Source organism: Caballeronia sp. SBC1, assembly GCF_011493005.1.
Lineage (GTDB): Bacteria > Pseudomonadota > Gammaproteobacteria > Burkholderiales > Burkholderiaceae > Caballeronia.
Window position 1 is genome coordinate 2,697,339 of sequence record NZ_CP049156.1, and the last position, 57,237, is coordinate 2,754,575.

Annotated in this window: 52 protein-coding genes and 3 tRNA genes (1 of these 55 cut by a window edge); 17 read left to right on the top strand and 38 right to left on the bottom strand. The window is 60.5% G+C overall.

Annotated elements, in window-relative coordinates:
- Window positions 1–1,750 carry the 3' portion of an ABC transporter ATP-binding protein gene (locus SBC1_RS11875; protein ID WP_165092151.1) on the top strand. 89 nt of this gene lie to the left of the window's left edge, so only the last 1,750 of its 1,839 coding nucleotides appear in the window; its start codon lies off the left edge, out of view; its stop codon occupies window positions 1,748–1,750.
- A gap of 95 nt (window positions 1,751–1,845) precedes the next feature.
- Here SBC1_RS11875 and otsA read toward each other — a convergent pair whose 3' ends face one another.
- Together otsA and otsB are read right to left on the bottom strand one after the other, a co-directional pair.
- Window positions 1,846–3,234, bottom strand: coding sequence for an alpha,alpha-trehalose-phosphate synthase (UDP-forming) (otsA, locus tag SBC1_RS11880; protein WP_165987713.1), 1,389 nt, complete (start codon window positions 3,232–3,234; stop codon window positions 1,846–1,848).
- Window positions 3,231–3,992, bottom strand: a complete 762-nt coding sequence (otsB, locus tag SBC1_RS11885) for a trehalose-phosphatase (RefSeq protein WP_165092153.1) — start codon at window positions 3,990–3,992, stop codon at window positions 3,231–3,233. Before otsB ends, otsA begins: the two co-directional genes overlap by 4 nt.
- A gap of 353 nt (window positions 3,993–4,345) precedes the next feature.
- On the opposite strand from otsB, the gene SBC1_RS11890 reads away from it, so the two are divergent.
- On the top strand, window positions 4,346–4,987 hold the full coding sequence (locus SBC1_RS11890) for an SCO family protein (protein ID WP_165092154.1): 642 nt from the start codon (window positions 4,346–4,348) through the stop codon (window positions 4,985–4,987).
- Between the two features lie 55 nt (window positions 4,988–5,042).
- Window positions 5,043–5,894, top strand: coding sequence for a cytochrome c oxidase assembly protein (locus SBC1_RS11895; protein WP_165987715.1), 852 nt, complete (start codon window positions 5,043–5,045; stop codon window positions 5,892–5,894).
- 35 nt (window positions 5,895–5,929) lie between these two features.
- Here SBC1_RS11895 and SBC1_RS11900 read toward each other — a convergent pair whose 3' ends face one another.
- Window positions 5,930–6,427 (bottom strand): GNAT family N-acetyltransferase, encoded by a 498-nt coding sequence (locus tag SBC1_RS11900; protein WP_165987717.1) that lies wholly within the window; start codon window positions 6,425–6,427, stop codon window positions 5,930–5,932.
- Between the two features lie 617 nt (window positions 6,428–7,044).
- On the opposite strand from SBC1_RS11900, the gene SBC1_RS11905 reads away from it, so the two are divergent.
- Together SBC1_RS11905 and SBC1_RS11910 are read left to right on the top strand one after the other, a co-directional pair.
- The gene (locus SBC1_RS11905; protein WP_165092157.1) at window positions 7,045–8,064 is read left to right on the top strand and encodes a hypothetical protein; all 1,020 of its coding nucleotides are present in this window, start codon (window positions 7,045–7,047) and stop codon (window positions 8,062–8,064) included.
- Between the two features lie 45 nt (window positions 8,065–8,109).
- Window positions 8,110–9,237 carry a glycosyltransferase family 4 protein gene (locus SBC1_RS11910; RefSeq protein WP_165987719.1) on the top strand — a complete coding sequence of 376 codons (1,128 nt, stop codon included), beginning with the start codon at window positions 8,110–8,112 and terminating at the stop codon, window positions 9,235–9,237.
- Between the two features lie 83 nt (window positions 9,238–9,320).
- On the opposite strand, the gene SBC1_RS11915 is transcribed toward SBC1_RS11910, so the two are convergent.
- The 5 genes from SBC1_RS11915 to uvrC all read right to left on the bottom strand — a co-directional run bounded on the left by SBC1_RS11915 (window position 9,321) and on the right by uvrC (window position 12,743).
- Window positions 9,321–9,394: transfer RNA gene (locus SBC1_RS11915), tRNA-Cys, on the bottom strand.
- A 110-nt stretch (window positions 9,395–9,504) separates the two neighbouring features.
- Window positions 9,505–9,580 (bottom strand) — tRNA-Gly (locus tag SBC1_RS11920).
- A gap of 57 nt (window positions 9,581–9,637) precedes the next feature.
- Window positions 9,638–9,713, bottom strand: a tRNA-Gly gene (locus tag SBC1_RS11925).
- Window positions 9,714–9,871: 158 nt separating this feature from the next.
- Entirely contained in the window at window positions 9,872–10,468 is a 597-nt protein-coding gene (gene pgsA / locus SBC1_RS11930; RefSeq protein WP_165092159.1) for a CDP-diacylglycerol--glycerol-3-phosphate 3-phosphatidyltransferase, read from the bottom strand.
- 85 nt (window positions 10,469–10,553) lie between these two features.
- On the bottom strand, window positions 10,554–12,743 hold the full coding sequence (uvrC, locus tag SBC1_RS11935; protein WP_165987721.1) for an excinuclease ABC subunit UvrC: 2,190 nt from the start codon (window positions 12,741–12,743) through the stop codon (window positions 10,554–10,556).
- Between the two features lie 275 nt (window positions 12,744–13,018).
- Here uvrC and earP point away from each other — a divergent pair, with 275 nt between their 5' ends.
- The 4 genes from earP to SBC1_RS11955 all read left to right on the top strand — a co-directional run bounded on the left by earP (window position 13,019) and on the right by SBC1_RS11955 (window position 17,319).
- Window positions 13,019–14,221: an elongation factor P maturation arginine rhamnosyltransferase EarP gene (gene earP / locus SBC1_RS11940; RefSeq protein WP_165092161.1), complete on the top strand. Its 1,203-nt coding sequence runs from the start codon at window positions 13,019–13,021 to the stop codon at window positions 14,219–14,221.
- A gap of 243 nt (window positions 14,222–14,464) precedes the next feature.
- Window positions 14,465–15,022 (top strand): elongation factor P, encoded by a 558-nt coding sequence (gene efp, locus SBC1_RS11945; RefSeq protein ID WP_165092162.1) that lies wholly within the window; start codon window positions 14,465–14,467, stop codon window positions 15,020–15,022.
- A gap of 288 nt (window positions 15,023–15,310) precedes the next feature.
- Window positions 15,311–15,646 (top strand): BON domain-containing protein, encoded by a 336-nt coding sequence (locus tag SBC1_RS11950; protein ID WP_165987723.1) that lies wholly within the window; start codon window positions 15,311–15,313, stop codon window positions 15,644–15,646.
- A gap of 290 nt (window positions 15,647–15,936) precedes the next feature.
- Entirely contained in the window at window positions 15,937–17,319 is a 1,383-nt protein-coding gene (locus SBC1_RS11955; RefSeq protein WP_165987725.1) for a sigma-54 dependent transcriptional regulator, read from the top strand.
- A 101-nt stretch (window positions 17,320–17,420) separates the two neighbouring features.
- On the opposite strand, the gene nagZ is transcribed toward SBC1_RS11955, so the two are convergent.
- The 22 genes from nagZ to SBC1_RS12065 all read right to left on the bottom strand — a co-directional run bounded on the left by nagZ (window position 17,421) and on the right by SBC1_RS12065 (window position 37,994).
- Window positions 17,421–18,425: a beta-N-acetylhexosaminidase gene (nagZ, locus tag SBC1_RS11960; protein WP_165988830.1), complete on the bottom strand. Its 1,005-nt coding sequence runs from the start codon at window positions 18,423–18,425 to the stop codon at window positions 17,421–17,423.
- A gap of 63 nt (window positions 18,426–18,488) precedes the next feature.
- Window positions 18,489–18,932, bottom strand: a complete 444-nt coding sequence (gene acpS, locus SBC1_RS11965; RefSeq protein WP_165092165.1) for a holo-ACP synthase — start codon at window positions 18,930–18,932, stop codon at window positions 18,489–18,491.
- A gap of 62 nt (window positions 18,933–18,994) precedes the next feature.
- Window positions 18,995–19,768, bottom strand: coding sequence for a pyridoxine 5'-phosphate synthase (gene pdxJ, locus SBC1_RS11970; protein ID WP_165092166.1), 774 nt, complete (start codon window positions 19,766–19,768; stop codon window positions 18,995–18,997).
- Complete coding sequence (gene recO, locus SBC1_RS11975) at window positions 19,765–20,691, bottom strand: DNA repair protein RecO (protein ID WP_165987727.1); 927 nt, start codon at window positions 20,689–20,691, stop codon at window positions 19,765–19,767. The genes pdxJ and recO overlap by 4 nt, the downstream gene beginning before the upstream one ends.
- Window positions 20,678–21,577 carry a GTPase Era gene (gene era, locus SBC1_RS11980; protein ID WP_165092168.1) on the bottom strand — a complete coding sequence of 300 codons (900 nt, stop codon included), beginning with the start codon at window positions 21,575–21,577 and terminating at the stop codon, window positions 20,678–20,680. The genes recO and era overlap by 14 nt, the downstream gene beginning before the upstream one ends.
- A gap of 106 nt (window positions 21,578–21,683) precedes the next feature.
- On the bottom strand, window positions 21,684–23,051 hold the full coding sequence (gene rnc, locus SBC1_RS11985; protein ID WP_165092169.1) for a ribonuclease III: 1,368 nt from the start codon (window positions 23,049–23,051) through the stop codon (window positions 21,684–21,686).
- A 212-nt stretch (window positions 23,052–23,263) separates the two neighbouring features.
- Window positions 23,264–24,157, bottom strand: coding sequence for a signal peptidase I (gene lepB, locus SBC1_RS11990; RefSeq protein WP_165092170.1), 894 nt, complete (start codon window positions 24,155–24,157; stop codon window positions 23,264–23,266).
- A gap of 21 nt (window positions 24,158–24,178) precedes the next feature.
- A complete protein-coding gene (gene lepA, locus SBC1_RS11995) occupies window positions 24,179–25,969 on the bottom strand; it encodes a translation elongation factor 4 (protein ID WP_165092171.1) in 1,791 nt (596 codons plus the stop codon).
- Between the two features lie 131 nt (window positions 25,970–26,100).
- The gene (locus SBC1_RS12000; protein ID WP_370469562.1) at window positions 26,101–26,373 is read right to left on the bottom strand and encodes a glutaredoxin family protein; all 273 of its coding nucleotides are present in this window, start codon (window positions 26,371–26,373) and stop codon (window positions 26,101–26,103) included.
- Between the two features lie 5 nt (window positions 26,374–26,378).
- Window positions 26,379–27,989 (bottom strand): DegQ family serine endoprotease, encoded by a 1,611-nt coding sequence (locus SBC1_RS12005; protein ID WP_165092172.1) that lies wholly within the window; start codon window positions 27,987–27,989, stop codon window positions 26,379–26,381.
- 19 nt (window positions 27,990–28,008) lie between these two features.
- Entirely contained in the window at window positions 28,009–29,052 is a 1,044-nt protein-coding gene (locus SBC1_RS12010) for a MucB/RseB C-terminal domain-containing protein (RefSeq protein WP_165092173.1), read from the bottom strand.
- Window positions 29,052–29,684 carry a sigma-E factor negative regulatory protein gene (locus SBC1_RS12015; RefSeq protein ID WP_165092174.1) on the bottom strand — a complete coding sequence of 211 codons (633 nt, stop codon included), beginning with the start codon at window positions 29,682–29,684 and terminating at the stop codon, window positions 29,052–29,054. Before SBC1_RS12015 ends, SBC1_RS12010 begins: the two co-directional genes overlap by 1 nt.
- Before the next feature lie 80 nt (window positions 29,685–29,764).
- Window positions 29,765–30,364 carry an RNA polymerase sigma factor RpoE gene (gene rpoE / locus SBC1_RS12020; protein WP_047844769.1) on the bottom strand — a complete coding sequence of 200 codons (600 nt, stop codon included), beginning with the start codon at window positions 30,362–30,364 and terminating at the stop codon, window positions 29,765–29,767.
- A 95-nt stretch (window positions 30,365–30,459) separates the two neighbouring features.
- Complete coding sequence (locus tag SBC1_RS12025; protein ID WP_165987729.1) at window positions 30,460–30,954, bottom strand: hypothetical protein; 495 nt, start codon at window positions 30,952–30,954, stop codon at window positions 30,460–30,462.
- 34 nt (window positions 30,955–30,988) lie between these two features.
- Complete coding sequence (fabF, locus tag SBC1_RS12030) at window positions 30,989–32,227, bottom strand: beta-ketoacyl-ACP synthase II (RefSeq protein WP_165092176.1); 1,239 nt, start codon at window positions 32,225–32,227, stop codon at window positions 30,989–30,991.
- Between the two features lie 146 nt (window positions 32,228–32,373).
- Entirely contained in the window at window positions 32,374–32,613 is a 240-nt protein-coding gene (acpP, locus tag SBC1_RS12035; protein WP_004197638.1) for an acyl carrier protein, read from the bottom strand.
- 262 nt (window positions 32,614–32,875) lie between these two features.
- The gene (fabG, locus tag SBC1_RS12040) at window positions 32,876–33,616 is read right to left on the bottom strand and encodes a 3-oxoacyl-ACP reductase FabG (RefSeq protein ID WP_165092177.1); all 741 of its coding nucleotides are present in this window, start codon (window positions 33,614–33,616) and stop codon (window positions 32,876–32,878) included.
- Window positions 33,617–33,684: 68 nt separating this feature from the next.
- The gene (gene fabD / locus SBC1_RS12045; RefSeq protein WP_165987731.1) at window positions 33,685–34,617 is read right to left on the bottom strand and encodes an ACP S-malonyltransferase; all 933 of its coding nucleotides are present in this window, start codon (window positions 34,615–34,617) and stop codon (window positions 33,685–33,687) included.
- Between the two features lie 78 nt (window positions 34,618–34,695).
- The gene (locus SBC1_RS12050; protein ID WP_165092179.1) at window positions 34,696–35,685 is read right to left on the bottom strand and encodes a beta-ketoacyl-ACP synthase III; all 990 of its coding nucleotides are present in this window, start codon (window positions 35,683–35,685) and stop codon (window positions 34,696–34,698) included.
- On the bottom strand, window positions 35,685–36,857 hold the full coding sequence (gene plsX / locus SBC1_RS12055) for a phosphate acyltransferase PlsX (RefSeq protein ID WP_165092180.1): 1,173 nt from the start codon (window positions 36,855–36,857) through the stop codon (window positions 35,685–35,687). The genes SBC1_RS12050 and plsX overlap by 1 nt, the downstream gene beginning before the upstream one ends.
- A gap of 141 nt (window positions 36,858–36,998) precedes the next feature.
- Window positions 36,999–37,178 (bottom strand): 50S ribosomal protein L32, encoded by a 180-nt coding sequence (gene rpmF, locus SBC1_RS12060; RefSeq protein ID WP_047844776.1) that lies wholly within the window; start codon window positions 37,176–37,178, stop codon window positions 36,999–37,001.
- 162 nt (window positions 37,179–37,340) lie between these two features.
- Window positions 37,341–37,994 carry a YceD family protein gene (locus SBC1_RS12065; protein ID WP_165092181.1) on the bottom strand — a complete coding sequence of 218 codons (654 nt, stop codon included), beginning with the start codon at window positions 37,992–37,994 and terminating at the stop codon, window positions 37,341–37,343.
- A gap of 437 nt (window positions 37,995–38,431) precedes the next feature.
- Between SBC1_RS12065 and SBC1_RS12070 the strand changes: the two genes are divergently transcribed.
- A complete protein-coding gene (locus SBC1_RS12070; protein WP_165092182.1) occupies window positions 38,432–39,046 on the top strand; it encodes a Maf-like protein in 615 nt (204 codons plus the stop codon).
- Window positions 39,043–39,762, top strand: a complete 720-nt coding sequence (locus SBC1_RS12075) for an SAM-dependent methyltransferase (protein WP_165092183.1) — start codon at window positions 39,043–39,045, stop codon at window positions 39,760–39,762. Before SBC1_RS12070 ends, SBC1_RS12075 begins: the two co-directional genes overlap by 4 nt.
- Before the next feature lie 103 nt (window positions 39,763–39,865).
- On the opposite strand, the gene SBC1_RS12080 is transcribed toward SBC1_RS12075, so the two are convergent.
- The 4 genes from SBC1_RS12080 to SBC1_RS12095 form a co-directional block, all read right to left on the bottom strand.
- Window positions 39,866–40,864, bottom strand: a complete 999-nt coding sequence (locus SBC1_RS12080) for a S49 family peptidase (RefSeq protein ID WP_165987733.1) — start codon at window positions 40,862–40,864, stop codon at window positions 39,866–39,868.
- Between the two features lie 72 nt (window positions 40,865–40,936).
- Window positions 40,937–41,359: a Rieske 2Fe-2S domain-containing protein gene (locus tag SBC1_RS12085; RefSeq protein WP_165092185.1), complete on the bottom strand. Its 423-nt coding sequence runs from the start codon at window positions 41,357–41,359 to the stop codon at window positions 40,937–40,939.
- Window positions 41,356–42,015 (bottom strand): HAD-IIIA family hydrolase, encoded by a 660-nt coding sequence (locus SBC1_RS12090; RefSeq protein WP_165092186.1) that lies wholly within the window; start codon window positions 42,013–42,015, stop codon window positions 41,356–41,358. Before SBC1_RS12090 ends, SBC1_RS12085 begins: the two co-directional genes overlap by 4 nt.
- A complete protein-coding gene (locus tag SBC1_RS12095) occupies window positions 42,016–43,020 on the bottom strand; it encodes an RluA family pseudouridine synthase (RefSeq protein ID WP_165092187.1) in 1,005 nt (334 codons plus the stop codon).
- Between the two features lie 925 nt (window positions 43,021–43,945).
- On the opposite strand from SBC1_RS12095, the gene SBC1_RS12100 reads away from it, so the two are divergent.
- The 6 genes from SBC1_RS12100 (at window position 43,946) to SBC1_RS12125 (ending at window position 51,685) form a co-directional block, all read left to right on the top strand.
- Entirely contained in the window at window positions 43,946–47,341 is a 3,396-nt protein-coding gene (locus SBC1_RS12100; RefSeq protein ID WP_165987735.1) for an Rne/Rng family ribonuclease, read from the top strand.
- 185 nt (window positions 47,342–47,526) lie between these two features.
- The gene (moaA, locus tag SBC1_RS12105; protein ID WP_165987737.1) at window positions 47,527–48,636 is read left to right on the top strand and encodes a GTP 3',8-cyclase MoaA; all 1,110 of its coding nucleotides are present in this window, start codon (window positions 47,527–47,529) and stop codon (window positions 48,634–48,636) included.
- A 1-nt stretch (window position 48,637) separates the two neighbouring features.
- Entirely contained in the window at window positions 48,638–49,285 is a 648-nt protein-coding gene (gene mobA / locus SBC1_RS12110; RefSeq protein WP_165092190.1) for a molybdenum cofactor guanylyltransferase MobA, read from the top strand.
- Between the two features lie 174 nt (window positions 49,286–49,459).
- The gene (glp, locus tag SBC1_RS12115; RefSeq protein ID WP_165987739.1) at window positions 49,460–50,803 is read left to right on the top strand and encodes a gephyrin-like molybdotransferase Glp; all 1,344 of its coding nucleotides are present in this window, start codon (window positions 49,460–49,462) and stop codon (window positions 50,801–50,803) included.
- 118 nt (window positions 50,804–50,921) lie between these two features.
- Window positions 50,922–51,197 (top strand): hypothetical protein, encoded by a 276-nt coding sequence (locus SBC1_RS12120; protein WP_031363462.1) that lies wholly within the window; start codon window positions 50,922–50,924, stop codon window positions 51,195–51,197.
- Window positions 51,197–51,685 carry a GNAT family N-acetyltransferase gene (locus tag SBC1_RS12125; protein ID WP_165093296.1) on the top strand — a complete coding sequence of 163 codons (489 nt, stop codon included), beginning with the start codon at window positions 51,197–51,199 and terminating at the stop codon, window positions 51,683–51,685. The genes SBC1_RS12120 and SBC1_RS12125 overlap by 1 nt, the downstream gene beginning before the upstream one ends.
- Before the next feature lie 4 nt (window positions 51,686–51,689).
- On the opposite strand, the gene SBC1_RS12130 is transcribed toward SBC1_RS12125, so the two are convergent.
- The 4 genes from SBC1_RS12130 to pncB all read right to left on the bottom strand — a co-directional run bounded on the left by SBC1_RS12130 (window position 51,690) and on the right by pncB (window position 56,998).
- Entirely contained in the window at window positions 51,690–53,165 is a 1,476-nt protein-coding gene (locus SBC1_RS12130; protein WP_165987742.1) for a DNA recombination protein RmuC, read from the bottom strand.
- A gap of 2 nt (window positions 53,166–53,167) precedes the next feature.
- Entirely contained in the window at window positions 53,168–54,148 is a 981-nt protein-coding gene (locus SBC1_RS12135; protein ID WP_165092192.1) for a D-glycerate dehydrogenase, read from the bottom strand.
- 10 nt (window positions 54,149–54,158) lie between these two features.
- A complete protein-coding gene (locus tag SBC1_RS12140; RefSeq protein WP_243830284.1) occupies window positions 54,159–55,550 on the bottom strand; it encodes a sodium:proton antiporter in 1,392 nt (463 codons plus the stop codon).
- A gap of 257 nt (window positions 55,551–55,807) precedes the next feature.
- Window positions 55,808–56,998, bottom strand: a complete 1,191-nt coding sequence (pncB, locus tag SBC1_RS12145) for a nicotinate phosphoribosyltransferase (RefSeq protein WP_165092194.1) — start codon at window positions 56,996–56,998, stop codon at window positions 55,808–55,810.
- Window positions 56,999–57,237 lie beyond the last annotated feature (239 nt).

Sequence of the window (57,237 nt, forward strand, 5' to 3'; positions counted from 1 at the left end):
CATCCGCCGTCATCCGGTCGCGCACACCATCGTCTTGGTGAGCGTGCTGTCCGCTGTCGGCTGCGCGCTCGCCTCGCAGTACGCGATCAAACACCTGATCGACGTGCTGGGTCAGGGCCGCGGCCATCCTGGCCCGCTCTGGGCCGCCTTCATGATCCTGGTCGGCCTGATCGCCGCCGACAACATGCTGTGGCGGGTCGGCGGCTGGGTCGGCGCGCATACGTTCGTCGTCGTGACGGGCGACCTGCGGCGCGACCTGTTCTCGTACCTCAGCGGTCATTCACCCACGTACTTCTCCGAGAAACAGCCGGGCATGCTGGCGAGCAGGATCACGGCGACATCGAACGCAATCTATACCGCCGAAAACACCATGGCGTGGAACGTGTTGCCGCCGTGCATCGCGGTGATTGGCGCGATCGTGATGATCGTGGCGGTGAATCCGCTCATGGCCTGCTGCCTGATGCTGGCGTCAGCCATTCTTGCGTTCGTGCTGTACCGGCTCGCTGGACGCGGCTCCGCACGGCATCACACGTTTGCCACGAAAGCGGCATCTGTTGACGGCGAACTGGTCGACGTGATCGGCAACATGGCGCTCGTGCGTGCATTCGGTATGACATTTCGCGAGCAAAAGCGCTTCGGCTCGACGGTCAAGGCCGAAATGGTCGCGCGTCAGCAAAGCTTGCTGTATCTCGAAAAGCTGCGACTGTTCCACGCCGTTGTAACCGCGATTCTCTCGGCTGGATTGCTTGGCTGGGCGTTGTGGCTGTGGTCGAAGGGGCGAGCAACATCGGGCGATATCGTGCTGGTCAGCTCACTCGGCTTCACGATTCTCCACGGCACCCGCGATCTGGCGGTTGCCCTGGTGGATGTGACGCAGCACGTCGCGCGTTTGGCAGAAGCCGTCCAGACGCTGCTGGAACCGCATGGCATGCCCGACCGGTCCGATGCAACCGAACTCGTGCCGCAAGGCGGACGGGTGGACTTCGAGGAAGTCACGTTCGCCTACCCGCGCCGCCGGCCGATTCTCGATAAATTCAACCTGCACATTGAGCCGGGTCAGCGTGTTGGCCTGATCGGCAAGTCGGGCGCCGGGAAATCCACGGTGCTCGCGCTGTTGCAACGCTTTTACGAACCGCAGGGCGGCTCCATCAAGGTCGACGGGCAGGATATCTCGCTGATCACGCAGGACAGCCTGCGGATGTCGATTGCACTCGTGCCGCAGGACATTTCGCTGTTCCACCGGACCGTGTACGAGAACATTGCGTACGGCCGGCCGGACGCGTCGCGCGAAGAAGTGCTCGCCGCCGCCCGCGAGGCGCGCTGCTCTGACTTCATCGAAGCAATGCCGGAAGGGTTCGACACAATCGTGGGCGACCGTGGCGTGAAATTGTCGGGCGGACAGCGTCAGCGCATTGCCATTGCGCGCGCGATCCTGAAAAACGCGCCCATCCTGCTGCTGGACGAAGCCACGTCGGCACTCGATAGTTCGTCGGAAGAAGCGATTCAGCAGGCGCTCGACCGGCTGATGGTCGGCCGTACGGTGATTGCGATTGCACACCGGTTGTCAACGCTGCAAGGCTTCGACCGGATTATCGTGATGAGCGCCGGCAAGGTGATCGACGACGGTTCGCCGGATCAGTTGCGCAACCGGCCAGGGTTGTATCGGGAACTGCTGTCCAAGCAGCATGGCAAGTTGCCACCGGCGACCATGCCCTCGCAACAACTTGCGGCAAAGGCTGAATCGACCTGAGTTTGCTTTTCTGCCGCTGAGCGCGCCAGCGATAAACAAAAGAAGCCGCTTCGGATTCATCAGACCGAAGCGGCTTTTTTACGCCTGTGGACTTTTTACGCCTGCAGATCGCGCATGAAGTTGTCTCGCCAGACGGAGACGTTGTTCTCGCGAAGCTGGGCGAACATGTCTGTGTAACGGGCTTGTCGCTCTTTTAGCGACATTGCGAGGGCCGTGGCCAGCGCGTCCGCCATGCCGTCGATATCGAGTGGATTCACGATCAGCGCGCCGTTCAATTCCTGCGCCGCGCCCGCGAATTGCGACAGGACCAGCACGCCGGGATCGTCGGGATCCTGCGCCGCCACATATTCCTTCGCGACCAGGTTCATGCCGTCGCGTAACGGCGTGACAAACCCCACATGCGACGCGCGAAACAACGCGGCGAGCACCGGCCGCTCATATTGCCGGTGGATATAGCGGATCGGTGTCCAGTCGAGCTCCGCATACCGCCCGTTGATGCGCCCGGATTCCGCTTCGAGTGCCAAGCGGATGTCGCGATACGTGTCCATATCGGCGCGCGTGGGTGGCGCGATCTGTATGAACGAGACGTTGTTGCGCTGCGCCGGAAGGTGCTCCAGCAGCTTTTCGAACGCGCGAAAGCGTTCGACCAGTCCCTTCGAATAGTCGAGCCGGTCGACGCTCATGATCAGCTTGCGATTGTGCAGCGTCGTCTTGACGGTTTGCACTTCGCGCCCGCTTTCGCCGTCTTTGGCGAGCGAGGCAATCTCGTCGGGATAAACGCCGATCGGATAAGCCGCCGCCCGCAGCGTCTTGCCAAACGCGCTCACCGCGTTCGGTTCGCCGGCCAGACGCATCCCCGGCACGACCGAGCCGTTCGCTTCCGTCTCGATGTAATCGCAGAACGCACGCAAGTCGGGCGCTGTCTGGAAACCGAGCAGGTCGAAGGAACACAGCGCCTCGACCAGCATCCGATGGCGCGGCACGCTAAGCAGAACCTGCGTTGCCGGAAACGGAATGTGCAGGAAAAAGCCGATGCGGTTCGTCACGCCCTCATCGCGCAACGCCTGGGCGAATGGGATCAGGTGATAGTCGTGGACCCAGATGACGTCGTCGGCTTTCAGCAGTGGCGCCAGTTGCTTCGCGAGCCAGCGGTTCACGCGGCAATAACCATCGAATTCATCGCGGTCGAACTGGATCAGATCCGGCCGATAGTGAAACGCCGGCCACAACGTGGCGTTCGAAAAGCCGCGGTAGTACTGGTCATAGTCACGTTGCGCCAGGCCGATGGTCGCGAAGGTCACCCGTCCACGCTCCTCCAGCGTGATGCCCTCCGGCGGCTCCGCGACCACGTCGCCGCTCCAGCCGAACCACATGCCGCCGGTTTCCTTGAGCGCGTCGTAGACACCGACCGCCAGACCGCCCGCTGCCGGGCCGCCTTCGGAGATCGGCGCGACACGGTTCGAAACAATGATCAACCTGCTCACGAACGCGTTCCCTTAAAACCTTCAATACCTGCAATACGCTGCAGCCAGTCAAGCAGCGCGCCAACCGATTCCACGCGCGAATGCGCGAGCGTGTCGCCGGCACCGACCTTGATCGACACCCCATTGCGCTCGTTCACCACCGCGAAGCCTTTCTCGTCCGTCAGGTCATCGCCGATAAACACCGGCCGGCGTCCCGCGAACGGCGGCTCATTCAGGAAAGCCACCACTGAGCGGCCTTTATCGACGTCCTTCGGCTTAATTTCATAGACCATCTTGCCGGGCTGCAGCACGTATGCATCGGCGTACTGGGCGACCAGCTTCTCGGTCGCCTCGCGCGCCGCCGCGCCGCGCTCCGGCGCATTGCGATAATGCAGCGCCAACGCCGCGCCCTTGATCTCCAGCAGCATGCCCGGGTTGGCCGTCACCACGCCTTCGAGCACGTGTTCCATGCGCAGCAGGCGCTCGTCGTTGAAACCTACGCGCTGGACATCCGCATTCGAATCGCGCCGCTCGGCGCCGTGCAAACCTGCCACGGGCAGGTCGGGCATTGAAAGAAACGAGTCGATGCTGTCAATCCCTCGTCCCGACACGATCGCAACCGCGCCGTTGGTCGCGCGACGCAACGCGCTGAGGATGGCCGGTACGACCGGTTGCACGGTAACGCCGTCCGGCGTGGGCGCGAGTTCAACGAGCGTGCCGTCGAAATCGAAGAAAAAAGCGGTCGTGGCGAGCGGAAATGTGTCTGGGAGGTTTTGCATCTATATCTGCCTTTCAGCCGGAGAAGGACCGGAAAAGTGTGCGCATGTTACCGCGCTTTGTAAGCCCGTCTGGGAAAGCGGCGTTGGACCCTTCGTTGCACGCTTGCGCGGCAAGCCCAACACCCGATGCCACGTCTACATATCGAACAGCTTTCAAACCTGCTTCGACTAACTTCCAATCTTACTGGCGACCCTGCGGCATAACGCCTCGGCCACGTACCGGCGCGGCTGTACGCCCGGCGTAAGCTTCTATTCTGAGATAGAGTCGGCACCCGGATGGCTTCACGGACGGCGCCTTGCTAGTCCGTCTGCGTTGCCGCCTTGATGCACCCCACCCTCGTCCGAGTTGCAAAATGTCTTCCTGGTTCAGTTTTCAACCCAAGCGCTGGTTCGCCCCGCTATCCGCCGCGCTAGTCACCTGCCTGATCCTGAGCGCCGGCCTTGCTGCGTGTTCGCGCCCTGATACAACACCCTGGAAGCTGACCGATGTCAGCGGCCATCTGCCCGACCTGGACTTCAAGCTCACCGACGATAACGGCAAACCCGTCACCGGCCAGTCGTTCCTGGGCCAGACAACGCTGGTGTACTTCGGCTATACCCATTGCCCGGACGTGTGTCCGGAAACCATGGCACGGCTGATGCAGGTCATGCAGCAACTAGGGCCCGATGCTAAAAACACACGCATTGTGTTTATTACCGTCGATCCCGCCCGCGATACCCCGGCTGCGCTGCATGACTACGTGCGTGCGTTCGACGCGCAGCACGCGGTTGGACTGACCGGCACGGACGGGGCGATCGAAAGCATTGCCAAGCGGTATCGGGTGGCTTACCAGATGGAGAAACGCGATCCTTCCGGCGCGTATGACGTCACGCATAGTTCCGCCGTCTATATCTTCGATAGCCACGGCCACGCGCGTCTGCTCGCCACCGAGAGCGACTCCATCGATACGATCACGCACGATTTGCGCCGCGTGATCGACTCGACCGCTTCCTGACGTTCGTTCTGACGTCCTTTCCGAACTCAATAAAAAGCTTAACGCCACAGTCAACATGTCCTCGATTCTCTACTGGCTCGACCCGTGGGAGCCTTCGCCCACCGTCGTGATCGCCGTGCTGATCGCGGCCGTGTTGTTCGCTCGCGGCGCGAAAAAAGCTCACGTGTCGCTCGCGCGGCACCTGTCGTTCTGGTTCGGCCTGACCGCGCTCTATGTCGCGCTGCATACCCGGCTCGACTACTTCTTCGAGCATGAATTCTTCATGCATCGGCTGCAACATCTGGTGCTGCATCACCTCGGGCCGTTCTTCATTGCGCTCTCATATCCGGGCGCGGCGATGCGGGCCGGCATTCCGTTCACCTGGCGGCAACGCTGGTTCAAGCCTGCGCTCAATACGGCCCCTGCGCGCATTCTGTTCAAGGTGATTTTCAATCCGGTCGTCGCGGTGGGGCTGTTTGTCGGGCTGATCTACTTCTGGCTGCTTTCGCCGATCCACTTCAAGGCGATGCTCGATTGGCGTCTATACCGCGTCATGAACTGGAGCATGGTGATCGACGGCCTGCTGTTCTGGTGGCTCGTGCTCGATTCGCGCCCGGCTCCTCCCGCGCGGCTCGCGCCCGGGCGCCGCATCCTGATCGTGATCGCCGCCATTCCGCCGCAGATCATGCTCGGCGCGTACATTTTCTTCACGCCGCACGAGCTTTATCCGATCTATTCCATCTGCGGCCGCGCATTCACGTGGATCAGCCCGATGCGCGATCAGCAAATTGGCGGTTTGCTGCTGTGGATTCCCGGCTCGATGATGAGCGTGATCGGCGCGTTGATCGCGCTGCGCCACTGGCTGAGGTTGTCTACTCGGCAACGGCTCGTCCAGCAGCGGGCGCGAGCGGAGTTGGTGACGATTTAACGCCGCGGTTTCTTTCGCCGGTTCTTCTGGTTCTTCTATAAGCGGCGCATCCAGATGTGTGGAATGTCGTCTTCCACGTGAATATCGGAGATTGGCTCGAAGCCAAAGCCCGCATAAAAACGCTGCAATCGCGCTTGTGCGTGCAGGCGTATCGGCTGGCCAGGCCATTGCTCGCGGATATAACCCAGCGTGCGTTCGAGCATCGCCTGGCCTAATCCGATACCGCGAAAGCTGGCTGTGGTCAGTACGCGACCAATACGGATATCGGACCCTTCTGTTTCTTTCGTGCCGCCGGCTGAGTTCGGCAGCAGGACTCGCAAATAACCGGCGAGCGCAGGCTGTGTATCCGCCGAACGCCGATACACGAGCAAGTGCCAGGCATCGGCATCCTTTCCGTCAACATCTCCGTACACGCACTGCTGCTCCACCACGAACACTTCGCTGCGCGCAGCCAGCATGGCGTAGACGTCGAGGGCGCTGAGGTCGTCGAATGGTTTCCAGCACCAATCGAAATCGGAAAATGGCTCGGTCATATCAGGATCTTTTTCGGTGGGATTCATCAAGCCACGCATCCCGGATAATGAAGATGCCGCAGCTCTGAACCAGTAATTATGCCGCGCGAGAGGAACGGCGCGTATGCGCACTGAGGCCGACTGCTGAAAGAGTTGGCGATGCGTTTGTCTGGCCACTTCGCGGTGCTGGCGATGCCTGGTCGAGGCGCCGACGCTTCGGCGTTCGGCACTTTTGCCTCTATCGCTTCATCGGGACGAGACTCCAGCTGACGTCTGCCCGGCCAAACATGTCTTCGCGCTCGCTGCGATGAACATCTTCGAAGGTAATGCTTTCATACTGGGTAGCCAAATGCGCTGCGCGCGTGCCGTATCAGCTTCGATCCTTCACTGACACCGCGATTACGCTCTCATTAAAATGCCTTACCAATTGCTGGCCGTTTGCTTAAGCCAAAAGCTCGCCGTCAAGATGAACCATGACAATCGTTCCCTTAATAATTAAACGAATCTTAATGAACTGGTAACAAGGTGTAACTGTTGTGGGGCTGACTGTAACGCGAGGTGAGTGACGTTTAATTAGACTAGCCGTCACTCAGTCGGGCGCTTCATTTTCCCGTCGCATTTCTGGAGTGGTGCGCTCTATGATTTCGGTAGACCAAATAAGGCCATCGCAATCCGTTACAAGCGGAATGTCGGTAGTTCACGAATATGCATGGCCGAAGCCGGCACAGCGCTGGTCCAGCACGTTTTTCAAGCTTGTTTATCGTTGGTCCCACGCCAGTGCGTTTCGACATAATGAGCGCTTGTGGCACGGCGTGTCTATTGAGCGGGATTCGCGCGGGTTTCTGAAGCGGATGTCGATTAAAGGTCATGAACTGCTGGTGGAGAATCCAGATGATCTGCTCGCATCCCAAACAGGTGATTGCCATCTAATTGCCACGGGTCCCTCGGTCAATGATATTGATTATGGTGCGCTTGATCTCCATAACGTCATGGGAGTAAATGGTGCAATCGCTTTACAAGATAAACATCCAGTTCGATTTGAATATTATTGCATTGTGGATGCCGGGTTTGTCCGAAAGCGCCCTGACCTGGTAGCACGCGTGGTTCAGCAAAAGCTGACATTATTTGCGACTCCGTTAGTATTATGGTATATCGCGCAATACTTCCCGCTATCTCAGTTCCGTTGCCGGATATTTCTGATTGAAGATATTCAATATCCCGCTCGCAAGCGAGCATTACTGAAACACGAACTCCTTTCTGCGCATGCAAGCACGGATCTCGTACTGTTTGACGAAGAACCCCCGTTGGGTTTCAGCTTCAATATCAGGCGGGGCATATTCGATGGCCACACCGTGGCCTATACGGGTTTGCAAGTGCTCACCTCCCTTGGATTCAATACCATCTTCATGCATGGACTCGATTTGCGGAATGCGGCTCAAACGCCGCGCTTCTACGAGACCAAAGAGAACATGCAGCCTAGCGCGCTGGACGGAGATTTTAATTCCTTCATAGAACCGTCGTTTCGCCACGCTGCCCCCCTGTTAAGCCGTCGTGGCATACGCGTGGTGAACCTCTCGGCGCAGAGCGCGCTTGGGAGCGACATTATCGAAAAGGACGACTGGCACTCGCTGGCTCATGCATCTCTTGAACAGGAATAGTCCGCGGCTGGAGGCGTATGTGCGTAGCTGGCGCGGTATCGCGCAATGAAGGTCGTTCATATTTCCAATACGCCGGTTGCGGGAAGTCCCGGCAACATTGTTTCGGCGCTCAATCGGCTCACCGATGTCCAGGCGCGGCATATCGTCTTCAATAGCAGCGCGTACCGCAGCCGCACCTTTGCTGTCGATATCGACTGGAAGACTCAGCAGCAACAAGCACTAGACGTCATTGCCGATGCCGACGTCATTCACGTCCATCAGTTCTTCTCGTTCGATGACACATTCGGTCCGAATTTTCATCAGCAATTCGGCGAGAAAAAAATCATCAAGCAATATCATTCGGCCCCGGATCTCTGGGCCAAAGGTGATGCCGGGATGCTCGAACGGATCGTTTTCGAGGAAACGCCGCAACTCGTTATTGCGCAGGGTCCCGAGCGCTATTACCCGTTCGCCCGGGTGGTTCCCAATGTGATCCCGCTGAACGATCCCCGCTACCTGCCCGCGCCGAATGGCGCCACGGATGCTGATGCCGACGGTATCCCCATCGTCACGTTTTCTCCGAGCGGCCGGTCATCTGCGTGGAAAACTCGCTGGGAAACCAAGGGCGCTCCGCAGACCCTCAAACTGCTGCGCAAGCTGGAGCGCAAGGGCTTATGCAAGCTTCAATTGATTATCGATACGCCGCATGACGCGTGCTTGCGGGCCAAGCAACGGGCGGCGATTGCCATCGACGAATGCGTGACCGGGAATTACCACTTGAGTGGCCTGGAGGCGTTGTCGCAAGGGAAGCCCACGTTGGGTCATCTGGACAATCGCGTTCAGTCGCAGTTGAGGGCTATGACGGGCGCTCTTGAATTGCCCTGGATCGATGTGCGGCTGGAGGAAGCCGAAGGTCCGCTTCGTGAACTGCTGTGGGACCGGGCACTGCGCGCGGAACTGGGTGCGGCCTCGCGGAAGTGGATGGAGACCTACTATCAGGAAGCGGCAATGGTTGAGCATTATCGACGCGCGTATCTTGATCTTTTTGAGGCGCCGCATCGCTTCCATGTTCGACGATTTGTCGGCCATAGCGAGCCTTGGCTCGCTATGGCATTGCCCAATCATCGCTGGGCCGCGCGCAAGCGAGCCAACAGCCGGTGGAGAACGCTCATTGAAGCGGTACGCGGGCGCTAAGGGGCGCACTGAGTCCGAGTCGCTTCCTGGGAAGCCACAAAAAGAAAAAGCCCTGAATAATCAGGGCTTTTTCTTTGAATCTCTGGAGGCGCGAGCCGGAGTCGAACCGGCCTAAACGGCTTTGCAGGCCGCTGCATAACCGCTTTGCTATCGCGCCAGAAGCGGGGGCTACGTGAAGCAATCCGTGCCTGGCAAAACCAACCCAACGTCAACATATTGAACTGGTCCACCAAACAAAAAGGGAAGCTTGGCTTCCCCTTTTTTCTTTGGAGCGGGAGACGAGGCTCGAACTCGCGACCTCAACCTTGGCAAGGTTGCGCTCTACCAGCTGAGCTACTCCCGCATGGTCCTGCACTTTACTGCCAGCCACCGGCTTACCATTGCCAATGACCTCTGAATCTGGAGCGGGAGACGAGGCTCGAACTCGCGACCTCAACCTTGGCAAGGTTGCGCTCTACCAGCTGAGCTACTCCCGCATCTTGCCGACTTCTTCTGCCAATTTACTGCTTTTGTACTTCATCAGGCTTCGCGTTGTTTTGCGTGCACCCGACAGAAACGAGATTATGGAGAAGCCAAACTTTAGTGTCAAGAGCTTTGTATGCGCCCCATCACTTTTAAACGCTCTCCACGTGAATCAAAGCATACCGCCCCGCTCGCGGATCTGCGGCCATGCGAGCTTCATGTAATAGAGCATGGACCAAACCGTGAGGAATGCAGCAACGTAGATCAGCCAGAGCCCCCACACACGCGTATCGATAACGAGCGACGTCCCTGCAATCCTCAGCGGCCCGTAGAACAGCAGCATGGGAATGGCGACCATCTGGCAGACAGTCTTGAATTTGCCGAGCGAATTCACCGCCACGCTCTTCGATGCCCCGATCTGCGCCATCCATTCCCGCAACGCCGAAATCGTGATCTCACGCCCCACGATAATCAGCGCAATCACCGCGTTCAGCCGCATCAGTTGCACGAGCACGAGCAGCGCGGCAGTGACCATGAGCTTGTCTGCAACGGGGTCGAGAAACGCGCCGAACGCCGATGTCTGATTGAGCTTGCGCGCGAGGTAGCCGTCGAACCAGTCGGTCAGTGCGGCCAGCACGAAAATGACCATTGCAAGCAGGTTGCGATGGTCCGGGCTCATCATCACGTCCGGCAAATAGAAGACGCCCACGACGAGCGGAATCAGCACAATTCGCAGCCACGTCAGGAAAATCGGAAAATTAAACGGCATGGGCGTGACTCTTATAGAGAGGTGCCATTGTGCCGCGTCGCCCTATATGTCACAAGCCGACGGGCCGGACGGCCGGACGTTGCGCTCAATGCAACTGCCGGTAGATCTGCTCGGCCAGCGCCTGCGAAATGCCTTCGACGCTCGCCAGATCCTCCACGCTCGCCGCCTGCACCCCGCGCAAACCGCCGAAGCGCGACAGCAGCCGCTGGCGCCGTTTCGCACCAATGCCCTCCAGTTCCTCGAGCCGGGATGTCTGCCGCGTCTTCGCCCGTTTCGCGCGCATGCCGGTAATCGCAAAGCGGTGCGCTTCGTCGCGAATCTGCGCGACAAGCATCAGCGCCGCGCTCTCCTTGCCCAGTTCGAGCGGTGCGCGGGCATCGGCGAAAATCAGGGTTTCGAGGCCCACCTTGCGCCCTTCCCCCTTCGCTACACCGACCAGCATGCCGTGATCGAGGCCCAGTTCAGCGAACACTTGCCGCGCGATCTCGACCTGCCCCTTGCCGCCATCGATCAACACGATATTCGGCAAGCGGCCGCCCGATGGCACCGGTTCGGCGACATCGGCTTCGGCGGGACCGGTATGCTCCACTTGCGCTTCGGCCTCCGCGTCCACTGCTTCCACTGCTTCCTGCTGCGGTTCATCAGCGGCTCGCGCAGCGGCCTGCGCCAGCATCTTCTCGTAGCGGCGCGTGAGGACCTGGCGCATGGCGGCGTAATCATCGCCAGGCGTGATGCCGGTGATGTTGTAGCGCCGGTATTCGGCCGACTGCATCTTGTGATGGTGATACACCACGCACGACGCCTGAGTCGCCTCGCCCATCGTGTGGCTGATGTCGAAACATTCGATCCGCAACTGCGCGAGATCGTCCATTTCAAGGCTCAGCGTATCGGCAAGAGAACGCGTCCGGGCCTGCTGCGAACCCTGTTCGGACAACAACCGAGCGAGCGCGAGCTTCGCATTCGATTCAGCCATCGAAAGCCACGCGCGCTTTTGTCCCTGCGGCTGACGCAGCACCACGACCTTGTGCCCCGCCTGTTCGATCAGCAGATCGACGAGCTCGCGGTTCGTCGGCGCGTGGCTCACCACCAGCACCGGCGGCACGCGATTGCCAATGTAATGCTGCGCGATGAACGCCTCCAGCACCTCGGCTTCGAGCGCGCCCTGACGTTCCGATTCCGTCGCCTCATCCAGCGGCGCGGCTCCGGTTTCAGCAATCTCCTCCTGCATTTCACTCGTAGTAGCGTGGGCTTCGAAATCCTTCTCGCGCGCCGCGAGCGTGCCGGGCGGCAGTGCGGTTTCGTCGGCCTGCGCATCGACTTGTTCGATAACGATATTCGCCACGCCATCGACGAAGTCATCGCCGGCAAGCTCTTCCGGCATCGCGTCTTCTATGGCCAACGCCGCTTCCACGTGCGTCGGGAAATAGGCTTTATCGCCAAGATGCCGGCCCCCGCGCACCATCGCGAGATTCACGCACACCTTGCCGCCAAGCGCCACGACCGCGAGGATATCGACGTCGTTATCGCCGCCTACTTCGATGGCCTGCTGATGCAGCACGGTGGACAGCGAGCTCATCTGGTTACGCACCGCCGCGGCTTGTTCAAACTTGAGCTCGGCGGCGAACGCGTGCATCTTCTGCTCGAGTTCCTTCATCACTTCGCCCTGCCGTCCGAGCAGGAAACGCGATGCGTTCGACACATCGCGCGCGTAATCCTCCTCGTTGATCAAGCCGACACACGGACCGGTACAACGCCCGATCTGATGCAGCAGGCAGGGTCGCGTGCGATTGCTGAAGACGGAATCCTCGCAGGTGCGCAACTGGAAAACGCGCTGCAGGATCTGGATACTTTCGCGTACGGCCCACGCGCTTGGGAACGGGCCGAAGTACTGATTCTTCTTGTCTACGCCGCCACGGTAATACGCCATGCGCGGAAACTTATGGCCGGTGAGCTTCAAATACGGATACGACTTGTCGTCGCGAAACAGGATGTTGTAGCGCGGCGCGAGCGCCTTGATCAGATTATTCTCGAGCAGCAGCGCTTCGGCTTCGGACCGTGTGACCGTCGTTTCAATTTTGCGGATGCGCGTGACCATCATCGCGATGCGCGGAGAAAGCAGTGTCTTCGTAAAATAGCTCGACACGCGTTTTCTCAGGTCGCGCGCCTTGCCGACGTACAGCACGTTGCCATGCTCGTCGTAATAGCGATATACCCCCGGCAAGTGCGGCAACTGAGCCAGGGTTTTTTTGGGGTCGAAAACGTCGGAGTCTGTCATGCGGGGATGATGGCGCGAAGTGCGCAGCTTGAGTTCAGCAAAATAGTTTTATTGTTTTCGGGCGGAGCATGGACGAAGCGCGAAAAAAGCACGCCCGAGTCACCCGAGTAACACGTTGGCAAGCACTCTCGTGCAGGCAAGCACTGACCCAACCGTAACTCAACCGTAACGCAGCGCGCCGCGCGAATCGTTATCCTTAAAAGCGCCAGTTTAGTTCAAACCGCTGTCCACCATTCTTCACCATTCATTAGCGGTTCATCGCCGCTCTATTGCACATGCCGTCTTCATCGGAACAATTGCCGGCTGCTTCTGGCCAAGCCAGCGTCGACACCAGCGCTCCGGCCACCAACATAGCGTGCGACATCTTCTGCGCGGTCATCGACAATTTCGGCGACATCGGCGTCTGCTGGCGGCTCGCGCGCCAACTGGCCAGCGAACACGACTGGCAAGTGCGGCTGTTCGTCGATGACCTCAAGGCCTTTCACGCGCTCTGCCCCGCGGTCGATCCCGCGCTCGACCGCCAAAGCGCGGCGGGCGTGATGATCGAGCACTGGCATGCGCCGTCGCATGCCGGCGACACGCTGCAGATCGCCGATGTCGTGATCGAGGCGTTCGGCTGCGAATTGCCGGCGGTGTACGTGAGCGCGATGGCGCGCCGCGAGAAGAAGCCCGTGTGGCTGAATCTCGAATATCTGAGCGCGGAGGACTGGGTCGCGGATTTTCATCTGAGGCCGTCGCCTCATCCGCGCTACGCGCTCGACAAGACGTTCTTTTTTCCCGGCCTGGGTCCCGGTACCGGTGGTGTGCTGAAAGAGCGCAAGCTGGATGCCGAGCGCGAGGCGTTTGATCGCGATGCCTGGTGGCACGCGCGCGTCGGCATCGCACCGCCGCCGTCCGGCACGACCGTCATTTCAATGTTCGCGTACGAGAATCCGGCCATCGATACGCTGCTCGAACAATGGCGCGATTGCGCCACGCCGATCGCGTTGCTCGTGCCGGAAGGACGCATTTCCGGCGCGGTCGCCCGGTTTTTCGGCTTGCCGGACTTTCGGGCAGGGGCGAAGGCGACAAGCGGATCGCTCTCGGCGTACGCGCTGGGTTTCGTCGAACAGCCGCTTTTCGACGCCCTGCTCTGGGCCGCCGACCTGAATTTCGTGCGCGGCGAGGATTCCTTCGTACGGGCGCAATGGGCGCAAAAGCCGTTTGTCTGGCATATCTACCCGCAAGGCGACGACGCCCATCTGCCGAAGCTCGACGCCGCGCTCGCGCACTACGCGAACGGCTTGCCGGATGGGGCGCGGACCTCGCTCGAACGCTTCTGGCACGCGTGGAACGGCGCTGGCACCCCAAATTGGGACGATTTCTGGCAAAACCGCGCGCTGCTGGAACGGCGAGCCGCCGATTGGGCGACAGAACTGGCGAGCGTTGACGATCTGGCTGGAAATCTGGCGGAATTCGCGAAAACTCAGTTAAAATAAGCGGTTATCCAACGGCTTGCAGTTCGGAACGCCATCAGTTCCGGGCAATTCCCCAGTGGACACAGTGGAATGAGCACGGTGGGAAGGGTAACCATGGTTACCCTAGTCAATGAATAGTCAGTGAGGCGGCTACAGCGCCCGGGTTTGCGACTTAATTTCGGTTATGCGAGCAACCCTGCCACGAGCCGGCCGTCCACACTGCAGCGATCAGGCTCACATTTTCGTACAGGACAGTTTTTCAATATGAAGACCGCACAAGAACTCCGCGTCGGCAACGTCGTGATGATCGGCAGCGATGCCATGGTCGTGCTGAAGGCCGAGTACAACAAATCCGGCCGCAATTCCGCGGTCGTGAAGATGAAGTTCCGTAACCTGCTTGCCGCCGGCAACATGGAATCGGTGTACAAGGCGGACGACAAGTTCGAGGTCGTCCAGCTCGACCGCAAGGAAGTGACGTACTCGTACTTCGCCGACCCCATGTACGTGTTCATGGACGCCGACTACAACCAGTTCGAAGTCGAAGCGGACATGATGGGCGACGCCCTGCACTACCTCGCCGACGGCATGCCGTGCGAAGTGGTGTTCTACAACGAGAAAGCCATCTCGGTGGAACTGCCGACCACGCTGGTTCGCGAAATCATCTACACGGAACCGGCGGTAAAGGGTGACACGTCGTCGGGCAAGGTCCTGAAGACCGCCAAGCTCGCTACGGGTTTCGAACTGCAAGTGCCGCTGTTCTGCGGCATTGGCGACAAGATCGAAATCGATACGCGTACCAACGAGTACCGCAGCCGCGCTTAAGGCTTCGGCTGGCCGGCTGCCAAGGCCGGCTTGTACGCTCCAGGTAAAAAAGAATTAAAAAAGCGCCCTTCGGGGCGCTTTTTCTTTTTGCTGAACATTATTGCCAATTCAGGCAAACTTTACCGGACCGTTTCTCGAAATTTCCCAGTGATCCCTGCATGGGATGCGATGTTGACTGCTAAAAACCTTGATTTTTCATAAACGCGATGATGGCATGAAACCTGCTGTGCTAGTTGTGACTGCGCTGTGACGGCGTCGAATTTTCCAACAACAACATGCGACACGACCATGCCCATTACAAAAACCGTCCTCACCCGTCTTGTTCTTGCTGTTTCATGCGCCGTACCGGTAATCGCGATCACGGCAGGATGTTCGTCGACACCATCGCATGAATCGGCGGGCGAATACACCGCCGACTCCGCACTGACCGCCAAGGTGAAAGCAGCATTACTCGCCGATCCGGGCCTGAAGTCGCTGGCAGTGAGTGTGACGACGTATCGGAGCGAAGTGCTGTTGTCGGGCTTCGTGAATTCGCCGGAACAGATTCAAAAAGCGGTGGCGGTCGCGCGTGGCGTGGAAGGCGTGCAGTCGGTCAAGAACGAGCTGAACGTGAAGCCGCAATAGCACGCCCATGTCACGTCGACCGGCTGAGCGTTTGCGTCGGGAGCAAGTCGTGCTAGTAGACCCATGCTTAGACAAAACCGGCGCTCAGGAACACATCAGGAAGCGCAGGACAAAGACCCCGCAACGTCGGGAGAGGGCTGGAAGCTTGGGCGGAAACTGACATCTTTACGTCATCCCGCCAACAGCCCACGCCGACGTAGCCGGGCATCGAGGCGTCCGCCGCTGGATCTCGCCATTGAAGGCGACCGGCACGGAACGCATTTCAGACCATTTGATACGTTGTGTCCGCCATGCCACACGCTTTGATTGTCGAAGACGATCCCAATAGCCTTTCCGGCCTGTCCGCCATCCTCGCGGCCGACGGCTTTTCCGTCGATACCGCGACCACGCTGGCCGAAGCGCGCTCTGCCTTGACGCGCTTCATCCCGGACGTCGTGCTGGTCGACCTGAACCTGCCCGACGGCAGCGGTCTCGACCTGCTTCACAACCTGCCGGCCCAACCGCCCGGTGGTGCGCTGCCTGTGATTGTGATGACGGGTAACGCGACGGTGGAGAGCGCTATTGAGGGCTTGCGCCAAGGGATCTGGGATTATCTGCTGAAGCCGGTCAACATTCCGCGCTTGCGCAGCTTGCTCGCCCGTATTCCGCGCCCTTACGAGTTGACGGAAGAAGTACGGGCGTTACGCTCCACGCTGCGAGAACTCGGCTATTTCGGTGGATTGCTTGGTCGCAGCGGCGCGATCCAGCATGTCTACGATCTGATTGAACACACCGCGCCCACGGAAGCGGCCGTGTTGATCTGCGGCGAAAGCGGCACTGGCAAGAAAATCGCTGCTCGCACGCTGCATGAGATGAGCCGCCGCCGCAAAGGCCCGTTCGTTTCGTTCAACTGCGCCGCGGCCAACGAAACCAGCAATCGTTCGATGGAAAGCCTGGTGTTCGGCCACGAACGCGGTGCGTTTGCCGACGCGGAGAATCGTGAACCCGGCTTGCTTGAGCAAGCGGGCGGCGGGACGCTGTTCCTCGATCAGATTGATGCATTGCCGATCCCGCAGCAGGAAGCGCTGCTACGCGCGCTCGATTCGCAGACCTTCATGCGCGTGGGCGGCAGCAACAAGATCGTGACGGACTTCCGCCTGCTCGCCGCGACGCGGACGCCGGTGAAAGACGCGGTTGCCGACGGCAAATTGCGCGAGGATCTGTTCCTGCGCCTGAACGCGTCGTCGATCGCCTTGCCGCCCTTGCGCGACCGGGGCGACGATATTGCGTTGCTGGCCGAGCATTTCGTCGATGAACTGAATCGCGAGAACCACATGAGCGGCATCACGAGCGGCGCGCCCAAACGCGTGAGCCCGGATTTCATTCGCGAGTGCCTGGCGACCGAATGGCCCGGCAATGTGCGCGAGCTGCGCGAACGAGTGCGGCGCGCGTATCACGCATCCGGCGATGTCATCGAAACCTTGCGTGCCGATGAGCAAGCCGGCGCAGGCGGACGCGGACTCAACGGCAGCAGCGTGCAGGTGACAGTGGGCACGGCGCTCGCCGATGTAGAAGACATGCTGATTCGTGCAACGCTGGAAGCGGTGGGCGGCACGCGGCACCGCGCGGCCACTCTGCTCGGGATCAGCCCCAAGACGCTTTACAACAAGCTCCAGCGCATGAAGCTGGAGTGACTGGACCGTGCTTGAAACAAGCCGCTCGTTCCTTCGAACCAGCGGCTTTTTTTACAGCTGCGCTTATCTGCACTCGCCTTCGTTCTACATTAGAAAGCGCTTCAGCCCAGCGCACTTTTCACCAACGCCCGCGCCTGCTGATACTCCACCTGCTCCATGAGCTTGCCCCAGCTCCACGCGCGGCCTCGTGGCCGCATCCGCCGCAAGCGCGTCTGCGACGCCTTCGTCTGCACGAACGTAAGCCGCTCCAGCACCTTCTCCGCTTCGTCCGGCTGATTGCAGATCAGCACCATGTCGCAGCCTGCCGTGAGCGCCGCCGTGGCCGCTTCGGTCAGCGTTCCTCCGGCGCGGGCGGCTTCCATCGACAGGTCGTCGCTGAAAATCGCGCCGTTGAAACACAGCTTGCCGCGCAAGATCTCCTGCAGCCAGACTCGCGAAAAGCCCGCGGGTTTTTCATCGACCTGCGGGTAAATCACGTGCGCCGGAATCACCGACGCCAGAGACATGCCCAGCCAGTCGTACGGTTTGATATCGGCGGCGAGGATGTCTTCGAGCGAACGGTCGTCCACAGGCATGGCCACATGCGAATCCGCCGATGCAAACCCGTGCCCCGGAAAATGCTTGCCGCAATTGGCCATGCCGGCGAGTGCAAGACCGTGGTTCAGGCTCTTGGCGAGCATTGTCACCACGCGCGGGTCGCCATGCAACGCACGATCGCCGATCACCTTCGATTGCCCGTAATCGAGGTCTAGCACAGGCGTAAAACTCATGTCGACGCCGCACGCACGCAGTTCTGCCGCGAGCACATAACCGAACGCGGTCGCGGTTTTCGTCGCCAGCAACACGTCGCGATCCCACAGCTCGCCCAGCTTGCCCGGCGCGGGCAAAACGGTGAAGCCATCGGTACGGAAACGCTGCACGCGGCCGCCTTCGTGATCGACGGCAATCAGGATGTCGTCACGAACTGCACGAATAGCGTCAGTCAGCGCGACGAGTTGCGCGCGATCCTGGAAATGCCGTGCGAAGAGGATGATGCCGCCGGTCATCGGATGGTCGATACGGCGAATGTCGGCGTCGGAGAGGGTGGTGCCGGCCACGTCGAGCATGACCGGCCCGGGAATGCGTTTTAACGAGTTCAAATTGAGAGCGATTAATTGAGAGCGACTAAGTCAGGGGGTTTTTGTTGCTGTGTTTGGTTCTGGGTTTGCTTGAGTGTTCGCGTGCGTTTCCGCGATCACAAACGACACCGCGTAATCGCGTTCATCGGTGATCGTGACCTGGGCGGTGATACCACGCACCGCCATCCAGTCGGCGAGTTCTCCCGACGCGACAATCTTCGGCTTGCCGCTCGGCTCGTTGAGCGTCTGCAGCGCTCGCCACGTCATCGGCCAGTGCATGCCAAGTCCGATCGCCTTCGAAAACGCTTCCTTCGCGGAGAAACGCGTCGCGAGAAATGCGAGGCCGCGGACTTCGGAGCGTGCTTTACGCGCGTGGTAAATGCGCAGTTCGTCGGCCCCGAGCACCTTCTCGGCGAAGCGCCCTTTCGTGCGCTCCATCACGCCTGCCACGCGGCTCACTTGAACGAGATCGGTACCGATTCCATAGATCGCCATCGTTGGACCTGAGTTGGGTTCCTGAGCTGGGTTGCCAGCGGTTATCGTTTATGGCTTATCGTTTATCGCGATGCAGTCGCGGCAAGGCGCGATGCCACCATGATCGCTTTCATCTCGCGCACCGCATTGTCCCAGCCGGCGAAGATGGCATGCGCAACGATCGCATGGCCGATATTCAATTCCACGATACCTTCCAATGCCGCGATCGGCTGGACGTTGGTGTAATGCAGCCCGTGCCCGGCGTTCACTTTCAAGCCCAGGGAATTGCCGAAATCGACGCTGCGCGCCACGCGCTCGAACTCCTTCTGCTGCGTGGCTTCGTCGTGGGCTTCGGCATAACAACCGGTATGCAATTCGATCACCGGTGCGCCGGCTTCGTGCGCGGCGCGGATCTGCGTTTCATCCGCGTCGATAAACAGCGACACCCGTGCGCCCGCTTGACGCAATTGCTCGCACGCGGCTTTCACGGCCTGGAATTGCCCGGCGACATCAAGCCCGCCTTCAGTCGTGAGTTCCTGACGCTTTTCGGGCACGAGACACACGTCATGCGGACGCACACCGCACGCAATATCCAGCATTTCCTGCGTCACCGCGCACTCAAGATTCATTCGGGTTTTGAGCAGCGGACGCAGCGCGTGGACATCGGCATCGACAATATGCCGGCGATCTTCCCGCAAATGCAGCGTGATGGCATCCGCGCCCGCTTCTTCGGCTTGCAGCGCGGCGCGGATCGGGTCGGGGTACGACGTGCCGCGCGCGTTGCGCAGCGTGGCGACGTGATCAATGTTGACGCCCAGATCGATCACGTTCGCGGGCGACGAGAGAAAGAAGCTCATAGATTTTGCAGGTCGATCAGGATTTGACGGGTGGCGAGCGGCGTGCCGCCAAGGTACACGTTCAGCAGAAAGCGCATCAGCGTCTTGCTTTGCGCGGCCGTCTGCGGGCGGCTGTATTCGTCCTTCTCCATATCGAGAAGGGTTTGACCGGCGATCACCGGCCATTGCGACGGTACATCATCCGATGCGTCGCGCACACCGCGTTCGGGATCGAAGACGTATTTCTGATCGGCGAGAACGGGTTGGCGCGTGATGGTTTTATTCAACGCCATCGCGTAACCGGTTTCGCGCAGCAGAACACGTTCGAAGGAGCGTAGCGCATGCAAGGCGGGCTCACCGTGCGCGAGACGCGACAACGTCAGCACGTAATGATTGAACAACACGGGATGCGCGTCTTCACGGGCGCAGAACTTGACGAGCAATTCGTTGACGTAGAAGCCGCATAACAACGCGTCGCCGGCAAGGGGCAACATGCCGCCCACCCATTCCGCTTGCGTCAAGGTACGGACTTCGCCCTTCCCCGTCCACGATAACCCCAGCGGCTGGAAAGTTTGCAGTACGCCGCGCAACGCGGAATGCGGTCGCTTGGCGCCCTTGGCGACCAGCGCAACGCGGCCGTGATCGCGTGAGAACACGTCTAGCACGAGACTCGTCTCGCGATACGGATAGCTGTGCAGCACAAACGACGGCTGCTCGGCGATACGAAAGTCCGAGCGCGGCGCGGCGCGCGGTGGTCTTGGGGCCTTGGGTTCTTTGGATTCCGCTTTCGACTCTTTTGGCGCGGCGGATTTTGCAGACGCAGGCACCGTCCGGCGCCTTTTAGGCGCAGGCGCTGAAGGCTCGTCGGTGCTGAAGTTATCGTCGGCGAGCGGATCGGATTCTGCGTCGGAAGACTGGGTCATCCACGCGTCATTCGTACCCATAGGCGCGCAGTCCCGCTTCGTTGTCCGCCCAGCCGCTCTTCACCTTGATGAAGGTCTCGAGATACACGGGGCCATCAAAGAGCCGTTCCATATCGAGGCGCGCTTCGGTGCTGATCTGCTTCAGCTTGGCGCCCTTCTGCCCGATGATCATCGCTTTGTGGGTATCGCGTTCGACGAGAATGGTCGCGAAAATGCGGCGCAGGCGTCCTTCGGTTTCCCATTTATCGATAAGCACCGTGCTCGTGTACGGCAATTCGTCGCCAGTCCAGCGGAACACTTTCTCGCGCAGGATTTCGGCGGCGAGAAACCGCTCGCTGCGATCGGTGAGATCGTCTTCGCCGTAGATAGGCGAGCCTTCCGGCAAATACGGCTTCACGACTGTCATCAGACGCGTGATGTCGTCGGGATGCTTCGCCGTCATCGGCACGATTTCCTTGAAGTCGTGCAGCGCGCTCATTTTCTGCATGAACGGAAAGAGCGTTTCCTTATCGCTCACGTGATCGAGTTTGTTGGCGATCAACAGGCAAGGCGTGTCGTTTGGAATCAGGTCGAGCACCTTCTGGTCGTCGGGACCGAAACGGCCCGCTTCGATCACGAACAGAATGGCATCGACGGATGTCAGCGTCGACGTGACCGCGCGGTTCAGCGAACGGTTCAGCGCGCCGCTGTGCTTGGTCTGGAACCCGGGGGTATCGACGAAAATGTACTGCGCGTCGTCCAGCGTGTGAATGCCGGTGATGCGGTGGCGCGTAGTCTGCGCCTTGCGCGACGTAATGCTGACTTTCTGCCCGACCAGGGCGTTCATCAAGGTCGATTTGCCGACGTTCGGCCGACCGACGATCGCGACCATGCCGCAGCGGAAACCAGAGGGAGTGGGAGCGTTCATAATGTGTGCGGCTGCGGATTCGGTAAATTCGTGGGGACGCGTAGCGTCGTGATCAGGCGGGTGTTCGGTAGCTTGCGAGCTTTAGCGGCGGGCGTCAGCGCCTGCATTAATGGCCGGTATCGGCGGCACGTACGACGGTTTCATCGACGCTTTCTTCCAGGTGTGCTTCGACCTTCGCGTCAACGCTCTCTGCGCCCTTCGAGGCTGTTGCGGAATGCGCCGCAGGCACGTCTTCACGCTGCCGTGCGGGGCTTGCGGGTTTCTCGGCAGCAGATGCTTCAGCACTTTTTGCTGCGGGCTTGTCGGCTTGCTTGTCAGCCTGCTTCGCGACCGCCTTCTCACCCGCACTATCTGCCTTCGCAGCGCTTTTTTCCACCGGGTTATGCACAGCGTTATCCACTGCGGGTTCGACGTGCACGGCCGATGGCTTGTCCGTGTTTTCGCTTCGGGCCACCGGCATCTCAGTTGCTGCTTTCTCGGCCTTCTCTGTCTTTTCTGCCCGATGAATCGTCGTCCGCTCGGTTTTTTCCGCGCTGGCGAATGCCCCCGCCGACGGTTCCACATGCGACGCGCGAATCACCGCGAATGGCGCAGTGGCCGGCCGCTCGGGATCGTTATGCGTGTTGCTGCCATGACCAGTGGTGCTATTACTGCTGGCGCTGCTGGCACGTGCGCGCTCACGCCGGTCCGGTGCACGCAGATCGAGAGCCGCCTGCACGCCCGTCACGCCCGGCACGATTTCCGGCTCCACCTGCTTGGCTGCGCGCGCACCCTTGCGCTTCGGCTTCGCCGTCATGGCCGGCGCGGCGGAAGCCAGCTCGTCAAGCGCCTTCTTTGCCGCAGCCTGTTCGGCCGCACGCCGGCTCGCACCGGAACCCGACACCTTCACCTCAAGCTTCGGCACCGTGCATTCAACTTCGAACTGCTGGTTATGCGCCGCGCCGTGCGTGGCCACGACCGTGTAGGTCGGCAATGCGATCTTGTGACCTTGCAGATATTCCTGCAACAGCGTCTTCGCGTCTTTACCAATCGTGCGTGGATCGATGTGGTCGAGAATTGGCGTGTAGAGCCGCTTGATGACCTGGAGCGCGGCGTCAAAACCTCCGTCCAGAAAAACTGCGCCGAAGATGGCTTCGAGTGTGTCGGCCAATATGGACGGGCGGCGGAAGCCGCCGCTGCGCAACTCGCCCTCGCCCAGCCGCAACGCCTCGGAGACATTCAGCGCCTGCGCAATCTCATAAAGTGACTGCTGCTTGACGAGATTTGCCCGGACGCGAGAAAGGTCGCCTTCATCGAGTTTTGCGAATCGCTGGAACAAAAGCGCAGCCACCACGCAATTTAGAACGGAATCTCCGAGAAATTCGAGTCGTTCATTGTGCGTGGCACTGTGACTACGGTGGGTCATCGCCTGGCGCAGCAATTCCGCATTGCGAAATTCGTACTGGAGCCGGCTTTCCAACGGGGTTGAGGGCATGGGCAGAGTATAACGCGGGCGCCGGAAGGGGCGAATCCAGCCGAAAGGCCGAAAAACCGCAAGGAAAATGACACGACAAGCACACGTTAGCCGTGATTCTTCGTGCTGTTTCTAGACGGCTCAAACGTGGCTTGCAATAACAACTACGCCGCGATGACGCGGCGTAGTTGTCGAACGAAGTTACTGCTTCTGATACGGCTCAAAAACGCGCTTCAATGGAACACACCAATGCGTTTCAAACTGCTGAAGTTCATCCAGATAAAGAATGCGCGTCCGACGATATTCGCATCCGGCACAAAGCCCCAATAACGGCTGTCTGCACTGTTATCGCGGTTGTCGCCCATCATGAAATAGTTACCCGCCGGCACTTTGCAGATGACGCCTTGAGCGTTGTAGTTGCAGTTGTCTCGAAACGGGAAGTCGTCGGCGCCGATCACGAACGGCGGCACTTGCGCGTTATTCAGGATCGCGTTCTTGCGGCCATCAAGATCTTCTTCGAACTGCTTCGCATAACCAATGCGTTCATCGTCGAAGAAATCGGGCAGCGGCGTTTCCGGAACCGGCTTGCCGTTGATGGTCAGCTTCTTGTCCTGGTATGCAACCGTATCACCAGGAAGGCCGATCACGCGCTTGATGTAATCCACCGACTCGTCTTTCGGATAACGGAACACGACTACGTCACCACGCTTGAGCGGCGTGCCGCTGGTCAGCTTGGTATTGCTGATTGGCAGACGCAAACCATATTCGAATTTATTAACGAGGATGAAGTCGCCCACCAACAGTGTTGGCACCATGGACCCCGACGGAATCTTGAACGGCTCGACCACGAACGAGCGCACCACGAACACGACCAGGATCACCGGAAAGAAGCTCGCGGAATATTCCAGGTACCACGGCTGACGGAGCTTTTCATCGCGCAGGCGAGCGCGCGTTTGCGGCGCGTGTTCATCGGCGAAACGAGGCTCAAGGCGTGCCTGCTGTTGATCGAAATCCGCTACCGCTGCGTCTGCTGCCCGGCGCCGTTGCTTCTCAAACACCAGTTTGTCGAACACCCACGCAATCCCCGTCACGATGACGAGCACCAAAAGAATCAACGCAAAATTCATCAATCGTTTCCGGTTGTTTTATTAATCTTCGACGCGAAGAATCGCGAGGAAAGCTTCTTGCGGAATCTCGACCGAACCGACTTGTTTCATGCGCTTCTTGCCGGCCTTCTGCTTTTCCAGAAGCTTTTTCTTTCGCGAGATATCGCCGCCGTAGCACTTTGCCAGAACGTTCTTACGCAATGCTTTAATGTTCTCGCGCGCGATAATGTTCGCGCCAATAGTCGCCTGGATTGCCACGTCGTACATTTGCCGCGGAATCAGCTCGCGCATCTTCGACGCCACTTCGCGCCCGCGATGCTGGCTCTGCGACCGGTGCACGATCACCGACAACGCATCGACTTTGTCGCCGTTAATCAGCATGTCGACTTTCACCACGTCCGACGCGCGATATTCCTTGAACTCGTAGTCCATGGAGGCATAACCGCGCGATGTGGACTTCAGCCGGTCGAAGAAATCCAGCACGATTTCCGCCATCGGGATTTCATACGTGAGTTGAACCTGGCGCCCGTGATACAGCATGTTGATCTGCTGGCCGCGCTTGTTCGTACAGAGCGTGATCACCGCGCCCACATACTCCTGCGGCATGTACAGGTTCACGGTCACGATCGGTTCGCGCACTTCTTCAATGTACGAAGGCTCCGGCATCTTGGCCGGGTTCTCGACCTGGATCAGCACGCCATCGCGCTTCACGACCTCGTACACCACGGTCGGCGCCGTGGTGATGAGGTCCATGTCGAACTCGCGCTCGAGCCGCTCCTGCACGATCTCCATGTGCAGAAGACCGAGAAAGCCGCATCGAAAACCGAAACCGAGCGCTTGCGACACTTCCGGCTCGTATTGCAGCGAGGAGTCGTTGAGCTTCAGCTTTTCCAGCGATTCACGCAGTGCGTCGTATTGGTTCGCTTCGATCGGATACAAACCCGCGAACACTTGCGGCTTCACTTCCTTGAAACCTGGCAGCGGCGCTTCGGCCGGACGTGCGACGGTGGTGACCGTATCGCCAACTTTCGCCGCCTGCAATTCTTTAATGCCCGCGATGATGAAGCCCACCTGCCCCGCCGACAGCGACGCGAGATTCGTGGCTTTCGGCGCGAACACGCCGAGACTTTCGACCGGATAAATTGCGCCGGACGCCATCATCTTGATCTTGTCTTTCGGGCGCAGCGTGCCGTTCTTGATACGCACGAGCATGACCACGCCGACGTAATTGTCGAACCATGAATCGATGATCAGCGCCTGCAGTGGTGCGTCCGGATCGCCCTTCGGCGGCGGCACTTTGGCGATCAGCGCCTCTAGCACGTCGGTCACGCCGAGGCCTGTCTTGGCGCTGCAACGCGTAGCATCGGTTGCATCAATCCCGATCACGTCTTCAATTTCTGAAATCGCGTTCTCGGGATCTGCTGCGGGCAGGTCGATTTTGTTCAGGACCGGCACGACTTCCACGCCCAGCTCGATTGCCATGTAGCAATTGGCGACCGTCTGCGCTTCCACGCCCTGACTGGCGTCGACCACGAGCAGCGCGCCTTCGCAGGCGGACAGCGAGCGGCTGACCTCGTACGAGAAGTCGACGTGGCCCGGGGTGTCGATCAGGTTCAGGTTGTAGACCTGACCGTCGAGCGCCTTGTAGCTCAGTGCGGCGGTTTGCGCCTTGATGGTGATACCGCGTTCGCGCTCGAGATCCATGGAGTCGAGCACCTGCGCGTCCATCTCGCGATCGGACAAGCCGCCGCACAACTGGATGATGCGATCGGCGAGCGTCGACTTGCCGTGGTCGATGTGCGCAATGATCGAGAAGTTACGAATATGATTCATTCAGTGCCGATCAAGCAAAAAGGCGCGCCCAGACAAACGCGGAGCACGCCTTGAAAATGGGGGTGAAAAACTTATCTATTTTAGCCGAAAAGGCGGGCTGACGGCGGATTTTACGGGAAAGGTCCGATTGCTCAGGGACTTATACGCGTGCCGGGTGTGCTTAAAAGCGTGTTTAGGAGCGCATCCCGCACACGCGTTTCGTCCAGCCGGTAGTGGCATAACTCCACGCCATCCAGCACCAGAACGGGCACGAGCTCGTCGTATAGCGCTTCGAGCGCGGGATCGGTGTCGATATCGATCCACTCGATCGCGACGCCGAACTCAGCCGCAATCGGCTCAAGCCCGGCGCGCAAGTCTTCACACAGGTGGCACCATGCGCGCCCGTAAAGCTTAAGCGCGCTCATCGTGCTTATTTCTGCACCGGCGCACGCGGGCGCAACGGCACGAACTGCGTGTTGTCCCCACGGCGCACCAGCACCGCGACCATCTTGCTCGGGTCAACGTTTTGCGCGACCGCGTCGAATTGCTTAGCGCTCGTGATATCCGTATCGCCAATCCGCAGGATGATGTCGCCCTTCTGGAAGCCGGCACGCGCCGCTGGGCCTTCAACCGCATCCACCATCACGCCGTTGGTGAGTTTCAGCGCCTTCTTCTGGTCAGCCGGAATGTCGCTCACCGCAATGCCGAGCGTATTGCTTGCGCTTGCCTTCGGCGGCGGCGTCTTCTTGGTCTCAGCCTTCGCGACCTTGTCCGGCTGCATTTCCGCGATGGTAATCGGCAAATCGCGCGACTCGCCCTTGCGCCACACGGTGATCGTCGCCTTCGTGCCCGGCTTCGTGTCACCGACCATGCGCGGCAGGTCTGTCGCGGTGGTCACGTCGTGGCCGTTGTACTTCAGGATGATGTCACCCGGCTGGATACCCGCCTTGTCGGCCGGCCCGCCCGCTTCCACACTGCTCACCAGCGCGCCCTGCGCCTTCGGAAGCCCAAGCGAATCCGCCACTTCCTTCGTGACCTCGCCGATCGCCACCGCAATGCGGCCGCGCGTGACCTTGCCCGTTGTCTTCAGTTGATCGGCGACGCGCATGGCTTCATCGATAGGAATCGCGAACGAAATCCCCATGAAGCCGCCCGTACGGCTGTAGATCTGCGAGTTGATGCCAATCACCTCGCCCGCCATATTGATCAGCGGGCCACCCGAATTACCCGGATTCACCGCGACGTCAGTCTGGATGAAGGGCAGATAGTCACCCGTGTCACGCCCCTTCGCGCTGACAATACCCGCCGTCACCGTGTTGTCGAGCCCGAACGGCGAGCCGATTGCCAGCACCCATTCACCCACACGCACCTTGTTCGAATCGCCGATGGTAATGGCCGGCAAGCTTGTCGCCTGGATCTTGACGACCGCCACGTCCGTGCGTTCATCGACACCGATTAGCTTCGCCTTGAATTCGCGTTTGTCCGTGAGCGTGACGTAGATGGTGTCCGCGTCGTCGACCACGTGGGCATTGGTCATCACGTAACCATCGGCCGACATGATGAAACCCGAGCCCACGCCGCTGCTCTGCTCCGAATTGTCCGGAGTGTTGTCCTGCGGAGCGCTGCCGCTACCGCTGTCGCCGCCTTGATCGCCGCCTCCGCTTCCGCCGTTCCCGCCGTTCCCACTACCGCTTCCACCACCGCCGCGCGGCGAACCCGGCGTGCCGGGCATCGGAATACCGAAGAAACGGCGGAAAAACTCCGACATATCGCCTTCGTCCATGCCGGGTGGCAAGCCGTGCAGATCGTTGCTGCTGCTGACGCGAGTTGTCGTACGAATATTGACGACGGACGGACCTACTTTGTCGACGAGTGTGGTGAAGTCCGGCAAATTCACTCCCGGCACCGCGACCGTTGCGGCAGCAGGCGCGGGCGTCGACGCGGGCGCCGTTGCCGTTGCTGTGGCCGCGAAGGTCGCGAGCGGCAGGCATGCGGCAAACGCCGCGGCCGCGAAATAGGTGCGCAGCGAGAGATTGCTCATATCGTGGTGGGCCGAGGAATTACTTGGAAGGCTTGTATTCTATGGCAGAAGCAAATTGCTGCAACGTGGCCTGGGGCACTTCGCCCAGCAAGGTAATCCAGAAATCCCCGCGGCGCTTGACCAGCACGTGTGTCGCGCCGCTATTACCCGCACCTTCCTTGCGGGAATTTTTTTCAACGGGCTCGACAAAAATCGAGATTGCCGCGAGTCCGTCAGAGAAAACCGCCTGATCGACAGGAATAGGCGGTTGACCTTCTTCACGCGACGCCATCGGCCGGCGCAACTCGCGAATCTCGCGGAAACCCGGCACGGCAGGGGTGATCTTCCAGCCCTGCGCTTCCATATCGACAGGCTGAACCGGCGGGCGCACGACCGTCCACCCGGCTATGTTCTTGATCCCGTTCGCAATGGCCGCGCGGTCCACGGACCCGCCAATCTGAACTTGCGAGAATGAAAGCTGTTCGAGCACCTGGCCGTCGGGGCCAAGCGTCTGCGCACGCAGGAGAAGACCGGTTTTCGAGTCGGCCCACAGCTTGTAGGCAAAACGCCAGGCATCTTTCGGATCAAGCTCGATCACCTGACTGTCGATCCCGGCGACACGGTCCGGCCCCAGCATTTTTGGCTCGTAAACCGTCAGGACCTGCTCGCTGCTGGTTGTCAGCAACGACGGGAACGCGTCCTTGTTCTGGCGTTTTTCGACGACCACCAAATGCCGTTCAGGTACGAACGTGTACATGTCGTCGTCGTGGCGAAGCATCTTGCGAGGCTGGCCGTCCATGCTCTCCAGCGATTCGAACTCACCGTCGCTGCGCGCTGCCGAATGGGTAATCCGCGACGATTGCACCGTTGTCCCACGCTGGTAGACGAAGGTGCCCTCGAAGTTCTGCTGCTGTGCGGCGTCGTGAATCCGGTTGAGCAGTTCCGCAGCGGACTTGCGCGCGGCGGCGGAATCGTCGCCTTGCGCAAAAGCACTCGATGCCGCGGATAACAACGCGGCTGCGCAGAACATCAACGCCGGCAACCGCCCCCAATGAGTCGTTTTCTTCAACCGCACACGTTGCATCAGTTATTGGCCTGGCTGGTAGCCGCAGTGCGAATCAGAGGCATCGAGCCCGGCATGACGGGCTGTTGGGAGAATTGCTGATGCGCTTCGAGATACTGGTCCAGGCTTGCGTCGCGAATGATATTCGCTTCGACGACTGGCGAGCGCGTGCTGGCGGCAGGCATGGAAGCCATGGCCACGCGCTGCACATGATCCGACGACAAGGACGCCATCTGCGCGCTGTTGTGGCCGTCTACGCCCTGCAATTGCGGCACGACGATCCACGTCAGCGTGGCAGCCGCAGCCGCGACGGCGAACGCGGGTACCACGCGGCGGCGGAACAGCCGCGAACGCAAGCGCTCGGCGGAGACCGCCGGAATGGCCGCGGGCGCGAATACGTGCGCTTCGGCCTCGAAACGCGCCGAGAACGCGTTCATGAACGCGCTGCTGGCTGCAGGACTTGCCGCAAGATCGTCGGAACGCAGGGCGTCGCCGATCAAGTGGAAATCCGACCACGCCGCGCGATCCTTCTGCGTAAACCCGGAAAGAAAATGGCTGATGTCGACCGAACCGTCGAACGATTCTCCATCGACAAAAGCGGACAGACGCTCGCCTCGCGAGCTAGCTTGCGATTGCACCGAAACCGACCCCATGATGCTCCCCATCTTGACTGCACCCCGTAGTGACACTACCTGACTCAGATACCGCGTCCCTGCCCCGCGCATTTGCACCGTTACCAGCGCTTGCCTTCGGGAGTGTCCAGCAACGGACGCAATTTTGCCGCAATGGCTTCGCGAGCACGAAAAATTCTTGATCTGACGGTTCCAATAGGGCAACCCATCATTTCGGCTATTTCCTCGTAGCTCAGACCTTCAATCTCACGAAGAGTAATGGCGGTGCGCAACTCTTCCGGTAAAACCGCCATCGCAGCATTGACCGTCTGTGCGATCTGCTTGCTCATCAACATCGACTCGGGCGTGTTGATATCCCTTAGTTGGTCTGCATCGGAGAAAGTTTCCGCTTCTTCTGCATCAGCTTCGGTAGAAGTTGGAGCACGCCGGCTCTGAGTGGCAAGGTAGTTCTTCGCGGTGTTCACCGCAATCCGGTAAAGCCAAGTATAAAACGCCGATTCTCCGCGAAATTGCGGCAACGCGCGATAAGCCTTGATAAAGGCATCTTGCGCGACGTCCTCAACCTCGGCGGGATCCCGCACGAGACGGGAGATAAGCCGGATGATTTTGCGCTGATATTTGGCGACCAGTAGCTCGAACGCTGCTTTGTCGCCTTTTTGCACGCGTTCGACCAGTACCTGATCGATTTCTTTTTCGCTCACCTGGGAAATCCGTTAACTTTGGGGGTGCTACGCGGAGGGCTATTGTAGCGTTACGCCGCTGGAACACGCGGGATGCTGACCGGCGGTTACACGGGTTACAGATGTTCCTGGGCGCAACGCCGGGCGCGCACGGCCAGCTCACGGAACGCGGAGGCGTCGGCGGGCGCGTCGGCGGCCACCAGAAACGATGCCGGGCGGCCTGCCGCCGGGACCAGGGTGAGGGCAAGCAAGCGGTCGCTCCACTGGGCGCAACCTGCAATGCGCCGGTATTGTGCGTTCCCGGCGCGATCCCATGTGGTCAAACCATCTTGTCCAATCTCGAACGCAACGGGTCGGCGCCGCTCGCCGCCCCAGGCCGCAGTGGCCAACGCGGCAGTCACGGTCAAAGCCGCTACGCATCCGCTGAGCAACCCGGCGTAAGCCGCTGCGCATTGAAATACCGACCCGGCCGCCACCACAACAAATGCAGCGGTGGCGCCCCACAGGAACCGTGAGGGACGGAGTGTGTGCCGGCGCGGGGAATCGGGCAGCAAGCCGGCGGGGAGCAAGTCCGCTGACGCCCGTGGCAACAGGATGTGCACGCTGGTCATTCGCCGGTCCCCGCGACGATCAGGCGCGCGCCGCTCAATGCTTCTTGAAAACGAGCGTGCCGTTCGTGCCGCCGAAACCGAACGAGTTCTTCAGCGCCACGTCGATCTTCATTTCCCGCGCTTCGTTTGCGCAGTAGTCCAGGTCACATGCCGGATCCTGGTTGAAGATGTTTATGGTGGGCGGCGAGATCTGGTGATGCAGCGCCAACACGGTGAAGACCGATTCCAGTCCACCGGCGCCCCCAAGCAGGTGGCCTGTCATCGACTTGGTGGAATTCACCACGATCTTCTTCGCGTGGTCGCCGAACGTGTTCTTGATACCAATGGTCTCAGCCAGGTCGCCGAGCGGCGTGGACGTGCCGTGGGCGTTCAGGTAGTGCACTTCGTCCGGATTGACCTGGGCGTTTTTCAATGCATTGCGCATGCTGCGCCGTGCGCCGTCGCCGTCTTCCGGCGGGGCGGTCATGTGATATGCGTCGCCGCTCATGCCGTAGCCACTGACTTCGGCATAGATCTTCGCGCCACGCGCCTTCGCATGCTCATACTCTTCGAGCACCATCACGCCAGCACCTTCACCCAGTACAAAACCGTCGCGATCCTTGTCCCACGGACGGCTGGCGGTAGCGGGGTCGTCGTTGCGCTGGGACAACGCGCGCGCCGCCGCAAAGCCGCCGACACCCAATGGCGACACAGTTGCTTCAGAGCCGCCGCAGATCATCACGTCGGCATCGCCGTATTCGATCAGCCGCGAGCCTTCGCCGATGCAATGCAGACCCGTAGTACATGCAGTCACAATGGCCAGGTTCGGTCCTTTCAAACCGAAGCGGATAGACAGATGGCCGGAGATCATGTTGATGATCGACGCCGGCACGAAGAACGGCGAAATCCGGCGCGGGCCGCGATTCAGCAATTCCGTTTGCGTGACTTCGATCATTGGCAGGCCGCCGATTCCCGAACCCACGACAACGCCCACGCGCTCCGAGTTTTCCTCGGTGATTTCCAGTCCGCTGTCCTGCATGGCTTGCACGCCTGCAGCAATGCCGTAATGGATAAAGGTATCCATGTGGCGCGCTTCCTTGGCCGGCATATAGTCTTCGACATTGAAGCCTTTGACTTCGCCGGCAAAGCGCGTGGAGAAGTTCGTGGCATCGAACTTCGTGATCTCGGCGATGCCCGACTTGCCAGCGACCAGATTGGCCCAGCCGTCGGCAACGGTATTGCCGACAGGCGAAATCAGCCCAAGGCCTGTAACAACAACACGACGACGGCTCACGGTAACCCCTTATCCATAAATGACAAAAAGCAAAAGCCACAAGATCCACAGGAAATTGCCCTGTGAGCCCTGTGGCTGTTAAATCGGTTCGAATCGCGACAGAGCGTCAACCCCGAATAGTGTAGAAGCAGCTTGGCGCGCGGGCCTTAGGCCTTGACGTTAGCGCGAGCGTAGTCGATCGCTTGCTGAACCGTCGTGATCTTCTCAGCTTCTTCGTCAGGGATTTCCATGCCGAATTCGTCTTCGAGAGCCATCACGAGTTCGACGGTGTCGAGCGAGTCAGCGCCCAGATCGTTGACGAACGAAGCTTCGTTCTTGATTTCGGCTTCGGCGACGCCCAGTTGTTCGGCGACGATCTTCTTCACGCGCTGTTCGATATTGTCCATGCAGCCCTCCGAGGGAAATGTAGTTCAAAAACACAAGTGCGCGCATTTTATCAGGTTTGTACCCGTAAATACCCACGCACGGAATCAGCTTTGTTTAGCCCGTGACATGCCTTTGATGCCCGTCACGTTCTTTCTTGCGCCCTTTCCTGCTTACCACTTCTGACAGCAAATTTCGCGTCTCGCGCATCGCGCTTCAGGCGTTGTTCTTTGAGTCAGCACTTTGCGCACCCGCCACACGGCGCGGATATTAACGAAATGCCTGTCACATGTACATGCCGCCGTTCACATGGAGCGTTGTCCCCGTGATGTAGCCGGCGTGCGGGGAAGCCAGGAAAGCCACAGCATGAGCGATATCTTCGGGGCTGCCCAGTCGGCCGAGTGGTATCTGTGCTGTGAGTGCCGCACGCTGCGCTTCCGGCAAGACCTTGGTCATGTCGGTATCGATAAAACCCGGCGCAATGCAGTTCACCGTGATCCCACGGCTGCCGATTTCACGGGCCAGCGCCCGCGTCATGCCTGCCACGCCGGCCTTCGCGGCCGCGTAATTAGCCTGCCCCGGGTTGCCCGACGACGCCACCACCGACGTAATATTGATAATCCGTCCGCCGCGCGCTTTCATCATCGGGCGCAGCACTGCGCGCGAAAGACGGAAAACGGCGCGCAGGTTGGTATCGATGACGGCGTCGAATTCGTCGTCCTTCATGCGCATCGCGAGTTGATCTTTCGTGATCCCGGCGTTGTTCACCAGCACGTTGAGGCCACCGAATTCCTTGACCACGCCGTCGATAAACGCTTCGCTCGCGGTCGCGTCAGTCACGTTCAGCACGGCGCCACGGCTTTGTCCGCCAAACTCTTTCAACGCTTCGGTAATGCCCTCAGCGCCGCTTTCACTGGTCGCGGTGCCAATCACGGTCGCGCCCTGGCGCGCGAGTTCAACCGCGATCGACCGGCCGATACCTCGCGACGCGCCCGTCACAACCACTATGTGCTTGTCCAAAATCATCTTTCGTCCGTTCCTTGGTTTTGCCTGACCCGTTGGCTTAACTGCCCTGGCCTATCTAGCTGACGAATTCAGCCGGCGAGCAGTTTGCGGGTTTCTTCGAGCGACGCCGGATCGAAGATCGACGCACCGATCAGCGTACTGTCGATCCGCTTCGTCAACCCATTCAGCACCTTGCCCGGACCGCATTCGATCACGTGCGTGAACCCTTCGTGCGCCATCTTCTGCACGGTTTCGACCCAGCGCACAGGACCCGCGGCCTGACGCACAAGCGCGTCCTTGATGGCAGCCGGTTCGACGACGCTCGCGACATCGATGTTATTGATCAGCGGAATCTGCGGCACGCTGATACTGACGCTCGCCAGATACTCGCGCAACTGGTCCGACGCCGGCTTGAGCAGCGACGAATGGAACGGCGCCGATACCGGCAGCGGCAATGCGCGTTTCGCACCCTTGGCCTTCGCGATTTCGCAGGCTTTTTCAACGCCTGCTTTCGCACCGGCGATCACCACCTGGGACGGCGCGTTGAAGTTAACCGCCTCCACAACCCCCGCCGACGATGCTTCGGCGCAGACGGCCCGCACAGCGTCGTCGTCGAGACCGAGGATTGCGGCCATGCCACCCTCACCTACCGGCACGGCGCTCTGCATGGCTTGCGCGCGAAACCGCACGAGCGGCACGGCGGCAGAAAACGGCAGGGCACCGGCGACAACCAGCGCCGTGTATTCGCCCAGACTATGACCCGCGACGATCGCCGGCTTGAGCCCGGTTTCCTTTTCCCACACGCGATAAATCGCGTACGCGGCCGTCAGCATGACGGGTTGCGTGTTCGTGGTGAGACCCAGTTCTTCCACCGGGCCAACGGCCATCAGCTTGCCCAGATCCTGGCCAAGTGCATCGGATGCTTGTTGCACGGTTTCGCGCACCACGGCGTGGTCGGCAAATGCATTGAGCATGCCGACCGACTGGGAACCTTGTCCCGGAAAAACGAACGCGAATTTCATGAGGTCCTTGCTCGATTGGATTGTCGAATGACTGACGTGGCGTGATGACGGGGGAGCCTTGTCGGGCTTAATAACCGCTTAATAGCGGATAACCGACGCGCCCCACGTGAAGCCACCGCCTACCCCTTCGATCAGCACATGCTGGCCGCGCTTGATACGGCCGTCGCGCACGGCGACGTCGAATGCGAGAGGAATGGATGCCGCCGACGTATTGCCATGCTCGCCAACGGTCACGACCATGCGCTCCAGCGGCACATGCAACTTGCGCGCGGTGCTTTCCATGATGCGGATATTGGCCTGATGCGGAATGAGCCAATCGATATCGCCTGCTGTCAATTGCGCTTTCTCAAGCGCCTCGACGGCCACTTTTTCCAGCACCTTCACCGCCAGCTTGAACACAGCCTGACCATCCATGTGCAGGAACGCGCTGCCTTCGATCACACCCTTGTTCACATTACCGGGCGTGCACAGGATGTTCGCGTGACTGCCATCGGCGTGAAGCGCACTGGACAGCACACCAGGTTCGTCGGAGGCTTGCAGGATCACGGCGCCGGCGCCGTCGCCGAACAGCACGCACGTGGTGCGGTCGTTGAAATCGAGAATGCGTGAGAAAGTTTCAGCACCGACGACCAGCGCCGTACGATTGGTGCCGCCCCGGATCAGGCTGTCGGCCATTGCAACGGCATAAGCGAAGCCCGAACAGACCGCCTGAATATCGAACGCAGCGCCGCCGTTCTTGATGCCGAGCTTGTTCTGCAACAGGCAAGCCGTACTGGGGAAAACGAAGTCGGGCGTGGACGTGGCGACAATGATCAGATCGATCGATTGCGGATCAATACCCGCAGCCTCGATCGCATGACGCGACGCCTGCAAGGCGAGTTCGCTGGTCGCCTGATCAGGAGCGGCGAAGTGACGCGCATGTATACCGGTGCGGGCGACGATCCACTCATCGCTCGTTTCAACACCCTGTTTGGCCAGACGCTCGGCCAGATCCTGGTTCGTTACACGATCTGGCGGCAGGTAACTGCCCGTTCCGATCACGCGGGAATAGAGATTCGATTGAGCCATTATGCCTTCGAGGATAGCGCGGCACCCGGTTCGCCCGGCTGCACGAGCGGGCTGGCGACGACCGTATTATCGCCTGGGGCGACGGGGTCGGCCGCGGGGTCGGCCTGATTCGGGACCACGGTGCCAGCAGTGTCAGCGCAAGCGCCGAGTGCCGTTTGTTGCACGGGAGCAGCGTTTTCTTCCATGGCGCGCACGAGGCGTTCAAGCACGCCATTTTTGACCGCATCATACCCGCGTTTGATAGCCCATTCAAACCCGTAGGCTTGTGCCGATCCGTGGCTCTTGATGACCAGCCCGCGCAAGCCGAGCAGCGCGGCGCCGTTGTACTGGGCGGGGTCGACCCGCCGTTTGAAGCGTTTGAGAACGGGCAATGCGACGAGCGCCATCAGCTTGGTCGCGAGCGATCGGCTGAATTCCTCGCGGATCATGTCGGTCAGCATCTGCGCCAAACCTTCCGAGGTCTTCAGCGCCACGTTGCCGACAAAACCGTCGCACACGACCACGTCGGTCGTACCTTTATAGATGTCGTTGCCTTCCACGTTGCCGTAGAAATTGAGCGTGCTTGCGCGCAGCAATTCGCCGGCGCGTTTGATGGTCTCATTGCCCTTGATGACTTCTTCGCCGATGTTGAGCAGACCAATGGTCGGCCGCTCCTTGTCCCCGATAGCGGCGACAAGCGCGTGGCCCATTTCGGCGAATTGCAGCAAGTGTTGCGGCTCGCAGTCCACGTTCGCGCCCAGGTCGAGCACGGTGGTGAAGCCTTTCTGGCTTGGCATTGCGAATGCAATAGCCGGGCGCTCAATGCCTGGCAGCGTCTTGAGCACATAGCGGGACACGGCCATCAATGCGCCGGTGTTGCCTGCCGAGATGCACGTCTGGGCCTGGCCGTCCTTGACGAGATTGAGCGCTACCCGCATGGACGAGTCTTTCTTCCGGCGCAGCGCAACCTCTACCGGATCGTCCATTTCGACCACTTCGGTGGCCGGGACGACCGTCAGCCGGGTTTCGCCGATGGCTTTGCACTTCTTCAGCTGCGCGCGGATGGCCGATTCGATGCCGACAAGCAAAAGCTGCGCATCAGGATGCGAACGCACGAAACTGACCGCGGCGGGAACGGTCACGGCCGGGCCGTGGTCGCCTCCCATGCAGTCGATAGTGATCTTTACGGTCATGGAGTGCGACGAATTTCAGGCACAAAAAAGCGGCAGTGAAATGCCGCCTTCTTGTCGTACCAGGAAGATGTCAAGCGCGAACAACCGCGACTCAGACCACGAGTCAAGACGGTAACGCCAGACGCAACAAGCGTCGTACGCTTAGTCGTTCTTCGTCTTGATGACTTTCTTGCCACGGTAGTAGCCATTCGGGCTCACGTGGTGACGCAGATGCACTTCACCCGTGCTCGGCTCAACGGCCAGCGGCGCTGCGGTGAGGAAATCGTGCGAACGATGCATGCCGCGCTTGGACGGCGATTTCTTGTTTTGCTGAACTGCCATGATGACTCCAGAAAAATTTTGCGAATTCTAACACAGCTCGACACGCCGGAGACCCTGACCTTGGGCCAGTGAGTCGTCCGGACGCATCGTGCCGCCTGATGATTCGACACCCGGCCGGATGCCGGACATCAATACTCTTTAATGCGAGCGTTTAAAGCACACTCAATGCTTGTTGTCGTCGGAGCCGCCCTGCTTGAGCTTACCGAGCGCGGCGAACGGATTGGGTCTGCCTGTGCCGCCATCCTGCTGCGTGCCTGCATCGCCATTCAGACCACCATCGTCCAGCTCGCCCTCGGCGCCCTCGAGACCCGTTACCAGGCTCTCGTGCACTTCAGGACACACTTCGTGCTTCGGCACGAGCGGCAAAGTTAACAACAATTCCTCTTCGATCAAGTCGACGAGATCGAACTGGCGTGAGCCAACGATCACTTCCACTTCATCGTTGTCTAGCGGAAACTCGTCTGCTTCGTCTTCCGTCGTGACAATGCGATACGTTGCATCGACATCCAGGTGTTGCGAATACGGCGAAAGACAACGCTGGCATTCGATCCAGACCGACCCGTGCACCGCGAGCCGCAAATAAGGCTGCGGCGCTTCGGTACCGTCGTCCTGCAACTCGGGCTGCATGGAGCCTTCGGCCTGCCATGAAAATACCGTGTCGCGGTCTGGGGCATCTGCCGGCACTTCGTTCAACATACGCGGCAATTGCGAGACCCGTACACCGCCTGCTGCCTGCCGACGGCTTTGGGCGAATTCGAACAAGTCGAGTGCGCGCAAGTCGGCGGGACATGCAGGTTTGCCAGGATTTTGTGTCATGTGCGCTCCTGCAGTGGTCGGGCCGCGACGGCTGGATAGCAAGTCCGCGGAGGACGACCGGGGGTGAAACCGCAGTATGCACCGCACCGGACCTGTGCGGCTGGTGTGGTTTATCCCGATTTTCCGGTTTTAGCGGCGAGTCGAGCACCGTGGCGGGATAAGGGACCGCGAGACATTCCGCCACATCCCGGTACACTTCCAGCCGCCTGGCTCCGGGCTTGCTCCCCGCCTAACTCCCGTTTGGCCTCCGCTTGGCCTCCGCTTGGCCTCCGCTTGGCTCATTCAGTATGCGTAAAAAGGCCTTCGCATACCGATGAAAAGCCCAAAATCATAGCGGCTTTGTCTTTTCGAGTCAAACACTTATGCTCCGGTGTGCGACACCGCGGGTTCAGCCCGGTTCCTGTCCTTCAGCCCATTGTTCATAGCCAATCATTTTCATGCCCGACGTCTCAACTAAGCCGCGCCTCATCCTTGCATCGAGTTCGCGTTACCGGCGGGAACTGCTCGAGCGCCTGCGCATTCCTTTCGATGTAATCACGCCCGATATCGACGAAACGCCCCTCAACGGCGAAACGCCGGAAGCCACGGCTGTCCGGCTTTCGATCGCCAAGGCGCGTGCGGCCGCGGCCCGCGTGACCGATGCTTCCGGTGCGCTGGTGATCGGCTCCGATCAGGTCGCGACCTGCAACGGCCGTCAGATCGGCAAGCCCGGCACGCATGACAATGCACGCGCCCAGCTTCAGTCGATGCGCGGCAAAAGTGTCGAATTCCACAGCGCGCTTTGTCTTTTCGATAACCGCTCGGACCATATCCAATCCGCCGATATCGTCACCCGCGTGCAATTCCGAGCGCTGTCGGATGCGGAAATCGAAGCGTATTTGCTTGCCGAAACGCCTTACGACGTGGCGGGCAGCGCGAAATCGGAGGGTTTGGGCATAACGCTTGTCGATGCAATTCATTCCGACGATCCCACCGCGCTGGTCGGTTTGCCGCTGATCGCGTTGTCGCGCATGTTGCGTGCGGCCGGGTTTCCGTTAATGGGGGCAGCATGAGCGGCGTTTTGTATCTGATCCCGAACACGCTTGGCGACGGCGACAGTGCCGCGCTCGCCGACGTCCTTCCCGAACCCGTGCGCGCACGCGCCGCGGCGCTCCAGTACTACATTGGCGAGAACGCGAAAACCACACGCGCCTTCCTGAAAAAGGTCGGAACCGAACGGCCGATCCAGGAAATCGAGATCCGCGAACTCAACGTCAACACGCCACCGGGTGAGGTCGAGAAGCTGCTCAAACCGATTCTGGCGGGCATGGACGCCGGTCTCGTCTCGGAAGCTGGGTGCCCGGCGGTCGCGGATCCCGGTGCCCTGCTGGTGCGCCGCGCCCACGAGCGCGGCGTGAAAGTCGTGCCGTTCGTTGGACCCAGTTCGATATTGCTTGCGCTGATGGCGTCGGGAATGAACGGCCAGAGTTTTGCATTCAACGGTTATCTTCCCGTCGATGCCGCCGAACGGGGCAAACGCCTGCGCGAGTTGGAAGCGCTGTCGCGCAAGGCGAATCAGACGCAGATTTTTATTGAGACGCCGTACAGGAATCGTGCGCTGCTGGACACGCTGCTCGCGACCTGCGCGCCGTCCACGCTGGTGTGCGTCGCGGTCGACCTGACATTGCCGGCCGAGACGATCGTCACGCGAACCGTGTCGGATTGGAAGAAGAAAGCCGCGCCTGAGTTGCATAAGCGGCCAGCTATCTTCTTGCTACTAGGCGCATAGGTCGGGGCGCATCCCTTAGCCACGCTTTGCGCACCGCGCACAAAAAAACCGCTCGCCTGAAAACTCAAGGCGAGCGGTTTTTGTCTGAAGAACACGTGAAAACTTACTTCAACTGCATCTTCCCGCCCATCATCAGCGCGTGCATCGACGCATTGCCGACCGCCGCGCCAAACTTGCGCGCCACCCGCTCACCAATGCTCTCCTTCTGCGTGTAATCGACAATATCCGGCTGCTTGACGATCTCGCGTGCGACGTAATCGGCGTCGCCGAAACCATCGGCGAGACCGAGCTCCACGCTCTTCTGACCCGTCCAGAACATGCCCGAGAACACATCCGGCGTATCTTTCAGCCGCTTGCCCCGGCCTTGTTTGACGCCATCGATGAATTGCTGGTGAATCTGGTCGAGCATGTCCTGCGCGTGGGCATCCATAGCTGGCGTTTCGGGCGAAAACGGATCGAATGCGCCTTTATTTGCGCCCGAGGTGTGCAGCCGGCGTTGCACGCCAAGCTTGTCCATCAGGCCCGTAAAGCCGAAACCGTCCATCAGCACGCCAATCGATCCGACGATACTCGCCTTGTCGACATAGATTTTATCGGCAGCCGCCGCGGCGTAATAACCGCCCGACGCGCACATGTCGCCCACGACCACATACAGCGGCTTCGACGGATATTTCGTCCGCAAGCGCGTGATCTCGCGATTGATGATGCCCGCCTGCACCGGACTGCCGCCCGGGCTGTTGCAGCGAAGAATCACCGCCGCCGTGCCGTCGTCTTCAAAAGCGCTGTCAAGCGCTGCGTTGACGTTGTCCGAGCTAGCGTCGCTATTGGCGGCAATTTCGCCTTCCAGTTCGACCAGCGCCGTGTGGCGCGCGGTTTTAGCGACTTTGTCACTGGTGAAATCGAACGCGCTCCAGACCGCTATCGCCAGGATCGCGAGGAACACGAAGCGGAAAAAGATCCGCCAGCGGCGCGCGGCCCGCTGTTCATTGATGGCCGCAAGCGCGATGCGTTCGAGCGCGGCGCGCTCCCAGTTGTCGCCGGTGTCGCCGATGGATTTGGAACGCGCCTTATCCGCGGAATCGGTGGGAATTTGATCGGACATGCGTCGCCTGGTTGACTGATTGAAGATGAAAAGCGGGTTCGTTTCGCATCGAGAGAACAACCGCGAAAACGGTCAAGCCGGACGGAGATCGTCGTCGGGAAGCCAGAAGACGGCGCGGCCGTCAGGTGTGTCGCGATCTTCTGCTGCCACCCGCCGCAAACGCGCACCGCGGCAAGGACCGCCGACGCATTTCCCCGTGTCCGGCTCGTAAATCGCGCCATGAGTCGCGCACATCAAGTATAAGCCGGAGCTCTCGAAGAACTTGCCTTCGGACCAGTCCATCTCCATGGGCACGTGGGCGCAGCGGTTGAGGTAGCCAAAGGGTTTGCCGTCGTATCGGACGAAAAACACGGTGGCTTCGCCGCTTTTGTCGAGGGCTTTATGCCGAACGCCGTCGCCACCGTCGACCAAATCCTCCGACGCGCAGATTCGGACCGGCTCAAGTGGCGTCTTAAGCACCGGCTCATGCACCCGATCAAGCGGCGTTCCTGTCATGCATTCTCCCGCAGCCAGTCTCCCAGCGACGTCACGTTTTCAGCCACGAACAGCGGCTCCAGCGCGTGCAGCGACTTCGCCGGATGCGCGCCGTACGTCACGCCGACCGCCGCCGCGCCCGCATTCTTCGCCATCTGCAGGTCGTGCGTGGTGTCGCCGACCATCACGGTGCGGCTCACGTCCTGCCCGAGTTCGCGCGTGAGTTCGTGCAACATGGCCGGATGCGGCTTGGAGAAGGTTTCATCGGCGCAGCGCGTGCCGTCGAAGAGACTCGTCAGGCGCGACTGGTCCAGCGCGCGGTTCAGGCCCACACGGCTTTTGCCCGTTGCGACCGCGAGCAGATAACCCTCGTCGCGCAAGTTCTGCAACATGCCGCGCACGCCGTCGAAGAGCTCGGTTTGCTCACCCTTGATCAAATAGTGAAAGCGATACCGCTCGGCAAGCTTCGGGTAATCGACGGGATCGAGCGTGGGCGCGGCGATCTGCAGCGCGTCGCGCAGCCCCAGCCCGATCACGTAACTTGCCGCTTCGTCGGCGGGAACGGGCAGGCTCAGGTCGCGGCACGCTGCCTGAATGCTGCGCGTAATGTGCGCAGTGGAATCCATCAAGGTGCCGTCCCAGTCGAAGACAATCAGATCGAATTGCTGACGGGCCATTTATTGCGTCTCTCTAAAATTTTGTTTGAGTTGTTCGATGAAGCGCCGACACTCGGCCGGCAGCGGCGCCTCAACCTGAAGCGTCTCGCCGGTCGCCGGATGCACGAGTTTCAGCCGGAAAGCGTGCAGAAACATGCGTTTGAGCGACGGATTGGCGTCGGTGCGAACCAGATTCTTGTTTAGCGCGAAGTCGCCGTATTTGGTGTCACCGGCGATCGGCAGGCCGATATGCGCCATATGCACACGAATCTGATGCGTACGGCCTGTCTTGAGTTCCGCCTCGACCCACGCGTAGTCGCTGAAGCGCTCGATCAAATTGAACACCGTATGCGACGCGAGCCCGTCGTCCTGGACGCGCACGCGGCGCTCGCCCTCGGGCGTCAGGTATTTGTGCAGCGGTTCCTTCACAATCCGCCGACGGCCCCAGCCCGCCAGCCAGTCGCCGTGACCGACGGCCTGATAGCGTTTATCGATACGATTTTCGCGCATTTGCTCGTGCACGTTGATCAGCGCCGAGCGCTTCTTCGCGAGCATCAGCACACCGGACGTCTCGCGATCCAGCCGATGCACCAATTCGAGGAATTTCGCCTGCGGGCGCGCGTTGCGCAATTGTTCGATAACACCAAACGCCACGCCGCTGCCGCCATGAACGGCGACGCCCGCGGGTTTATCGATCACGATCAGGTGATCGTCTTCAAATAGTATGGGGAATTCGGCTGCCGGAGCATTCGATGAAACCGCCGTTTCGTCCAGTTGCGCGGTGCGAATAGGCGGTACGCGGACGAGATCGCCCATCTCCAGTCTATAAGCAGCGTCAATACGGCCTTTGTTTACGCGCACTTCCCCGCTGCGCAAAATCCGGTAAATATGACTTTTCGGTACGCCTTTACAGACGCGAAGTAAAAAATTGTCGATGCGCTGACCCGCCGCATTTTCGTCGATCTCGATCATTGAGACCTGTTCGCTTGCGACCTTTTTATGGGATGTTTTGCCTAACTCATTCATTCTGAATATAATTTGCGGACAGTCTGGAAAAAGCCACTAAGCTGGCCGGATGTTGTCAGACTGTACAGGTGCAAGCGTTAAGCCGTTATTTTACTTGCGCCCAGGGCCAGTTGCTCACCCGGAAAACGGAGTAACAAGTTGCACGCACGACGATATCGCACGGCAGGGACGGTGCCCACAGGCGCGTTCGGTCGAGTCGATCGTCGACACGGTAACGGATTTTTGGCGATCAAGAATTTTATCGGCGAGAGGCGATGAGGCCGGGACTTAAACCCGGCTTCTTCCGGATGTGACCCGGGTATCAGGCAGGTATCTAAAAGATATCGAGCGGGTATCAGGTTAGGGTGAACGGAACATCGTCGCTTGGCCGTTGCGAAGAAAACGGCTTCTGCTGCAAGCTGCGCTGAAACGGGCGAAGCGTGGCGGAAGCCGCAACAAGACGAGACACCCAACGCGGTTGCCGGGCGCTTTGAGCACCTGGCAAACCGCAACGGCAATCTGCCGCAGGTTTGGAAAACGTCGGTCGGTTTGCTTGTTTGCGCAGGTTTTGCGCGAAGACCCTCCACCCGTTTGACACTGTGTCAGGCCGCATCCGGCTGCTGCTGGCTGCGCTGCCGGCTCTTCACGTAGTTTGAAGGACGTCGAGCCGCAGCGCTGTGCCGCTTAAGCCGCCAGCCGTTGCTTCACGGCGTGTCAAAGTCTGTTCGCATGTGCCCCAAGGCTGGTTGCCCGCCGCGACGCATTTCGTCGCTGGCCGGTGACCAGGCCCGTCGCAGGCAATTCTCCCCGCCAGAACTCCCGCTCCAGCGTGCTTTGTGACAACACACACAAAAAAGCGCGGCGCGCCCGCCCTCCTGCTTCACGCGACTGACAACCGCGCGAATTCGCTCGATGGGGGCCGGTAGAGCCGCTCTGGAGCCGTCCAATGAAACGCATGCTGTTTAACGCGACGCAGCAAGAAGAATTGCGCGTCGCCATCGTCGATGGGCAAAAACTCATCGACATCGACATCGAAACTGCCGGCCGCGAACAGCGCAAAGGCAATATCTACAAGGGAGTTATTACCCGCATCGAGCCCTCGCTCGAAGCGTGTTTTGTGAACTACGGCGAAGACCGCCACGGTTTCCTGCCGTTCAAGGAAGTCGCGCGCCAGTATTTCAAGGACGGCGTCGACATGCGCTCCGCGCGCATCCAGGACGCGCTGCGCGAAGGCCAGGAACTGATCATTCAGGTCGAAAAGGAAGAGCGCGGCAACAAGGGCGCAGCCCTGACCACGTTTATCTCGCTCGCCGGACGGTATCTCGTTTTGATGCCGAACAACCCGCGCGGCGGTGGTGTATCGCGCCGGATTGAAGGCGACGAGCGCCAGGAATTGCGCGAAACAATGTCGCAGCTCGATTTGCCGGAAGGCATGAGCATCATCGCGCGGACAGCAGGGATTGGCCGTTCGGCCGAAGAACTTCAGTGGGACCTGAATTACCTGATGCAGCTGTGGCGCGCGGTGGAAGCGGCGTCGCAAAGCGGCGTGGCCGGCAAGCCGATGCTGATTTATCTGGAATCCAGCTTGGTGATCCGCGCAATCCGCGATTATTTCCAGCCGGATATCGGCGAAATTCTGATCGATACCACCGAAATCCATGACCAGGCCAGCGCCTTCATGGACATCGTGATGCCGGATAACTTGAGCAAAGTTAAGCGCTATCACGACGACGTTCCCCTCTTCTCCCGCTTCCAGATCGAACACCAGATTGAAACCGCGTATTCGCGCACGGTGCCGTTGCCCTCGGGCGGCGCGATCGTGATCGACCACACGGAAGCACTGGTGGCTATCGACGTGAACTCGGCCCGCTCGACCAAGGGCGCGGACATTGAGGAAACAGCGACCCGCACGAACCTTGAAGCCGCCGACGAAGTCGCGCGCCAGTTGCGCCTGCGCGATCTGGGCGGCTTGATCGTGATCGACTTTATCGACATGGAGTCGGCCAAGAGCCAGCGCGAAGTCGAGCAACGTCTCAAAGACGCGCTCAAGCACGACCGTGCGCGCGTACAAATGGGCAAGATTTCGCGCTTCGGTTTGATGGAGCTGTCGCGTCAGCGCCTGCGTCCGGCACTCTCCGAAGGCAGCCACGTGACGTGCCCGCGTTGTAACGGCACGGGCCACATCCGCGATACCGAATCGTCCGCGCTGCAAGTGCTGCGGATCATTCAGGAAGAAGCAATGAAGGAAAACACCGCGGCAATTCATTGCCAGGTGCCGGTGGAAGTGACCGCCTTCCTGCTGAACGAAAAGCGTTCGGAAATCAACAAGATCGAGTCGCGCTTCAAGGTCAACGTCGTGTTGATCCCGAACAAGCATCTCGAAACGCCGCATTACAAGCTGGAACGCCTGCGTCACGACGACACGCGTCTCGACGAACCGCGTGCCTCCTGGAAGATGGCCGAGGAAGCGGCGCACGAACTGGAATCCGAAACGGGTTACAGCAAGCGCACCGAAGAAATCAAGCCGAAGCAGGAAGCGATGGTCAAGGGCATCACGCCGACATCGCCTGCGCCTAGCGCGCCGGTGAAGGTCGCTGCGGCTCCCGTGGCTGCGACTCCCGTGGCGGCTGCTTCAACAGGAACGGGCGGGTTTATCGGCTGGCTGAAGAACCTGTTCGGCGTCCAGCCCGAAGTAAAACCGGCGCCTGCGCCGGTCGTCGCGCCCACGCCGGCACGTCCGGCCCGTGGCGAACGGCCAGAGCGTTCGGGTGCAGGTGGTGACCGCAACCGCAATCGTCGTGGTGGTGCGGCTTCGCGCGATAGCGCCGCCGCCACTACCGGCGCTACGCCAAGCGCGGCGGGCACGGCAGGTGGTCGTCAAAACCCGCGCCGCGAGGAACGGGAACCGAAGGAAACGCGTGAACCGCGCGAAGCACGTGAGACCCGCGAGCCGCGCGAACCCCGCGAACCGCGTGGCGGACGTGAAGGCCGTGAGCCGCGTGAGGCTCGTGAAGGACGTGAACCGCGCGAAGTGCGCGAGCCTCGGGAGCCGCGCGAACCGCGTGAGAACCGTGGTGAACGCGCACCGGAACGTGCTGAAGCCGCCGATCGCGGTGAACGCCGTGAACGTGGGGAGCGCCCGGAACGGGGTGAGCGCCGCAAGCCACAGCCGGAAGCCGCCGTCGAAGCGTTGACGCAGGGTGAAACGGTGGTGTCGGAGTTGACGGAAAACACCGCTTCGGCCCAGGAATCGCAGCAGAACGGCAACGCTGACGCATTGCAGGCTGATCAGGCCAGCGCAGCGCGTGAAGGCGAAGAGCGCCGTCGCCGTCGTCGGGGCCGTCGTGGTGGACGCCGTGATCGCGAGGAAGACGGCGTGACGCTCAATCAAGCCGCCGACGTTGCAGAAAACGAAGGCAACGCTGACAGCGAACGCGCTCAAGCCGGGGTGTTTGACACGGATTCGTCGAATGAAGCCGACGACAGCCGCGATTTCGCACCCGTTGTGGCTAAGCCGGTTGTGCAGGCTCCCGCCCAAGAACCAGCACACGCAGTCATGGTCGAGCCGGTTTCGGTCGCCGCGATCAGCGTGACGGAGTTGCCGGAACCGGTTCGTGTCGTGCAGGTTGCGCCGGTTGAAGCCGCGCCCGTGGAAGCGAGACGTGCCGAAGCCGAAGGTTTTGTCGTGTCGCATGCAGCGCAGGAAGTGCATGCCGCACAGGAAACCAGCGCAGCGGTTGCCGAAGCGCCCGCAACCGACATCTTCGAAAAGCCAGCGTCACGGCCAATCGAAAATCCGTTCGGACCGACGCCGAAGGTAGCGGAAGAGAAGGTCGAAAGTCCTTTCGCCGATACCCCGAAGGCAGCCGAACCCGCGCCTGTCGTTGCGCCCGTCGTTGCTCACGCAGCGCCGGAAGCTCAAGTCGCTGAGCCGGTGAACACGGCGCCTGTCGCCGCGACGCCGGCATCGGAGACGGTTGCACCGATCGATTCGCCTGCGCCGGTTGTTGCCGAGGCGTTGGCTCCGGACGAAGCCGAGCCGGTGAAGACGTTTGAACCGGTGGAAACCGTGGCGCCCGTTGCGGCCGCTCCTGTAGCGGCCGCAACGGTTGCTCCAGTTGCCCCGGTCGCCGCTGTCACCCTGAAGGAAGAAGTGCTCAAGCCGATGCTGGATACGGCGGGCCTAGTCTGGGTGAACACCGACGCCGACAAGCTCCGCGCAGCCCGCGAAGCTGCAGCCCAGGCGGAAGCGCCGAAGCGTGTCGTGCGCGAACGCAAGCGACTGCCGCCGCTGGACGCCGCGCCAATGCAGCAAGTGGAAACAGGTAAAGACGCACAGTAAACACGTCTGACGTTTCGAAAAGCGCCACGTGACTTCGGTCGGTGGCGCTTTTTTTATTGGAGGGATGACAAATGCCCGTGAAAAGGCGATGGCGAGCCGCCTTAAGAGCGCCCTTCCGCTAAAATGAATTGTTCGAAGTCCAAAGTGGCGCGCTCCGCCGCCGCTGCACGAGAATTAAAACGATCATGTCCCGACGCATCATTCCTGTCACCGATGTCAGCGCGATCCCGGATTATTCCGGCATCGCGGCGACGCCGCGCGGACTGCTCACCGACCGGCTGTCGCGTGATCTGCGTGATCTGCGCATATCGGTGACTGATCGTTGCAATTTTCGCTGCGTGTACTGCATGCCGCGCGAAGTCTTCGATAAAAACTACGAATTTCTGCCGCATAGCGCCCTGCTGTCGTTCGAGGAAATCGAGCGGCTGGCGCGGTTGTTCGTCGAGCACGGCGTTGAAAAAATCCGGCTGACCGGCGGCGAACCGCTGCTGCGCAAGAACATCGAATTCCTGATCGAACGGCTGGCGCTATTGCGCACGCCGGAAGGCCGTCCGCTCGATATCACGCTCACCACCAACGGGTCGATCCTCGCCCGCAAGGCGCGCTCGCTGAAAGACGCGGGGTTATCGCGGGTAACGGTGAGCCTGGACGCGCTCGACGATGCGTTGTTTCGTCGCATGAACGACGCCGATTTCGCCGTCGCCGACGTGCTCGAAGGCATTGAGGCCGCGCACGCCGCCGGCCTGGCGCCGCTGAAGGTCAACATGGTGGTCAAGCGCGGCACGAACGACGCCGAAATCGTGCCAATGGCGCGCCATTTCAAAGGCAGCGGCACGGTGCTGCGCTTTATCGAATATATGGATGTGGGTGCGTCAAACGGCTGGAACATGAGCGAAGTGTTGCCGTCGGCGGATGTGGTCGCGCGCATTGCCGAACATTTTCCGCTGCGGCCGCTCGAAGCCCACAATGACGCCGAGACCGCGCAACGCTGGGGTTACCAGGACGGCGGCGGAGAGATAGGTGTCATTTCGAGCGTGACGCGAGCGTTCTGCAGCTCCTGCACGCGCGCCCGCCTCTCTACCGAAGGCAAGCTCTACTTGTGCCTGTTCGCCACGTCCGGCCACGACTTGCGCGCGCTGATCCGTAGCGGCGCGAGCGACGCTACGGTCGCGACAGCCATCGCCCGGATCTGGGAAGCGCGCACCGACCGCTACTCGGAATTTCGCGGCAGCAACGCGTTGCCCGCTGCCGACCCGGACGCACCGCGCGTCGAAATGTCCTATATCGGCGGCTGACATGGCCGATGCCGATGTGGCGCGCCTGACCGGCAGTCCTGTGCACAAGCACGACATCACCGGCGTGGTGCTGGCGGGCGGACGTGGATCGCGCATGGGCGGTGTCGACAAAGGCCTGCAGCCGCTCGACCTAGAACCGCTTGCGCTCCACGCGCTGCGGCGGCTCAAGCCGCAATGCGGCGCGATGCTGATCAGCGCGAATCGCAGCCTCGAGATCTACGCCCAGCTTGGCATGCCGTTCGAGGCAAAGGTGATTGTCGATACGTTTCCCGATTTCCCGGGCCCACTTGCCGGGATATCTGCGGCGTTGCATGCAGCGCAAACTGAATTCGTGCTGTTCGTGCCCTGCGACGCGCCTTTTGTCGACCCTCATCTGGCCGAACGGCTATTCGAAGGCTTGAGCGCCGGACAAGCGGATATCGCGACGGCGGCAGTCGTCGATGCCGCGGGCGAACGCCACGTGCACCCGGTTTTCGCGTTGCTGCGCGCGTCGCTGGCGGACGATCTCGACGCGTTCATCCGTGCCGGCGAACGTAAGGTTCGCGCGTGGTACGCGCGCCACAAGGCGGTAGAAGTGACCTTCGCCAACGAGCGTGCGTTTTACAATGTCAACGATTTGCAGCAGCTAGCCGATCTCAACCGCAACTAAGCACTGGTTCGTTTCGTTCCATGCGCGTGTTTGCGGCAAGGCCCCCGGCTTGGTCAGCGCCGCGCTACGTAGCGACTGCGGCAGCAGTCGCGCCAGCATCCCCGACATGCCAGCCTTTTTCACCGGTCCGCCCGCGGGCTTTACGTCGCGACTTCCGTTCCGATCCACCCATCAATGAACACATCCAGCCACTTTTCGAGCTGCGTCGCCGAGTACGATCCAAACGCGCTGCCCGTCAGCGCGGCGCAGGAGATCGTGCGCCAGTGGGCGTTGCCGCGCGGTCGCACCGAGGTGGAACACGTGCGTCTCTTCGACGCACTCGATCGCGTGCTGGCTGAAGATGTCATCTCGCCGATCAATGTCCCTTCGCACGACAACTCGGCCATGGACGGTTATGCGTTCGATGGCGCGACCTTGCTGAATGGATCGGATGGATCAGATGGCGCCAATGAAGCGAGCCTGCCGGACAGTCCACCGCTTCGCTTGACGGTCGCGGGTACCGCGCTCGCCGGACAACCGTTCGAAGGGCATCCGCTTGCCGCGCAATGCGTGCGCATCATGACCGGTGCGCTCATCCCGCCGGGGTGCGACACCGTCGTGCCGCAAGAACTCGTGCAGCGCACAGGCGATACCGTTACGTTCGCCTCAGCGCGCATCGTGCGCGGGGCGAATCGGCGGCTCGCGGGGGAGGATCTCGCGCAGGGCCACGCGGCATTACGCAAGGGCCGTATTGTGCGTGCGTCGGATCTTGGTTTGCTTGCGTCGCTGGGTATTGGCGACGTGGCGGTGCATCGGCGCTTGCGTGTCGCGTTTTTTTCAACCGGCGACGAATTGCGTTCCGTGGGTCAAGCGCTGGCGCCGGGTTGCGTCTACGACAGCAACCGCTATACCCTCTTTGCGATGCTGCGCCGGATGAACATGGAACCGGTGGATCTGGGCATTGTGCGTGACGATCGTGCATCGCTTGAGCGGGCATTGCGAAAGGCTACGCAGGACGCCGACGTGGTGATCAGTTCGGGCGGCGTGTCTGTAGGCGACGCCGACTTCACGCGTGACCTGATGAACACGCTCGGCGACGTGGCGTTCTGGAAGATCGCGATGCGTCCGGGCCGTCCGCTTGCATTCGGCCGCTTGTGGTCGGGAAAGCGTCCCGGCGAAGGCGAATCTGCGCTGTTCTTTGGCTTGCCTGGCAATCCGGTTGCCGTGATGGCAACGTTTTATTTCATCGTGCGCGAGGCGCTGCTCGCCATGTCGGGCGCGACGCCCTATTCGCTGCCGCTGATAGCCGCGACGAGTTCGCAACCGATCAACAAACGCGCCGGGCGTACGGAGTTTCAACGCGGTGTTGCACGCCGCGATACCGCGGGGCACTGGCATGTGGTGACAACCGGGCCGCAAGGTTCGGGCGTGCTGAGTTCAATGAGCGAAGCCAATTGCTTCATTGTCCTGAAGCACGACGCAGGAAATATCGATGCAGGAGACAGCGTGGATATCCTGCCATTCGACGGCCTGATCTAGTTTCAAAGGCTCTTCGACAACCTGCTTCAAGAACCTGGACCGCAACGCCGTCATCACTTGAGCGGCTAAAACGGACGGTTCGAATGCATTGCACTATGACTGACGGGGCTTTTCCTTCATGAAAAAACAGATTTCGTTCATCGCGCCGGGACAAACGGCCAAAGCGTTGATTCTCGTGTACCTGACCTTCAGCGTACCCATCGTGTTGCTCGGCGTGCTGGTTGCGTTTTTCCGATACGGCTCGGTCGAGCTAAGCACCGTGACAAGCGCGCTGTTGCTCAATGCGATCCTCGGCTTCATCTTGCTGTGGATTGCGTGTCACGCGTACAACTGGGTGGCGTCGCGATTCGGCGGTATTGAGATCGTCTTGTCCGACGCGCCGGAAGAGGCATGATGAGCGCTCAAATCCGACCCGCCGCACCCGCCGATGTCGGCGCGATCTTTGGCTTGATGATCGAGCTAGCCGAGTTTGAAAAACTCATGCACATGTTCATCGCGACCGAGGCCGGCGTGCACGACGCGCTATTCGGCGCGCGCCCGTGCGCTGAAGCCTTGGTGGCCGAAGAAGACGGACGCATAGTGAGCTACGCGCTTTTCTTCCAGAACTATTCAACCTTCCTCGGCAAGCGCGGGTTGTATCTGGAAGATCTGTATGTGAAGCCGGGTATTCGCGGCAGCGGACTCGGCACGAAGATGCTGCGTGCTCTGGCGGCACTCGCGGTGGAACGCCAGTGCGGCCGCTTCGAATGGACCGTGCTCGACTGGAATCAGAACGCCATCGGCTTCTACGAGAAAATGGGCGCAACCGTGCTGCCCGACTGGCGTATTGTCCGCATCACCGGCGACGCACTGGCTACGCTGGCTTCGCCGGCCGCGGACTAAGGACTTAAGCGCCGGGTTCGTCCCGTTCCGCCGGTTCTTCACGTTCATCCCCGAGCAGGTTCGCCACCTGCTCGCCCGGCAACGCTTCCACGTCGCGCAGTTTCTTGCTCATCTGCCGCGTACGCGTCTCCGCCGATTCAATAGAACGCGTCACTGCCTCAAGCTGCGACCGCGTCTTCGACAGCACTTCCCCAAACTTCCTGAACTCCGTTTTCACCGCGCCGAGCACTTGCCAGACTTCACTGGAACGCTGCTCGATTGCCAGCGTCCTGAAACCCATCTGCAAGCTGTTCAGTAGCGCTGTCAACGTGGTCGGACCCGTCACGCTCACCCGGTATTCCCGCTGTAGAAAATCGGTCAACCCCGGACGGCGAAGGATTTCCGCATACAGGCCCTCGGTCGGCAGGAACAACAACGCGAAGTCCGTGGTGTGCGGAGGCGCGACGTACTTCTGCGCGATCGCCTTCGCTTCCGCACGAATGCGGCCTTCCAGCGCGCGAGACGCTTCCTCGACCGCGGCTGCGTCGGCGCGATCCTGCGCATCGATCAACCGCTCGTAGTCCTCGCGCGGAAACTTGGCGTCGATAGGCAACCACACCGGCGTAGCTACCGTATTCGCACCGCTCTGGCCGGGCGCGTCGTGACGGCCGGGCAGCTTGATTGCGAACTCCACACGGTCGTTGCTCTTCGGGATAGTTGCGACATTCTTCGCGTACTGATCCGGCGTCAACAACTGCTCGAGCAACGATTCAAGCTGCACTTCGCCCCAGGTCCCGCGTGTCTTGACGTTGGTCAGCACCTTTTTCAAGTCGCCGACACCCGCCGCCAGCGTCTGCATTTCCCCCAACCCGCGATGCACCTGCTCCAGCCTGTCCGAGACCAATTTGAACGATTCGCCAAGCCGTTGCTCCAGCGTGGCGTGCAACTTTTCATCGACGGTACGGCGCATTTCTTCGAGCTTCGCCGCGTTGTTCGCTTCGATATCCTTCAGCCGCGCTTCGAGCGTTGCGCGCACTTCGCTCAGACGACGGTCATTCGATTCCGACATCTGCGCGAGTTGCAGCGTGAGCGCATCGCCGAAACGTTTCAGCGCCTGGCTTTGTTCGTCGCGTGCGTGCTGGCCTTGCAGCGCATTGCTTTCCGTCAGCGTGACAAGTTGCCGGGAAAACGACTCAAGCTGCGTGTTCTGGACGTGCGCCATGCTCGCGAGCTGCGTCGCGAGCGTCTGCTGGAATTGGGCGAACGCTGTGCCCGCTTCGGTACGCGACGCGCGGGACGTCTCGGTGACTTCGCCCCTCACGTTGCGTTCGAGCCGCTCCTGGGCGCGCGCATGCGCTTCGCCCATATCGATGATCCGATCGGCCAGCGCCTCGAACTGCTCCTCGACATCTGTTTCGCGCTTCGGCCGCAACAACAGCATCAACGTGATCACCAGAGCGATCGCGAGGACGGCGACACCCACGCTCAACAGCAACAACATGGTCATTTCTTCAGGACTTCCGGATTGATCGGGTTCGGCGGATTGCCAGCGCGCGGACCTTCACCCAGCGCGGCGATCAGGTTGTCAGCGGCGAGATTGGCCATGGCCCGGCGGGTGGATTCCGTCGCGCTTGCGATATGCGGCGTCAGCACGACATTCGACACCGTCAGGAAATCGCGATTGAAATTCGGCTCGCCTTCGAACACGTCGAGCCCCGCCGCCGCGATGGTCTTGTTGCGCAACGCCTGGATCAGCGCGGCGTCGTCCACAATCCCGCCGCGCGCAATGTTGGTCAGCGTAGCCGTAGGTTTCATGCTCGCCAGTTCAGCCGCGCCGATGGTGTGGTGATTCTCGGCGGTGTACGGCAGCACCAGCACGACGTGATCGGCGCGCTTAAGCAAATCCGCCTTCGATACATACTCGGCGTTCAGTTCCGCCTCGATCTCCGGGGCAACGCGCGAACGGTTGTGATAGATCACGCGCATGTTGAACCCGCGCGCACGCCGGGCGAGCGCCTGACCAATGCGCCCCATGCCAAGCACGCCGAGCGTGGCGCCGCATACGTCGGTACCGAGAAAGGCGTCGTAGGACCACGTACCCCACTTGCCGGCGCGCAGGAAGTGTTCGGATTCGGCAATACGGCGCGCGGCCGCCATCATCAGCGCCCAACCGAAGTCCGCCGTGCTTTCGTTCAATACGTCCGGTGTATTGGTGCCGAGCACGCCGTGCGCGTTCAACGCCTGCATGTCGAAGTTGTTGTAACCCACGGCCATGTTCGACACGACCTTCAGATTCGGAGCGCCTTCCAGGACCTTCGCCGTGACGGGATCGCCCGCGAGCAAAGCGCCATCGCGATCAGCCATGCGGCGCGCGAATTCGTCGGCGACAAGCGGTGCGCCCGGATTAGCATCGACTTCAAAATACTGCCGGAGACGTTCGATCACGTCCGGGAAAATGGGGCGGGCAACCAGCACTTTCTTCATCGACTTTCTCCTAAAAGAACAACCATCCAGTGAGCAAGAACAAGGGCAGCAAAATGACTGTCGACCAGCCGAGATACGCGAAGAATCCCGGCATGACAATGCCGCGCGATTCTGCAATTGCCTTGACCATGAAGTTGGGCGCGTTACCAATGTAGCTGTTCGCGCCCATGAACACGGCGCCAGCCGAGATGGCGGCGAGCGTGGTGGCGCCGGCCGTCATCAACGTTGGGGCATCGCCGCCGGCGAGGTTGAAGAACACGAGATAGGTCGGCGCGTTGTCGAGGAATGATGACAGCAAACCGGTCGCCCAGAAGTACGCGATGTCGATTGGTTTGCCGCTTGCGTCGGTCACCATGTGCACGATGCCGGCGAACGCACCGTCCGCGCCCGCGCGCAAGATCATGATCACGGGCGCGATGGTGATGAAGATGGCGGCGAACAACTTCGCGACCTCTTCAATAGGCGCCCAGTTGAACGCATTGCCCGCGCGCGCGCTTTTCGGCGTGAGCATGTGCGACAAGAGCGTCACCACGACAAGCAGCACATCGCGCGCGGCGTTCTGCAACGCGACGTGCGTACCGAATACATCGAACTCGATGCCCGGTTTCCACAAGCCGCTCATCAGCACCAGCGCGACCACCGCCGCGAGCAAAACGAAATTGATCTTTCCGTCTACGCTCAACGGTGTTTTCGCTTCACTCCGATGCACCACCTCCTCCTTAGCGAAGTAATAGCGGTCGAGCACATAGAAAAGTGCCAGCAGAACCACACAGATAAAAAGCGTCGGCGCGGCGAGATGCACCGTGGTCCAGAAAAAACTTACGCCATTCAGGAAGCCGAGGAACAGCGGCGGATCCCCGAGCGGCGACAGCGCCCCACCGGCATTGGCCACGAGAAAGATGAAGAAGACCACGCGATGCACTACGTGCTTGCAATGTTCATTGGCGCGCAGCAGTGGGCGGATCAGCAGCATGGCCGCGCCCGTCGTTCCCATGATGCTGGCGAGCACCGTGCCGAGCGCGAGCAACCCGGTATTCAGGCGCGGGGACCCGTGCAAGTCGCCATGCAGGCAGATACCGCCCGCGACCGTGAAGAGCGCAGTGAGCAGGATGATGAACGGCACATACTCTTCCAGCATGGCATGCACGAAAGTCGCGAATGCAACCTGCGTACCAAAGCCAAGCGCAAAAGGCACAAGGAACACGAGCGCCCAAGCCGCCGATATCTTGCCGAAATGACGATGCCAGGCGTGCGGCGCGATCAGCGGCACGATCGCGATGGACAAGAGGATGCCGGCGAACGGAAGGCCCCACAGCGGAGACAGCGTGGCGCCGTCAAGCGACGCCGCGGAGGCAGTCAACGGCAACAAGAGAAGCAACAGGCCTTGCCATAAGCGTCGCATGTTCACGGCTGCGCTCATGCGCGAGCGCAGCCGGTTACGACTGCGGCTGGAGTGCGCAGCCGTAAGCCCTGGTCTCTTGAGTTCCGGCGTGTGGCCAATGTGTTCATGATGCTGTCCTCGTTGGCCTGTGCTGCGGCATGCGCGTCACGGCATGTGCGTCAATCAAGGACTCGATTATAACGAGCGCCCGCGCCCGAATACCCTCGACCGAACGGCTAACGCGGAGCAGCGCTTGGCCTCACGAACGCCTGCGTGGGTTACTGTTCTTCCACGGGTTTGGCGATGTCGAATACCTGGCGGAGGTAGGCAAGATAAGCCTGGTCATCACACATGTTCTTGCCGGGGGAATCGGAGAGTTTGGCAACAGGCTGGCCATTGCAGCGGACCATCTTGATCACGATCTGAAGCGGCTGATAACCAAGATCGTTGGTCAGGTTGGTACCCACGCCGAAAGCGAGCTGGCAACGGCCGCGAAAACGTTCGTAGAGGCTCAGGACCTTGGGAATGTCGAGTGCGTCCGAAAAGACGAGCACCTTGGTACGCGGATCGCAGCGGTTCTGCTCGTAATGACGGATCAGGCGTTCGCCCCAGTCGAATGGGTCGCCGGAGTCGTGGCGTGCGCCGTCGAAGAGCTTGCAGAAGTACATGTCGAAGTCGTTCAGGAACGCCTTCATGCCGTAGACGTCGGAGAGCGCAATGCCCAGGTCGCCGCGATACTCCTTCGCCCACATTTCGAAGCCGAAGATCTGCGAATCGCGCAGCCGCGGGCCGAGCGCCTGGCAAGCCTGAAGATATTCGTGCGCCATGGTGCCGAGCGGACGCAAGCCGTGCTTCATGGCGTAGTAAACGTTGCTTGTGCCCGTGAACTGTTCGCCCAGGCCTTCCTTCAGCTTGAGGATGACCTCCTCATGCCACTGCTTGGAGAACCGGCGGCGAGTGCCGTAGTCCGCGATCTTGCAGTCGGAGACTTCGGGACGGCCGCCGAGCAACTGGATCTTGTCGCGCAGGCGGTCGCGGCCGGTATCGAAGGTCGGGTCGCGTTGTGTGTTGCGGAAATAGACCTCGTTGACGATCGCGAGGATCGGAATCTCGAACAGGATGGTATGCAGCCACGGCCCGACAATATCAATGTCGATCTCGCCGTTCTGCTTGGCGGACGGCTTGATCGTGACGGACTTCTCGTTGAGATGAAAGAGCGCGAGGAAGTCAATGAAATCGCTCTTGATGAAGCGCATCCGGCGAAGGTATTCGAGCTCGTCTTCCTTGAAGCGCAGATGGCAGAGCTGGCGCACTTCGTCGCGTATCTCATCTATATACGGCACGAGATCGACATCCGGCGTGCGGCAGCGAAACTTGTATTCCGCGTGTGCCGCCGGGAAGTGATGCAGCACGACCTGCATCATCGTGAACTTGTAGAGATCGGTATCGAGCAGCGAATGGATAATCATGGTTCCAGACGAACGGCTAGGAAAACGGGTAAAGGCGCAGGTAGGACCGCCCACAAGAGCGCGGGCAAAACCGCAAACGGACCCGGCACGCCCCGACGCACTGGATGCTTTGCCCCCGGCGGCCTCCAGCACATGTTACCCGAAGTGTCCGCCCGGAGCGCCGCCCCTAACGCTGCTGAAACACGCCGGACAGCGGGCGCGCGGGAGTTCGGCGGCGAGCCATAAACAAATCACTAAAC

Coding starts and splice junctions, on each gene's coding strand:
- SBC1_RS12140 (WP_243830284.1), bottom strand. CDS start 55,550: ATGCGACGCTTATGGCAAGGCCTGTTGCTTCTCTTGTTGCCGTTGACT.
- SBC1_RS12015 (WP_165092174.1), bottom strand. CDS start 29,684: ATGGGGTCGGTTTCGGTGCAATCGCAAGCTAGCTCGCGAGGCGAGCGT.
- glp (WP_165987739.1), top strand. CDS start 49,460: ATGAACACATCCAGCCACTTTTCGAGCTGCGTCGCCGAGTACGATCCA.
- SBC1_RS11900 (WP_165987717.1), bottom strand. CDS start 6,427: ATGACCGAGCCATTTTCCGATTTCGATTGGTGCTGGAAACCATTCGAC.
- SBC1_RS12125 (WP_165093296.1), top strand. CDS start 51,197: ATGAGCGCTCAAATCCGACCCGCCGCACCCGCCGATGTCGGCGCGATC.
- acpS (WP_165092165.1), bottom strand. CDS start 18,932: ATGGCGATCTATGGAATCGGTACCGATCTCGTTCAAGTGAGCCGCGTG.
- SBC1_RS12135 (WP_165092192.1), bottom strand. CDS start 54,148: ATGAAGAAAGTGCTGGTTGCCCGCCCCATTTTCCCGGACGTGATCGAA.
- mobA (WP_165092190.1), top strand. CDS start 48,638: ATGGCCGATGCCGATGTGGCGCGCCTGACCGGCAGTCCTGTGCACAAG.
- era (WP_165092168.1), bottom strand. CDS start 21,577: ATGAACGCTCCCACTCCCTCTGGTTTCCGCTGCGGCATGGTCGCGATC.
- SBC1_RS12005 (WP_165092172.1), bottom strand. CDS start 27,989: ATGAGCAATCTCTCGCTGCGCACCTATTTCGCGGCCGCGGCGTTTGCC.
- uvrC (WP_165987721.1), bottom strand. CDS start 12,743: ATGACAGACTCCGACGTTTTCGACCCCAAAAAAACCCTGGCTCAGTTG.
- SBC1_RS11955 (WP_165987725.1), top strand. CDS start 15,937: ATGCCACACGCTTTGATTGTCGAAGACGATCCCAATAGCCTTTCCGGC.
- SBC1_RS12090 (WP_165092186.1), bottom strand. CDS start 42,015: ATGGCCCGTCAGCAATTCGATCTGATTGTCTTCGACTGGGACGGCACC.
- earP (WP_165092161.1), top strand. CDS start 13,019: ATGCCGTCTTCATCGGAACAATTGCCGGCTGCTTCTGGCCAAGCCAGC.
- SBC1_RS12130 (WP_165987742.1), bottom strand. CDS start 53,165: ATGTTGTTGCTGTTGAGCGTGGGTGTCGCCGTCCTCGCGATCGCTCTG.
- plsX (WP_165092180.1), bottom strand. CDS start 36,857: ATGACCGTAAAGATCACTATCGACTGCATGGGAGGCGACCACGGCCCG.
- pgsA (WP_165092159.1), bottom strand. CDS start 10,468: ATGCCGTTTAATTTTCCGATTTTCCTGACGTGGCTGCGAATTGTGCTG.
- SBC1_RS12010 (WP_165092173.1), bottom strand. CDS start 29,052: ATGCAACGTGTGCGGTTGAAGAAAACGACTCATTGGGGGCGGTTGCCG.
- SBC1_RS12065 (WP_165092181.1), bottom strand. CDS start 37,994: ATGACACAAAATCCTGGCAAACCTGCATGTCCCGCCGACTTGCGCGCA.
- SBC1_RS12080 (WP_165987733.1), bottom strand. CDS start 40,864: ATGTCCGATCAAATTCCCACCGATTCCGCGGATAAGGCGCGTTCCAAA.
- moaA (WP_165987737.1), top strand. CDS start 47,527: ATGTCCCGACGCATCATTCCTGTCACCGATGTCAGCGCGATCCCGGAT.
- recO (WP_165987727.1), bottom strand. CDS start 20,691: ATGGGTACGAATGACGCGTGGATGACCCAGTCTTCCGACGCAGAATCC.
- SBC1_RS12000 (WP_370469562.1), bottom strand. CDS start 26,373: ATGAGCGCGCTTAAGCTTTACGGGCGCGCATGGTGCCACCTGTGTGAA.
- SBC1_RS12025 (WP_165987729.1), bottom strand. CDS start 30,954: ATGACCAGCGTGCACATCCTGTTGCCACGGGCGTCAGCGGACTTGCTC.
- fabG (WP_165092177.1), bottom strand. CDS start 33,616: ATGATTTTGGACAAGCACATAGTGGTTGTGACGGGCGCGTCGCGAGGT.
- nagZ (WP_165988830.1), bottom strand. CDS start 18,425: ATGCTCGACGTGGCCGGCACCACCCTCTCCGACGCCGACATTCGCCGT.
- rnc (WP_165092169.1), bottom strand. CDS start 23,051: ATGCCCTCAACCCCGTTGGAAAGCCGGCTCCAGTACGAATTTCGCAAT.
- SBC1_RS11910 (WP_165987719.1), top strand. CDS start 8,110: ATGAAGGTCGTTCATATTTCCAATACGCCGGTTGCGGGAAGTCCCGGC.
- SBC1_RS12075 (WP_165092183.1), top strand. CDS start 39,043: ATGAGCGGCGTTTTGTATCTGATCCCGAACACGCTTGGCGACGGCGAC.
- pdxJ (WP_165092166.1), bottom strand. CDS start 19,768: ATGAGCTTCTTTCTCTCGTCGCCCGCGAACGTGATCGATCTGGGCGTC.
- acpP (WP_004197638.1), bottom strand. CDS start 32,613: ATGGACAATATCGAACAGCGCGTGAAGAAGATCGTCGCCGAACAACTG.
- pncB (WP_165092194.1), bottom strand. CDS start 56,998: ATGATTATCCATTCGCTGCTCGATACCGATCTCTACAAGTTCACGATG.
- SBC1_RS12120 (WP_031363462.1), top strand. CDS start 50,922: ATGAAAAAACAGATTTCGTTCATCGCGCCGGGACAAACGGCCAAAGCG.
- lepA (WP_165092171.1), bottom strand. CDS start 25,969: ATGAATCATATTCGTAACTTCTCGATCATTGCGCACATCGACCACGGC.
- SBC1_RS12085 (WP_165092185.1), bottom strand. CDS start 41,359: ATGACAGGAACGCCGCTTGATCGGGTGCATGAGCCGGTGCTTAAGACG.
- SBC1_RS11895 (WP_165987715.1), top strand. CDS start 5,043: ATGTCCTCGATTCTCTACTGGCTCGACCCGTGGGAGCCTTCGCCCACC.
- fabD (WP_165987731.1), bottom strand. CDS start 34,617: ATGAAATTCGCGTTCGTTTTTCCGGGACAAGGTTCCCAGTCGGTCGGC.
- SBC1_RS11890 (WP_165092154.1), top strand. CDS start 4,346: ATGTCTTCCTGGTTCAGTTTTCAACCCAAGCGCTGGTTCGCCCCGCTA.
- otsB (WP_165092153.1), bottom strand. CDS start 3,992: ATGCAAAACCTCCCAGACACATTTCCGCTCGCCACGACCGCTTTTTTC.
- SBC1_RS12100 (WP_165987735.1), top strand. CDS start 43,946: ATGAAACGCATGCTGTTTAACGCGACGCAGCAAGAAGAATTGCGCGTC.
- SBC1_RS12050 (WP_165092179.1), bottom strand. CDS start 35,685: ATGGCTCAATCGAATCTCTATTCCCGCGTGATCGGAACGGGCAGTTAC.
- SBC1_RS11950 (WP_165987723.1), top strand. CDS start 15,311: ATGCCCATTACAAAAACCGTCCTCACCCGTCTTGTTCTTGCTGTTTCA.
- efp (WP_165092162.1), top strand. CDS start 14,465: ATGAAGACCGCACAAGAACTCCGCGTCGGCAACGTCGTGATGATCGGC.
- rpmF (WP_047844776.1), bottom strand. CDS start 37,178: ATGGCAGTTCAGCAAAACAAGAAATCGCCGTCCAAGCGCGGCATGCAT.
- SBC1_RS12095 (WP_165092187.1), bottom strand. CDS start 43,020: ATGAATGAGTTAGGCAAAACATCCCATAAAAAGGTCGCAAGCGAACAG.
- SBC1_RS11905 (WP_165092157.1), top strand. CDS start 7,045: ATGATTTCGGTAGACCAAATAAGGCCATCGCAATCCGTTACAAGCGGA.
- SBC1_RS12070 (WP_165092182.1), top strand. CDS start 38,432: ATGCCCGACGTCTCAACTAAGCCGCGCCTCATCCTTGCATCGAGTTCG.
- lepB (WP_165092170.1), bottom strand. CDS start 24,157: ATGAATTTTGCGTTGATTCTTTTGGTGCTCGTCATCGTGACGGGGATT.